Raw genomic sequence first — 55,606 nt, 5'->3', positions numbered from 1 at the left:
TCGAACTCCGCGATCACGACCTCGGGGTCGTCGGTCTTGTGGACGTGGATGTTCTCGGCGCGCAGGCGGATCGCGTCGGCGGCCTCCAGGGCGGCGAAGCGCTTACGGAGTTCCGCCCGGCCGTGGATACGGCGTGGGGGAACCGGCGAGAAGACGATCTCCACCTCGGCGTCCTCCGCGTAGAGCTCGGTGAGTTCGCTCCACTTGCCCGCCGAGACAAGGCCGATCAACCGCCCGAAGATCTCTTGCGGCGCAGTGGGTGCAGGCATGGCTGACCTCCGTGATCCTGCCGCCTACAATCGGATAGGCGACTCCGTTTCCGAACGATACGGATACGCGACTCCGTTTGTCCAGGCATGGTGAGGTCCACTTGACGACTGATCAGACTCCCCCCGACACGGGCGCGAAGCCCTTGCGCGCCGACGCACGGCGAAACCGCGCGCGGCTGCTGGAGGTCGCCGAGGCGGTCTTCACCGCGCGGGGCACCGGCGCTTCCACGGAGGAGATCGCCCGCGACGCGAACGTCGGAATCGCCACCGTGTTCCGGCATTTCCCCACCAAGGAAGCCCTGCTGGAAGCGGTGCTCGTCCGGCGATTGGAACGGCTGGCCGAGGAGGGACGACGCCTGGCGGCCGAGATCGGTCCGACGGACGCCCTCTTCGCGTTCTTCGACCTGGTACTGGATCAGTCTCCGGTCAAGAACGCCTTCGCTGCGGCGCTCGCGGACGCGGGAGTCGATGTCCGGGCCGCTACCTCCGAGGCTGGACGCGCCCTCGGCGAGGTGCTCACCAAGCTCCTCGACAGCGCCCAGCGGGCCGGCGTGGTGCGACGGGATCTGGAGGTACCGGAGCTCACGGCGATCCTGGTGGGCACCTGCCGCATGCTGGAGCACCTGGACGGCCACCCGGAGTCCGCACATCGCGCCCGTGCGGTCGTCCGCGACGGACTGAAAGCGCGCACCGGGAGCATGGAAGGGCCTTTGCCGCACGGCCCTTCCCGCTCCTGACTGTCGGCGTACTCGCCTATGTACAGAGAGCCGCGTACGGATGAATGTGCAGAGCGACTGGAGCGAGCCGACCAGGTCGCCGCCGCGGTGCCTGGCGGGAGCGGCGGGTGCATGGGAAGGACGAGGCTGACGGAAGAGGTACTGGCCTGGCTCATCACGTCGCAGGGGCGGACGACGGCCATCACCATCGACGCCCAGGGCCATGTCGAGGACGCCGATGGCGCCGACGCCGTAATCCCGCCGGGCGAGCGCCCGGTGTCCACGTCGCTCTCTCGCTCGATGGTGGACGGCACCGCCGCCGCCTCGTAGCGACGGTCCGTGATGTGCGCGTAATCGGCCTTCGCCTCCGGCCGAGTGCCTGGTTGATCAGCGCCCGGCGACAAGGGAAAAGCGCCCCGGCCGTGCCCAGTGCGAGCGCGAGGCCGGTTTGCTCGATCGTTTTGCTCGATCGTCTTGCACAGCGCGCAAGGGATGATGGGGATGGCATGACGGAACGTGAGGTCAGGAGACACCATGGCGAAGCGGGTTCACCGACCCCGTGAGGATGCCGAGTTCGATTTCATCCTCGGAATGAGCAGAGTTCCGGTCCTCGCATACTTCGCCGGAACATGGCCCAAGGCAATCGAGCCCTGCCGGGTGATGGACCTCGTCGTGGATGGCGTCGCCGACGACTACACGGGTCGCCTTACGGCCGTCCGCGCCGACATCACTCGCTGTCCGGCCGCGACCCAGCGGTACGAGATCACCGGAGCCCCGTCCTACATCCTGCTGAAGGAGGGAAACGTGGTGGCGCACGGCACGGGACCTATGACCGTCACCGAGATGCGGACGTTCCTGGACCGTCACCTCTGAGCCGTCGCCGCAGCCATGGCCGTGGCGCCCGTCCCATCCCGCCCATGGGAGCTGCGCCGCCTGCGAGGCCATTGCCTATCCGCTTCCGACGACTGCGTTTTCACCGGTCAGGGGTAGGGGGTGGCGTCGTTGTCGCTGCAGGGATGAGCATCGCCACCGCCCTGTACACCGCGGCCGAAGGCGCCAGGCGGCGACAAGCCGCTCGGCGCGCACGTCCAGCCGCACGGCCCGCCGGATGTCACCTCTCAGCCACTGCGCGGACGCCCTCGACCTCGTCGCGCTCGCGCAGTGCGGTGCGCGCCGCCGCCTCCCCCGGCCGCCGCCTCGACGCCCACCACGCACAGCCCGGCCCCACGCCATCTTGGGCAACCCCAGAACAGAACAGAGCAGCACCGGCAGCCACCGCTCCGCTCACGCCGCTCGGAGAAGTACGCCGCTCTCATCAGCGGAGCCCTCATCCCCGACCGGACCGAGATCCGCATCCGCGTCCGCATCCCCCGTGCCCGGCCCCGCACTGGCCGGCCCTGCACCCGGACCAGCCGGCCACCCGTGCCACCGGCCCCCCCTGCCCGCCCAGCGGCACGCGGAAAGCCGAACGGCTCACCGCGCGTCGGTACGGGGCACGTGCATGCCCTCGTCCGCGCCATTGACGCGGTCATGCCTCCCCTGCATCATCGTGGGAGCGCTCCCACAGGTGTCCCGCACCGATGGCACCCATCGACCACTCACACCGGGCGTCCTGCCGACCGACGCGGCGCTCGCCCGAGGAGGACACGTCATGCCGCTCGCACACCTCCCCGCCACCGGCCGGTTAGAGCAGCCGCCCCGCAGGACCGGACGAAGCGCGGGCAGACGCCCCGCCGCAGCGCTCGTCTGCGCCCTGGCCACGGTCGCCGCCCTCGCCACCGCTCCCCCGGCCCCCGCCGCGACCGGCCGGGCCACCGCGGACCCGGCCGCAGTAGCTACGGCCGCCGACGAGGCGTCGACCGTCGCGGTCTCCGTCAACGCGGGGGTGGGGCTCGGCACGATCGACAAGGCGGCGTTCGGGGTCAACCACGCCCTCTGGGACGCGCACATGAACGACCCCGAGGTGACCGGTCTGCTGGGCGAGGCGGGTGTCGGCATGATGCGCTACCCGGGCGGCTCCTACGGCGACATCTACCACTGGAAGGACCACACCGCCCCCGGCGGCTACGTGGCTCCCGGCACCACCTTCGACGAGTTCATGGGGAGCGTCCGCGCCTCCGGCTCCCAGTCGATGATCATCGCCAACTACGGCACCGGCACCCCGCAGGAGGCGGCCGACTGGGTCCGGTACGCCAACGTCACCCGCGGCTACGGGGCGAAGTACTGGGAGATCGGCAACGAGATCTACGGCAACGGCCACTACGGCAACGGCTGGGAGGCCGACGACCACCCGGACAAGAGCCCGCGCGAGTACGCCCGCAACGTCCTCGCCTACGCGGGGGCGATGAAGGCGGTCGACCCGACGATCAAGGTCGGCGCCGTGCTGACCACGCCGGGCGACTGGCCGGACGGCATCACCGGCCCGGGCGACTCGGCCGACTGGAACCACACCGTGCTGTCCGCGGTCGCCGGGACGATCGACTTCGCCATCGTGCATTCCTACCCGGGCGGCGCCACCGCCGACGAGGCCCTGGAGCGGACCGCCCGGCTGCCCGGACAGCTCCGCGAGGTCCGCAGGCAGATCGACCGGTACGCCGGCGAACGCTCGTCGAGGATCGGCATCGCGCTCACCGAGGTCAACTCCAACGTCCAGATGAACAGCCGCCCCAACGGCCTGTTCGCCGCGGACACCTACATGACGGCGCTGGAGAACGGTGTCTTCAACGTCGACTGGTGGAACGTCCACAACGGGCCCACCAAGGTGGAGACGGTGGACGGCGACACCGACTTCAACGACTTCGGCCTGCTCTCCAGCGGCGGCTGCGTCGGCGACGTCTGCCAGCCCGCCGTGAACACGCCGTTCCACCCGTACTACGGCCTCAAATCGCTGACCGAGCTGGGCCGTCCCGGCGACACGATGGTCGCTTCCTCCACCGACAGCGACCAGGTGTCCGCGCATGCCGTGCACCGGGCCGACGGCACGCTGAGCGTGATGCTGATCAACAAGGACCCGCTGAACTCCCTTACCGCAAACATCAGTTACGCCGGATACACGCCCACCACCCAGGCACCGGTCGTGCACCGGTACGGCCGCGGCGACACCGATATCACCCGGGTGGCCGCCAGCGCCGGGGGAGCGCAGGTGCTGCCGCCGTACTCGATCACCACGATCACCGTCGCCCCGCACGCCGCCGCGGCCTCGGTCGGCGCGCCCGGCACACCGAGGACCACGGAAGTGGACAGCTCGACCGCCACGGTGAGCTGGACGGCCCCCACGAACGGCAAGGCAGTGCGTTACGAGGTGTACGAACAGCTGGGCACCAACGCGCAGTTGCTCGCCACCGCCACCTCCGCCTCGGCAACGCTGCACAACCTGCCGCCGGGCTCCGAACACACGGTCAACGTCCTCGCCCGGGACGCCGACGGCCGCCTCTCGCGCCCGTCCGAGCCGCTGACCTTCGCCACCACGGCTCCGCTCGACAGCAGCTGTCTGGTCAACTACCGGGTCGACAGCGGCTGGGGCAACGGCTTCGTCGCCACCGTCACCGTCTCCAACGTCGGTGACACCCCGGTCAACGGCTGGACCCTGGACTTCACCTGGCCGTCCACAGGCCAGTCCGTACAGAGCTCCTGGAACGCGAACGTCACCGGCTCGGGCACGCGCGTCCATGTGACCGACAACGGCGCCAACGCCGAGCTGGCCCCGCGCGGCGGCTCCACCGCCACCTTCGGCTTCGTCGGAGCCAACGACGGCGCCAACCCCGCCCCGACGACGTTCACCCTCAACGGAACGGTCTGCCGCACCTCCTGACCCGCCGCCTGCGGCCCGGACCCGCCGGAGGGCGGGCCGGACCACAGGCGCGGGAGGACCGTCGCCCGCACCCCGGAGGAGGCCGGCGGCGAACCGGAACCTGACTGGCCGGCTGGCTGGCTGGCTGGCTACAGCACTGCCACCGGACAGGCAGACCGCCGATCCCGCATGGGTCGCCGCCCGCCGCGCAAGCCCTTCACCCTGGACTCATACCTCTCTGCGCCGCCGACGGCGAGGTGGAGGTCGGCCCTCACAGGCGGGGAAGGGCAGGTCGCGTCGTGACGTTCGCCGGCCCGTCTGCCGAAGCGTCGTGCGTCTCAGGCGGAGGTGTTCGACATGAGAGGGCTCGGACGAGAAGTGCGGCGAGGGTGGTCGTACAGGGCCCAGTCGGTGGAGCGGCCGGTGAGTTCACGGGTCACCGGTCACCGGTCCGAGTTTGCGCAGCTCCCGCAGGTGCAGCAGGTGCAGCAGTACGCCAAAGAGGATGGCGGTGTCGTAGGCGAGCAGCCGTACGCCCAGGACAGAGACGGCGTAGACCACGGCAAGCACGCGCAAGGTGGGCGGGCCTTGTCGGCTGGCGCACGGTAGCGTTCCCGCCTCGTTGCCAGCTCAGGCGTCACCCATGACGAGACCCTCGATGGTGTGCTTCTGGGTGATGGGCGTCAGCTGGTCGACGACCGGGCAGTGCAGATGCCGCCGGACGCGCTCGGGCAGCGCCTCCCAGAAGGCACGCGTCACGGCAGTGTCATGCCGTTCGCCGTTGGCGGCCTCAGGACCGTCCACCCCCAGAACCAGCACGGGACGGGACTTCGCGGAGTCGTTCCTCGTCCCGCGGTGGATGGTGAGGGCGCTGCGCGCCGAAATGTCGCCGCGCTGCGGGTACTTACGTACGGCGCGTTCCTCGTAGCGCGGGTAGTGGGACCGAGGCGGGAACATGCCGTGTCCGAACTCCGGGCTGTCGTCCCACTGGGTACCCGGCGCGATCTCGAAGGGGCCCATGTCCTCCTCCGTATCGACGGCGGTGACGTTGAAGGCCAGAGAGGTGAGCCGCCGCTCCGCACGGGTTTCCTCGGGGAGGGGGAAGTCCCGGTGCCAGGGCTGGTTGACTGCGCCTTCGAGCGGTACGTCGAAGCCGAGTTCGACAATGCGGTAGTCGGCGCCGAGCACGGCCTCGCAGACCGAGCGCACCCAGGGATGGTCCACGAGTTCGACGAAGCCGCGCAGCTGCTCGGGGTGGATCTCCACGTAGTAGCGGTGCGGACCGCGTCCGACGGTGCCGCCGGGCCGTGTCAGGGCCTCCCGGAAGGCGGCCTCGATGTCCTCGCGCAGGCGGTCGGCCCACTCCGTGGTGAACGCGCCTTTGCGGGCCGTGATGCCGAGCGAGTACAGGGCCTCGACCTCGGTGCTCACGTTCACGTCGAGGTCGGCCGGGCAGATTCCGGGGTGCGCGTGCGGGCTCATGCGTGCCTCCTTGCAGCAGACTGTCCGAGACATGTTGCAACGATGATTTCAACGTTGCAACACTTGCGGCCGAGAATCTTGATCGCTGCCGGGGGCGGCATGTCAGGATGGCGTGGTGAGCAGCAGCCTGAAAGACGTAGCCGCCCGCGCCGGGGTTTCGGCACGCACCGTGTCGAACGTGGTCAGCGGTTCCGCGCGGGTCGCGGCGGAAACCCGCCGCCGGGTCCAGGAAGCGATCGACGAACTGGGATACCGGCCCAACCTCGCCGCGCGCAGCCTGCGGGCCGGTCGCACCGGCATCATCGGGCTGGCCATCCCGGAGCTGCACTCCCCCTATTTCGCGGAGCTGGCGGGCCTGATCGTGGAGGAGGCACGGAAACGCTCCTGGACCGTGATCATCGACCAGACCCTGGGGGACGCCGAGGCGGAGCGCCGGTTGCTGACCGGCCACGGTGGACGCGTGATGGACGGGTTGATCATCAGCCCGTGGGCGCTGACCGCTCAGGAGTTGGCGTCGACCGCGAGATCTCTGCCGATCGTGTTGCTCGGCGAGCGCAGCCCCCAGGGCTTCGCCGACCGCGTGGCCGTCGACAACGTGAGCGCCGCGGATGAGGCCACCACTCATCTGCTGATGCTGGGGCGCCGCCGTGTCGCGGCCATCGGCCTGCAGCCACATCTGCACAACGGAACGTCCGACCTGCGCGCCGAGGGCTACCGCAGGGCGCTGCGGCGGGCCGGCATCAAACCCCGGCCGCAGTGGGAACGCTCCGTGGACACGCTGCACCGCAAGGACGGCGCCCTGGCCCTGGCGGACCTGCTCGACAGCGGCGACGAAATCCCGGACGCGGTGTTCGCCTTCAGCGACGAACTGGCCCTGGGCGTACTGCACATGGCGTACGAGAGGGGCGTACGTGTTCCGGAGGAACTCGTGGTCGTCGGGTTCGACGACATCGAGGACGGCCGTTACGGCCGCCCGACGCTGACCACGGTCTCCCCCGACAAACGGCAGATCGCTCAGCTCGCCCTGCAATGCCTGGCGGATCGGATCTACAGCCCGGACAACGAGGTCCCTCCCTCGGACCTCACGGCCCCGCACCGCTTGGTGATACGCGGCAGCACCACGCCCGTCGCCTCCGCAGGTGACGGGCGTACGCCATGAGCTCGAGTCCCAGCAGCGGAGCCCCGACCTCGTGCATCGAGCCGCCGACGGCGAGCGCCCCCAGATCGACTGCGGCAAAACCCGCGCCGTCGAGCATGCCCACGACCAGTTTCTTCACCTCCGGGTCGTCGCCGGACCCGAACAGGACCGTGCGCGGTCGGTCAGCACCGAAGTCCCTGTAGTGCTTCTTCGGCCTGGCCCCAGCGGACCGAGAAGCCTCACGGCCTCACGCAGGACCCTCAGCAGACCCGGTGACGGTCGACCAGGAGGTCGATGACCGCGGTGGTGTAGGCGTGGGCGGTGCCGACCGATACGCCGAAGGCCGCGGCGAGCTGGGCCAACGTGCCGTGCTTGCGCAGGTACACCAGAGCGACGAGCCCGCTCAGTGAGCCGTCTATCCGTTCTTCCCGACCCGCACGAGGGCCGTGATGGCGCCGGGCGCAACGGCGATCGCTGCTACGAGCGTCACGACGTTCTGAGGTGACGGGCCGGTGTAACTGGCCGATACCTGTATGTCTGAACTCAGAAGATAGGCAACCAGAACGATAAGAAGAGAGGCGCCCAGAACCCCCATACCCCATCCCTTGGCTGCGGATGGAGTGCTCCGCGGCACCCTAGCGATCAGCCACCAGAGAACCGCAAAAGCCACAGCACCTAAGAACATCAGGCTCATTGCAGACCCCCACACTGGTTCCGGAACAGGTCAGATGACAGTTTCATGCCATGCGAGCTCCGTCACCCCATTCAGCCGTTTCGCCGGACCCGTTCGGTGATGGCGAGAGTCTGTCGTGCTGGTGCTACTACCGGGCTTGCAGGTCGCAAACGAGACCGTACTCGCCGACTCCGCAGGCGTGGACGCGCTCGGCAAGCACCCTCGCCCCGCGTACGCCGCCTCCACGCCCGAGACGGCGCCGGCGGGCATCGCCACCCGCACCGAGCGAATCCAGCTCACCTCCGGCATCACCGTGCTCAGCTCGGACGACCCGGTGCTCGGGCACACCAACAGGTCGAGACCCTGGGAATCAGCGGGAGCAGGATGAGCGTCACGGAGCCGCAGGGCTCCAGCACGGGCGTTTCGCACGGGCGTCACGATTTGACCGGATGCTGCCTCCGTTTTACTGTCGCATACATACGGAGGCAGCATCCGTTTTTTGATGCGGCCGCAGGACCACCACAGGAGGACGCGTGAACGCCGGTGAACAGCGGGGGCGCAAGCCCCGTGCGGACGTGCAGCGCAATCGCGTGGCCCTCCTGGAGACAGCCCAGCGGCACTTCCTGCGGCACGGGGTCGGCACCTCCCTGGAGGCGGTGGCCAAGGAGGCGGGCGTCGGACCCGCCACCTTGTACCGGCACTTCCCCACCCGGGAGGCCCTGCTGGCCGCCGTGCTGCAGACGCGCTCCGAGGAGCTCGTCGCCCGCCAGGCCGACATCGAGGAACTCGGCGACGCCGCCGAGGCGTTGGAGCTGTGGCTGCGCGCGATGGTGGAATACTTCAGCGCCTACAGCGGCCTGCCGGAGCCACTGATGACCGCGGCCCGGGCGCAGGAACCGGACAGCCCGCTCACGATCCCCTGCGACATCCTCATCACCACCACCGACCAGTACGTGCACGCGGCGCAGCGCGCGGGACACGTGCGCGCGTCCGTAAGGGGATACGACCTCTTCCTGGCGGCGTGTTCCCTCGCCTGGATCAAGGGCAACGACGCCGAGGAGGATTCGCTCGACCGCCTCCGCTCGCTCATCGCGAGCGGATATCTCGAGCGAGACACCCTGGCATAGCGGCCCGACACCCGCTCCACCCCACCCTTCCGGGCTGCGCGCCGCGCAGCCTCGCCTCGCGCTGCCCCCTGGGCCGACGCGACCTTTCAAAGGACAAGTCATGAAAATCACCGTGATAGGCGCCGGCGCCATCGGCGGAAACCTCGCCTCCAAGCTCAGCACCACCGGTCACGACGTCCAGGTCGCCGGCGCCCGCGGTCACGAGGCGGTCCGGGCCGAGATCCTGGAATCCGGGGCCCGCGCGGTTGCCCTGGAGGAGTCGGTCCAGGACCGGGACGTGATCATCCTGTCGATCCCGTTCGGGGTGGCGGGACAGCTGGCGGACCTCTTCGCGTCGGTGCCCGAGGAGACCGTGGTCATCGACACCGCGAACTACTACCCGGGCATGCTCGGCGAGCCGATCAAGGCGGTGGACGACGGCCAGGTGGAGAGCGAGTACACCGCGCAGCTGCTCGGCCGGCCCGTCGTCAAGGCGTGGAACGCCGCGCTGGCCGAGACGCAGCGCACCCGCGGAGTCCCGGCGGGGACTCCCGGCCGTATCGCCATCCCGGTCGCCGGCGACTCCGACGAGGCACGGAAGGTGGCCATGAGCCTGGTGGACGACACCGGCTTCGACCCCTACGACGCCGGCGTCCTGGCCGACTCCTGGCGCCAGCAGCCCAACGGTCCTGCTTACTGCACCGAGTTGACCCTTGCGGAGCTGCCGGCGGCCCTGGCCGCGGCCGACCGCGTCAAGGACGCGGCCGTCCGTGACAGCGTCCCGGAACGCTTCGCCGCCCTTCCGGCCGACGCCACCCTCGACGACATCGTCGAGATGAACCGCGCCGCCCACCGCTGACCCGCCCGGCGCCCCCTCGTGCACCAGCCGCACGAGGACGGCGCTGTCAGCACCTCACGTACCGCCACCCGCGAACGCCGCGCGTACGTGAGACGCATCGACGTGGGACGAGCCCGACCGGGACGCAGTCCATCAGGCTCCGCGCTGCGGCCCGTAGCCCCGGCGTGCCGCCACCGTGAGCGTCCACGACGCGTGCCGCTCCTACGCGGTGCGCCGCCCACCAGCGGCACCGCTCACGTGGCCGGCTCCGCGCTTCAGAATGCCCCGAGCCGCGCCGCATACGCCGTGGCCGTGGCTGCGCGCCCTGGACCGCACCCCTTCCGCGCCCGCCCCACCCCCTTTGACCTCGTCCGAAGGAACCACCATGACAAGCCGGCAGATGATCCTGGGCATGCAGTTCACCGGCGGCTACGGCGCCGAACCCGGAGCCTGGCGCCTGCCCGGCGCGAATCTGCGCAGCTACACGGACATGGACCAGTTCGTGCGGTACGCGCAAGCCGCCGAGCGCGGCAAGATCCAGCTGCTGTTCATCGCCGACACCCCGGTCCTGGACGTCGACCTCACCCACCACTCCCCGACGATGCCGATCGATCCGCTGCTGCTCCTGACCGTCCTCGCGCGCGAGACCGAGCGCATCGGCCTGGTCACCACCGCCTCCACCACGTTCAGCGAGCCCTACAACCTGGCCCGCCAGTTCAAGGCCCTGGACGTCATCAGCCACGGCCGGGCCGGCTGGAACGCGGTCACCACCTCCCACCCCACCGCCGCCGCCAACTTCGGGAGCCGGATCCCCCCGCGCGCGGAGAAGTACGAGGGGGGCCCACGAGGTCATCCAGATCGTGCAGGGACTGTGGGGCAGTTGGGGGCAGGACGCCTGGATTCTCGACGTCGGGAACAAGCGGTTCGCCGACATGGACAAGATCCAGCCCGTCAACTTGCAAGGCAAGCACGTCGCCTCCCGCGGCCCGCTTCCCATCCCGCCTTCCGAACAGGGCCAGCCGGTCATCTTCCAGGCGGGCGGCGGAAGTTACGGGCTGGAGATCGCCGGCCGCTACGCCAGCGGTGTCTACGCCAACCCGTACACCATCGCCGACGCCCGGGCGCAGCGCGAGGCCCTGCGGGACGCCGCCGAGCGCGCCGGACGCGATCCGGACGAGGTGAAGATGCTCGCCGGATTCATGCCGACCATCGCCGCGTCCGCCGGGGCCGCCCTTCAGCGGCGGCGCTTCCTGGACGAGGTCGTCGATCTGGAGCAGCGCGTCCGCTATCTGGGGGCCATGATCGGTCTCCCGCTCGGCCCCGCGCAGCTCGACGAGCCGCTGACGGAACAGCAGTTGGCCGATGCCGAGCCCAGCCCGCACGACCCGCGCTCCGCCCGCGCGCTCGAAGTCGCGCGCGAGGGCTGGACGCTGCGCGACGTGCTCGCCCACGGCGTCATCGACTACCACCCGGTGATCGCCGGCACGGCCGCCGACGTGGCCGACCACATGCAGGAATGGTTCGAGGCGGGGGCCTGCGACGGCTTCACGATCGCCCTCGACGCCTTCCACGACGGCTACGACGCCTTCGTCGACCAGGTCGTCCCGCTCCTCCAGGAGCGCGGCCTGTTCCACGAGGACTACGAAGGCGCCACCCTCCGCGCGCACCTCGGCGCCCACGAGCAGTACGGCCTCGACCCGCGCCTCACGAAGCAGCCCCGGTCATGACCCCCACCACCGCCGAGTCGGCCGGCTCCGCGCAGGCGTTCCGCGACGCCATGGCCGCCGTCGCCTCCCCGGTCGCCGCGGCCTCCGCCATGGACGGTGCCCGCCCGCACGGCAGCACGGTCGGCGTCTTCGCCGCGCGCCGGGTGGAGGAACTCGGCCACCACCGCGGCTGACCACAGGTGCCTGGCCATCGCCGGGACTCCGGCGGCTTGGACGAGGGCGAGCCGGTCGCGGTAGCGGCCGGCCTGTTGCCGCGCTGCCCGGTCAGTCGTCCTGCGCTTCGCCCTGGGCGATCTCCACGTGGTGGTGCAGGGTCACGAGCCCGGCAGCGGCTCCCCCACCGGTTACGGCCGAGCAGGCGAGGAGCAGGCCTGCTGCCGCGACTGCCAGCCTGCGAGGTGTGGCCGCCGGCTGGAGCAGCGCTTTCACACGCTGCGGCACGGGCCCGCCCGCGGCTCCCGCGGCGAAGACGGGCCGAGTGGAGCTGTCGGCGTTCTTGGCCAGGGCTGCGCGGCCGATGGCACGCGCTGTCAGGTTGCGGTCACCGACCGCGGTCGCGGCGGCTTCGTCGGCGACGCGTTCGACGGCCAGGCCGATGGCGTTGCGCAGTCCGCCCATGGCGGGGTGGCAGCGGGTGGCGAGGTCGCCCGCGGCGAGGAAGTAGTGGTGGCGGCCGGCCAGATGGGCCCGTTCGTGCGCGAGGAGGGCTTCTCTCTCGGGTCCGTCCAGGGTACGCAGCATGCCGGAGGTCACCACGATGCGCCCCGGGCTCCCGGGAAGGGCGTAGGCGTCGGGTTCGGGGCTGTCCAGGACGCTGAGGTCTCCCGCGGAGGGCGCGTCGCGCAACCGCGTGTGCGCGGTGCGGTACTGGCGGAGCTGACGCAGCGCCGCCCGGAACACGGCGCAAGCGCAGACGGACAGCGTCCCGAGGACGAGCGCGGTCACCGGAAAGACGACCACGGCGGGTGCGACGTCCAGGGGGCGGATCAGGTGACCGAGGTGGGCCAGGGCGGACACGGTGAGCGCGCCGGCGAGAAGCAGGCCGCCGAGTGCCGCGAGCCAGCCGGCCGCCAGCACACACGCGGTCGTGGTCAGCGTCCACATCGCAGCCACCGGGCTCTGGCGGGGTCCTGCCCACCGGACGAGTACCGGAGCCGCGAGTGGCATCAGCAGCGGCACGATCAGGGCGGTGATCACTGGCCGCCACCGCTCCCCAAGAGGTCGCGCAGTATGCGTTCGTCCTCGGGATCCAGATCGGAGACGAACCGGGCGAGCACGGTCTGGCGGTCGTGGTCCTTGTCGAGCTCGTGGTGCATACGCTGAGCGGTCAGGCCCTGGGCGTCCTGGACTGGGAAGTAGGCGAATCCGCGACCGGAGCGTTCCCGGCCGACGACGCCCTTCCCGAAGAGACGGGTCAGGGCCGTCGTCACGGTCGTGCGGGCCAGCTCGGCCGCCAGGCTCTGCTGTACCTGGCCGACGGTCTGAGGACCGTCCGCGGCCCACAGCGCCGCGAGCACGCTCGCCTCCAGCTCCCCCGCCGCTCTGCGCTCGGCAACACCCTCCGCCATGGCACTCCCCCATCTCCGGATCGTCTACAGTTCAGTAGACCGTCTACGTCATTGTAGACGCCCGGTGGTTCTGTCCCGGCTGCCCCCTGCCCGCGTTCAGTGAGAGGCCACCCGACCATGGCCCTACATGCCATCACCTCGTCTCCACGCGCGGTGAACCTCCTCGACGTCCAGTCGCCGCTGCCGGCGTCCGGCGTCCCGGGTATCGCGCCGGGGACGGAGGAGCCGAGACCGACGTGGACCCCTGCCTCCTGCCATCGTCGCTGTGATCGCCACTGCGTCCCTGCTCCCGCTCGCAGCCGAACCGCTCCGTTCCCGGCGAGCCGCCAAGCACCGGAATGAGACCCCTTGATGCCTCTCGCCTACGACGGTTCGGCCATCGACGGCCCCGCCTACCTCAAGATCGTCGACCTCGCCCACCGGGCCCCCGGATGGGTCGACAGCCTGGTCACGGGCTGGTCGGCGTACGGGCTGGGACTGTTCGCCCTGCTGATGCTCATCGCGTGGTGGCAGGCCCGCCGCGCCGGGACCCCGGCCGTGATCACCGCGCTCGCCGTCCCCCTGATCACCGTCCTCGCCTTCGGCGTCGACTCCCTTCTGAAACTGGCAGTCCACGAGGACCGGCCCTGCGACCAACTGCACGTGGCCACCCTCGAAGCGTGCCCCGCACCCGGCGACTGGTCCTTCCCCAGCAACCACGCGGCCCTCGCCTCCGCGGCGGCCTTCGCACTCCTTCTCGTATCGCGCCGACTGGGCCTCATCGCCCTGGCCGCAGCGGGCCTGATGGCGGCCTCCCGGGTGTGGGTGGGTGTGCACTACCCGCACGACGTCCTTGTCGGATTCGTTGTCGGCGCCCTGGTGGCCCTCCTCACCACCTGGGCAGTGCGGCGCAAGCAGGACGCGATCGCCGCCCGACTGAAGGACGGCCCACTGCGTCCACTACTGGCCGCGACGTGACCCGCCGCCCGCCCGCACTCTCGTACGGCGGGATCGCCCTGGCCTCACCAGCCGCCTCAGCTCTGCTCACCGCCACGCTCGGTGCGACGCACCGGCCACTGTCTGGCGACGCGTTGCCGGCCCTTCGGAAACGGTGAGTCATCGTCGTCGGCATCGCCGGTTCGGCCAACCGCCGGATCAGCCGCGTGGCGAAGCCGCGCGAGCCGCGTGGCGGGCGGCCAGGTATCCGAAGGTGAGCCCCGGACCGATCTGGCACCCCGCGCCCGGATACTCCGCGCCCATGACGGAGTTCGCGTCGTTGCCGCATGCGTACAGCCCGGGGACCGGCTGCCCGTGCGCACCGAGGACCTGTGCTTCGGGGCCGATCCTGAGCCCGAGCGAAGTCGCCAGAGGTGTCGGAACCACGGCGACCGCGTAGAAGGGTGCGCGTTCGATCGGGCCGAGGTTGACGTTCGGTCCATGGGCGGGGTCGCCGTACTGACGCCCGAAGGAGTGCCGGCCCTTGCCGAATTCCGGGTCGGTGCCGGTTCGGGCGTGCCGGTTGCTGTCGGCGACGGTGCGGGCGAGGCCGTCGGGGTCCACCCCGATGACGGTCGCGAGCTCGTGGAGAGTCCGTCCGGAGCGCAGGTAGCCGGAGGCCAGGTGCCGCTTCAGGAAGGGTCGGGGCGTGTGCGGGCGGATCATGCCGAGGCCGTACGCCGCCAGGGCGCGTGCGTCGGTCACGAGCCAGGCGGGAATCGTCGGCACGGAGGCATGGGACTCGTACATGGCACGGGTGAAGCGGTGGTACGAAACCGATTCGTCCACGAACCGGCGTCCGGCGGTGTTGACCGCGATGATGCCTGGCTTGGCCCGGTCCCATATGTGGGGGAAGACCGCGGTGGAGCCGTCACGGCGGCGCCCGACGGAGCTCGGGAACCACAGTGCGTTGTCGTCGCAGGGTTCTCCGAGCGTGCCGCCGACCGCGCGGGCGAGGGCGATCGTGTCGCCGGTGGCGCCCTCCCCGGCCCGCGTGAACTGCGGGACGGGGTGCGGCAGGTAACGGGCCCGCAGCTCGGGGCCGGCGGGGAATCCCCCGCCGGCGAGGACGACTCCGGCACGGGCGGAGACACGGAGGGTGCGGCCGTTGTACGAGACGACGGCGCCGGTCACACGGCCGGCACCGTCCGCGACGAGCTCGACGGTCTGCGCGGCGAACCAGACGTCACCGCCCCGGCGCAGGAGCTGGTGGCAGAGGTTCGCGGTGAGGGCGTTACCCATGGCGAGCCGAGTGCCGCGCGGGTAGCGGAGCATGTCCCACGCCCACCGCGCACCCAGGCGCAGTGCAGTGGCCGTTCCCCTGATCGACCCGCGGAAGATCTTCAGAAGGTCGTTGACTTCGGACCGTCGGACCATGAGCGTGCCGCGGAACAGCGCGAACTCCGGAACTGGTCGGCGCACCCGTCCGAAGCGGACTCGGCCGAGGCGGCGGCCGTCGAACGTGTGGGGCTCGAGGGCCCGTCCGGTGCCGTGACCCGGGATCTCGGGGTGGTAGTCGACGACCGTCGCGGAGTGCCGGAACGAGACACCGATCGTCTCCAGACAGTCGATCATCCCGGGTCCGTGTGCGAGGTAGCTCTCGCGCAGCTCTCGGGGCGCCCGGTCGCCGACAAGGGCGTCCAGGTAGGCGTGCGCTGCGGTGGTGTCCGCCTCGGGATCACTCTGGTGCCGGTGCCCGGGGATCCAGGCCGTTCCGGCGGAGAGGGCAGTGGTGCCGCCGAGCCATTCGGTCTTCTCCAGGACGAGCACGTCGAGTCCCTCGTGGGCTCCGACAACTGCCGCTCCCAGTCCGCCGGCGCCGGAGCCCAGGACGAGGAGGTCCACCTGCCGGTCCCAGGAGTCGATCATCGTGCGGTTCCCTTCGAAGTACTGGGGGTCGGCTCGGGCTCCCCTGCGGGGGACGGCTTCGGGCCCAGTGACCGGCCAGGTGGGCAGGTCGCTGGGAAAGCTGCGGTACGCCTCGGGCCCGTTTTCCTTGCGTATCTTCCGGGCCCAGGTCCCGCTGGGACCGGATCGTCGTGCGGTCGAAGTCGGACGGGCATGTGCTCGGCACACGACGGGGCGGGCGGCAGCCATGCTTCCGCCCGCCCCGTCGTACGCGTGCGCGTCCCTGTCGGGCCCGGTTGCTTCCGGAGCAAGCCGGGGGCCGGCCCGGCCGTTTGGCTTCCTCGACCACCCGCTCGCCCCGGCGGCTGGTCAAGGCCTGCCCGGACCGGAGGTGCGTTCCGCGGAGTCCACGCCCCGGCCTTCGCCCGCCTACAGCCCGAGGTAGATCTGCCGGACGCGCTCATCGTGCGCGAGTTCCTCGGACGGGCCGGACATGGCCACTGAGCCGTTCTCCATCACCAGGCAGTGACTGGTGACGCCGAACGTCAGCTTGGCGTTCTGCTCAACGAGCAGAAGACCCAGCCCTTCGCTCCGCAGGCGGACGAGGATGTCCAGGACGTTCTCGATCAGCTTCGGTGAGAGGCCCATGGAGGGTTCGTCCAGCAGCAGGAGCCTCGGCCGTGACATGAGAGCCCGGCCGATGGCCAGCATCTGCTGCTGGCCTCCGGACAGGTCGCCGGCGGCCCGGCCGCGGAAGTCCCGCAGGACGGGGAAGAGGTCGTACACGTGGTCGAGGGTGTCGCGTGTTTCTCCCTTCCATGACCGGCTGTACGCGCCGAGCAGCAGGTTCTTCTCCACCGGGAGCCCGGGGAACACGTGCCGGCCCTCCGGGACGTAGCCCACCCCGTGCCGGACCATGTCCCGAGCCCGTACCTTGCTGAGATCGGTGTCGCCGAGGGTGATCCGGCCGCTGCTGCGCGGGACGAGCCCCATGAGCGCCTTGAGCGTGGATGTCTTGCCGGCGCCGTTGGAGCCGATGATGCCCATGGACTCGCCCGGGGCCACGCTCAGTGCCACGGATCTGACGGCGCAGACTCCCCCGTAGTGAACGGTCAGGTCGGTGACGGCGAGGCTGTCGGTGCCCGTCCCGGCGGCGGAGGACTCGGCGGCGGTGGTGGTCATCACGGAACCTCCGGTGCGGCGTGTACGGGTAGGTCGGCCGGCGCCGAGTCGCCGAGGTACGCCTCGATGACTTCGGGGGTCGCCGCCACTTCGGCGGGTGCGCCTTCCGCGATGACGCTGCCTGCGGCGAGGACGGTGATCCGTTCGCACAGGGACATGACGAGTCCCATGTTGTGCTCGATGAGGACGACGGTGACGCCCTGGTCGCGGATGGACCGGACGATCGAGGACAGCTGTCCGACCTCCTCACCGTTCAGCCCGGCCGCCGGCTCGTCCAGAAGCAGGAGGCTGGGCCGTCCCGCCATGGCTCGCGCTATCTCGATCCTTCGCTGGATGCCGTACGGGAGCGACTGCGGATGGGCGTCGGCGAAGGCCGTGAGCCCGTACTCCTTGAGGATGCGATCCGCCTCCGCCTGGAGCCGGTGTTCGTTGGAGAGGACACCGACGGGCCACACGGCGTACTGCCAGACCGTGCTCGTGCGGGACCGGTCGAGGACGACAAGGATGTTCTCGCGGACCGTCATCTGGGAGAAGAGGCGCAGATTCTGGAACGTGCGCGCCATTCCCGCCAGGGACAATTGGTACGGGCGGGCCCGGCTGATGTCGCGGCCGACACCGGAGACCTGCCCGGCGGAGGGCCGGTACAGCCCGCTGATCACGTTGAACAGGGTTGTCTTTCCGGATCCGTTGGGGCCCACGATGCCGCGGATCTCGCCACGCTTCACCGTCAGCGTGACGTCGTTGAGCGCGGTCAGCGCCCCGAACCGCTTGGTGAGGTGGCTGATCTCCAGGGCCGGCCCGCTGTCGGCTCCACCACCGGGCACCTGCTCGGCGGGTACGGGCTCGGGCAGGTAGGGGCCCAGTTCGGCGGATCGCACCTCGTCGCTCTGCCTGCGGCGGGCGATGGCTTCCCGGATTCTTTCTGGGATTCCGGCGAGTCCGGTGGGAGCGAAGACGACCATGAGGACGACGATGGTCCCGTAGCCGAGCTGTGCGTAGACGGCGAAGTCGACGAGGGCCTCACGGATCAGTACGAGGCCGACCGCGCCGACGACGCAGCCGATGAGGCTGCGCCGGCCTCCGATGATGACCATGGCCAGCAGCAGGAACATGTTGCTGAGGCTGAAGGTCTCAGGGGCGACGTACCGGATGAGACCGGCGTACAGGATGCCCGCGGCCCCTCCGTACACGCTGGCGAGTGTGAACGCGGTCATCCGCAGCAGCGGGATCTCCGCGCCCATGGCACCGGCCGCCAGGGCGTCGTCCCGCATGGCGCGGAGCCTGCGGCCGAGCCGGGTGCGCACCACGAAGGTGCCGAAGGCGAGGGCCAGCCCGAAGACCACGATCTCCAGGTAGTAGTAGAGGTACTCGTCGGCGAGATCGATCCCGAAGAACGGCGGCACCGGAATGCCGGAGATGCCGTCCGCTCCCCCGGTGATCTCCGCGTTGGTGATCCAGTTGACGAATCCCAGTGCGAGACCGAGCGTGACGATGCCGAGGTAGTGGGACTGCATCCGCAGCGCCGGCAGGCCGACGAGGAGTCCCACCAGGACGGTGGCTGCCAGCCCGACGATCGCCGCGGTCCAGAAGCCGAACCCGGAATGGGTGGTCAGGATGGCCGTCGTGTACGCGCCGACTCCGAAGAAGGCGACCTGGGCGAGGTTGATCTGGCCCGCGACTCCCATGACGAGCCCCATGCCGATGGCGAGGAGCGCGAAGATGATCGCGATGTCGACCACGTGGATCGAGTAGCTGTTCAGGCCGTACGGGAGCAGGTAGGCGGCGACGCACCCCAGCAGGATGAGCGCCGGCTTCGATCTGAGGATGCTCATGCCCGGCTCACCGTCCTTTCACCGAAGATGCCTGTGGGCCGGATCATGATGGCCACGGTGAAGACCAGGAAGGTGACCAGGACGGAGTAGCCCTGGAAGTGGTCGCCGGCGTAGGAGTCCAGGACGCCTATGGCCAGGCCGCCGACCACCGCTCCGGGGATACTGCCGAATCCGCCGAGCATGGCGGCGGCGAAGCCCTTCACGCCGAGGGCGCCCCCGAGGGTGGCGTCGACGTAGAGCATGGGTCCTGCGAGGCTGCCGGCCAGCGCCGCGAGGCCGGCACCGATCGCGAAGGCGAGGGCGTTGCTCCGGCCGACGTGGATGCCGACAGCGGTGGCGGCCTCGTGGTCCATGGCCACGGCCTGCATCGCGGCTCCTGGCTTGGTGCGCTGAAGGAACAGGGTGAGCAGGACCACGGCTACGGCGGTGACCGCGATGACCATCAGGTCGTAGGTGCGGATGCGGATCCCCATGACATCGATGGGCCCGGAAGTGATCGGCGAGGGCATGGCCCGTCCGGTGGTTCCCCAGATGAGGGTGGCGGCTGCCTGGAGGACGGTTCCGAATCCGATGGTGCCGATCAGCATCAGGTCGAAGTCCTTGTGCTCCAGCGGGCGCAGGACCCGCTCGATGACCAGACCGATGATGCCGGTGACGACGATGGCGATGACCGTGGCCGCTATGAACGGCATGTGGGTGGTGAGGTAGAACGTGGAGGCGGCGTACGCGCCGATCATGGCGACATCGGCGTGGGCGAAGTTGACCAGGCCCATGGTGCGGTAGACGACGGAGAATCCGACAGCGATCAGTGCGTAGATCGCTCCGAGGCTGAGACCTCCGACGAGGGTTTGCAGGGTGACTTGCATGGTGGCTCCCTGATGCCGGTGCGGAGCCCGGCTCTCGGCTCGACGGGCTGGTTACTGAGCTGCGGAGAGCTTTCCGTCCTTGATGACGCCGATGGTGGTCTCGAAAATGCCGACGCCGGTCTCGTCGTAGGCGAAGTTGCCGAGCAGGCCGGTGTACTTGGTGGCCCGGATGGCGTCGGCGAGCTTCTTGCCGGTGGCGCCGCCGCTGGTCTTCAGCGCGGTGAGCACGATGTTGGTGCCGTCGTACGCCTTGGCTCCGTGGAGCTCGGCGTCCTTGCCGTACTTGGCCTTGTAGGCCGTGGCGAAGGCGCGGCTGGCTTCGCTGATCTCATTGCTCAGGTAGGGCGAGCTGACGATCGTGCCCTCGGCGTTCGCGGCGCCGGCGGTGTCGATGAAGACCGGGGTGCCCTGCGGGGCCGCGCCGGCGAACGGGGCGGTGATGCCGAGGTCGCGGGACTGCTTCACGATGAGGCCGGCTTCGACTTCTTCCGAACCGATGAAGATGGCGTCGGGCTTGGCCTGGCGGATTCGTGAGAGGGAGGCGCTGAAGTCCTTCTGGTCGGTGGTGACGACCTGGTCGGTGACCGGGGTTACGCCCGCCTCCTTGAGCGCGGCAGTGAAGGCGTCGTGCTCGCCCTTGCCGTAGGAGCCGTTGTTGGAGATCATCGCGATCTTCTTGAACTTCTTGGTCTTGACCAGGTAGTCGGCCAGTGTGGAGTCGTAGGTGGTGCTTGTGGGGCCGTTGAGGAAGAGGAAGGGGCTCTTCACGTCGACGAGCGCGGTGGCCTGGCCGGAGGTGATGTTGGGTATCTCCGCCTGCTTGAGGATGGGTGCCATCGCCACGGTGACGGCGCTCTCGGCGGTGCCGATCATCGCGACGTAGTTTCCGCTGTCCAGCTTGCGTGCGATGTTGGTACCGGTGGTCGGGTCGCCCTGGTCGTCGAAGACCGTCAGGTCGATCTTGCGGCCGTCGATGCCGCCCTTCTTGTTCCACTCCTCGACAGCGAGCTTGGCTCCCTTGGCCTCCCAGTCGCCGAGCGAGGCGAGCTGGCCGCTCTGCGCGTCCACCACGGCGAGCTTGATGGGACCGCTGCTGTCCGCGTCGTCGGAGGAGGAGTCACCGGGGGCGCTGCATGCGGTCGCGGCGAGGAGAACACCCAGCGCGAGGGCTGGAGCGGCGACGATGTGACGGTTTCTTGCACGCATGGGAATCATCCTTCGTCCTGAAACTTGCCCTGGTAGATGTCGTTGATGTTCCAGTGACCGGGCGTGGGGACCGGCTCGTTGACCATGGGGATGTCGATGACGGCGGGCCGTCGTCGCTCCACTGCCGCGGCCAGTACCTTGGCCAGTTCCTCGGCGGTGGACACCTCGTAGCCGTCGGCTCCGCAGGACCTGCCGTATGCGGCGAAGTCGGGGCTGTAGGGCGCGCCGTCCGGCCCGGTGAAGTCGCACCCGTACCCGCGGCCGTAGTTGGAGCGCTGAAGGTCGGAGATGGTGCCGTGGGCGCGGTTGTTCATCACGGCGAAGATCACGGGCAGGCCCTGTTCCACGGCCATCGGGACCGCCGGCAGCTGAGCGCTCATCCCGCCGTCGCCGATGAGCGCGACCACGGTGCGCTGCGGCTGTGCCATCTGCACGCCCACCGCCGCGGCCGGTCCGAAGCCCATCGTGGAGGCTCCGCCGGGGGTGATGAAACGTCCCTCGGGCGGCAGGTCGTAGGACTGGGCGACGCCGTTCTTGTTCCAGCCGACGTCGGTGACCAGGATCGCGTCGGCCGGAAGGCTCGCCCGCAGGTCGGCGAGGATGCGCTGGGGCCGCAGCGGGAAGTCGTCGGCGGCCCCGTTCTCGTCTGCGGTGCTGAAGAGTTCGGCACGGCTGGTGGCGATGGTCTCCCGCAGTCCCGGCCTGCGTGTGGGCTCCGGCCGAAGCGCGCGGACGGCCGCTTCGATGGCGCGTACGGAGTGGCCGACGTCGGCCACCGCACCGATCTCCACCGGGTAGTTGCGGCCGATCTCGGCCGGGTCGATGTCGATCTGGATGAGCTTGCTCGGTGGGAAGTTCCAGGTGTAGGCGGCTTCCCAGGAACTCGCGTCGGTCTCGGCGAAGCGGGTGGCGAGGGCCAGCACCACATCGGCGTCCTTGGTGTGGGCGTGCGTGGAGTCCAGGCCCCAGAAGCCGGGCATGCCGAGCAGCAGGGGGTGCCGGTCGGGGATGGCGCCCTTGCCCATGAGGGAGTGGGCGAGGGGTATGTCGAGGTGGTCGGCCAGCGCGAGCAGCGCCTGCTTGGCGTCGGGGGTGCGCAGTCCGCCGCCGAAGTAGATGAGGGGGCGTTCGGCCTCGATCAGAGCCCGGGCGATGCGCTCGGCGGTCTCCTCGGTGAGTCCGGGGAGCGCGCTGTCGGGCAGGGCGTGCGATCCGGGGACGTACGGCTCGACCTGGCGCGAGAAGAGGTCCATGGGGACGTTGACGAGCACGGCGCCGGGTCGGCCGGAGGTCGCGGTCCAGAAGGCGCGTTCCAGGGTCCGGGGCAGGTCGGCGGTGCGCTGGACGGGCCAGGCGCGCTTGCAGAAGGGCCGGTAGATCGCGGTCTGGTCGGCGTCCGCGTGGAGGTTGACCTCCTGGTGCGGATGACGGCCGTAGTAGTAGGAGGGGATGTCTCCGGAGATGACGATGAGCGGGACGGAGTCCATGGCGGCGGTGGCGACGCCGGTAACCGCGTTCATCATGCCCGGGCCGACGTGGGTGAGCAGGACGCCGGGCTTTCCGGAGGCGCGGGCGTAGCCGTCGGCGGCGTGGGCGGCGGCCTGTTCGTGGCGGGCGATCACGAAGTGGACGGTGCTGGGGCCGAGGGCGTCGAGGAGGGCGATGTTGGTGTGCCCGCACGTCCCGAATACGTATTCGACGCCGTACGACTCCAGTTGGGCGACGAGGGCTTCAGCAGCGGTAACGGTGGTCACTGGTTCTCTTTCGTGAGGTCGTGGCGATCGCCCCAGATGGACAGGTTGCGGAGCATGAGGGTTTTGACGACGGTGTAGTCGTCGATCAGCCAGCGCGGCGACTCGCGTCCGAACCCGGAGTCCTTGACCCCGCCGAACGGGACGTGGTCCAGGCGGTAGTTCGACGTGCCGTTGACGATGAGTCCGCCCACCTCCAGACGGCGCCAGGCGGTGAAGATGCGGTTGATGTCATGGGTGTAGAGGCCGGCCTGCAGCCCGTAGCGGCTGGCGTTGCACTCGCCGATGACCGTGTCGAAATCGTCGTAGGGCATGACGGCGACGAGTGCGCCGAATACCTCGTGGACGACGACCGAGGCCTTGGCCGGCGGGCCGGCGATGATCGTCGGGGTCGCGGTGGCTCCGTCACGTGTACCGCCTCGCAGTACCGTGGCACCGAGGCCCTTGGCCTCGGCCGACCAGCGGACCACTCGTTCCGCCGCGTCGTCGTCGACCATGGATCCGATGTCTGTCCGTGGGTCCATGGGATCGCCGATGACCAGGGTGTCGACCGCCGCGGCAAAGGCGTCGAGGAAGTCGGCGTAGCGGCTGCGGTGCACGTAGACGCGCTGGACGGAGATGCAGCTCTGCCCGGAGTTGCTGTACCCGGTGCGCGCCGCGGTCTTGGCCGCTGCCTCGATGTCGGCGTCCTCGCAGACGATCGTGGCGGCGTTGCCCCCGAGTTCGAGCGCCAGCCGCTTGGCGCCGGCGGCACGTGCGACGGCCGCTCCGGTGGCGGCGCTGCCGGTGAAGCTGATGACGTCGACCTCGGTGGCCGCGCACAGTGCGGCGCCGACGTCTCCCCCGCCGTGCAGCAACTGGACCGCCTGATAGGGCATACCGCTCTCCAGGAGCAGGGCCACTACGGCTGCCGAGATGCCGGGCGCTTGCGGCGGAGCCTTGACGAGGGTGGTGTTGCCCGCCGCGAACGAGGCACCCAGCTTGTGCGCCAGCAGGTTCGCGGGAGCGTTGAACGGGGTGATGGCAAGGGCCACTCCGGCGGGGGCTCGGTAGGTGAAGGCGCTGTTGCCGACGCCCGTGTGCCAGCCGGCGACCGGCAGGGTCTCCCCGTCGATGCGCCGGGCCTCGGCCGCGCAGACCTCGAAGGTCGAGGCGACCCGCTCGATCTCGACGCGGCTGTCCTTGACCGGTTTCCCCAGCTCCAGAGCGAGCAGTTGGGCCAGTTGGTCGCGGTGGGCCAGCGCGGCCACCGAGGCGCGCTGCAAGATCTCGGCCCGCGCCGCCGGGGCGAGCGTCGCGACCTGGGGGGCGTACTTCCGGGCGTCCGCCACGGCCCGGTCGATCCCGGCGGGCAGCGCGGTGGGAGCCCGGCTGACGGTGCGTCGTAGGTAGGGGCCGTTTCGTTCCGAGGCCGCTCCGTCACTGGACCATGCACCCGCCAGGAAGGCCGGTGCGTCGACGACATCCGCATCGGCGACGGATTTGAGGATGACTTCCAGCATCACTTCTCCAGACAAGCCATCTAGCGGTTTTCGTAGACCGCCTTGTGGACTGGCGTGTAACGTACGGGCGCCGGTTGGGCTTGGCAATAGCCCGCACGAAAGAAGTTGAATTTTCAGGTTTCGCACCGAATCGGTGCCACCGGCTGGACATGCCGTCGTCCTGGTGTATCTCTGACAGGCACTCCGGAACAGACCCTACGAAGGAGGAATCATGGATTCCGATCAAGGACCGGGCGGCGTACGCAGCGTTCGCAGAGCCCTGGACATCCTGTCGCTGCTGACCGAGGACCAGCCCGTCGTCTCACTCAAGACGATGGTGGAGGCAACCGGCCTGGCGAAGACCACTGTGGTCAGGCTGGTGCAGACACTGGAGGGCTACGGGTTGCTGTGGTCCACGGACGCGGGTTACGCGGCGGGGCCGGGTCTGTGGCGCTGGGCCCATCTCGCTCACCAGAGCTGGGAGCTGCCGCAGGAGACACTCAAGCTGCTGCGGGAGCTCGCGGACCGGCGCGGTGAGACAGCCAACGTGATGATCCGGCGCGATATCCACCGCGTCTGCGTCGCGCAGCAGGAGAGCCCCCAGCCGCTTCGCCACGTGGTGCGGGTGGGCGACGAACTGCCCCTGTGGGCAGGCGCTTCGTCCAAGGTGCTGTTGAGCGGCGCGAGCGACGCGCTGCTGCAGCGGATCGCGCTGGCCTCGCCCCATGGCAGACCCCACGCCGAGCGCCTGCGGGAGTGGGCGGATCAGGTCACCGAGCAGGGATACGCGGTGAGCCACGGCGAGCGCGACGTGGGCCTCACGGCCGTGGCCGCGCCGCTCACCACCTCGTCGGGCATGGTCGTCGCGGCGCTGTCCCTCAGCGGCCCCAGCGCCCGCATCACGCAGGACGCGATCGACGAGTTCGCCCAGGACCTGATGCAGGTGGCCGCACAGATCATGTCGCAAGGGTTCGACCACCCCCTGGGACCGCGGAGCTGACCAGCGTGCCGGAAAAGCGGTGCCGTCCCCCGGCACCGCGTGAGGAGACACCATCTATGGATGTGCGACCGCTCGACGACATAAGAGTCCTGGACCTGACGAACGTCCTGGCAGGGCCGTACTGCAGTTACCACCTCATGCTCCTCGGGGCGGAGGTCATCAAGATCGAACGCCCCGGGCAGGGCGATCTGGCCCGGAACCTCGGCCCCGACCCGGACCTGAACCGCGCCGGCATCGGCGCTTCCTTCCTGGCACAGAACGCCGGCAAGAAGTCCGTGGAGCTGGACCTCAAGGATCCGGCCGACCGTGACGTCTTCGAGGAGATGCTCGCCGGCGCCGACGTCCTCCTGGAGAACTTCCGCGCCGGTGTGCTCTCCCGGATGGGCTACGACCAGGAGCGCCTCGACCGGATCAACCCCCGGCTGATCTGCTGTTCCATCTCCGGCTTCGGCCAGAGCGGGCCGATGAGCGACGCACCGGCGTACGACCAGATCATCCAGGGACTCTCCGGGATGATGAGCGTGACCGGGACCGCCGGCACAGCCCCGCTGCGGGTCGGATTCCCCGTGTGCGACACCACCGGCGGCCTGTCCGCGGCCCTCGCGGTCAGCGCCGCGCTTCTGCACCGGGAACGCACGGGGCAGGGCAGCAGGCTGGACGTCTCCATGCTGGAAACATCCCTGTCGGCCATGGGATGGGCCGTCTCGAACTACATGGTCAGCGGTGTTCCCCCGGAGCCGATGGGCGACCAGAACGCGACCGCGGCCCCGTCCGGCACCTTCCGGACGGCAGACGGGCCGCTGAACATCGCCGCCAACCAGCAGCGCCAGTTCGAAATCCTGTGCCGGCTGGTGGGCGCCCCGGAGCTCCTGACCGACCCCCGCTTCACCGAACGCGAGAGCCGCAAGGCCCACCGGGAGGAACTCAACTCCGCCCTCAACCACGCGCTCTCACAACGCCCGGCAGCGGAATGGGAGCAGTTGCTGACCGCCGCCGGAGTTCCCGCGGCCCGCGTCCTCACCGTCCCCCAGGCCCTGGCCCAACCCCAGTTGCGGCACCGGGGATTCATCGCCGAACTCCGCCGGCCCGACGCCTCGGGCACCGTGCTGCCCGTACTGGGAAGCGGGGTGCTCTTCGACGGGGAAGCCTTCCTGCCCCGGACCCCGCCGCCGTTGCTGGGTGAGCACAATCATGAACGGGACGAGCTCGCCTCACGCTGGGCCGCCACCGTCACCACCGCGAAGGAGGCGACAGGCTCATGAGCACGTCCGCGTCCACATCCGCCCACGACGAGGCAGCACAGTGGTGGGCCACCGCCGTGAGCCACATCGAGCCCGGTTCCATCGAACTACGGGACCGGCCCGTGCAGGGCCTGATCGGCTCGGTCGGCCTCGTGGACACCCTGTGGCTCCTGTTGCGCGGAGCCCTGCCCTCACCACGCGAGTCCGCCCTGCTGGAAGCCGCCCTGGTGGCCGGGGTCGACCACGGGCCCCAGGCGCCCTCGATCGCTGCCGCGCGCATGGCGGCGACCTGTGGCGTGGGGCTCAACAACGCGATCGCCACCGGGGTCAACATGCTCGGTGACGTCCATGGCGGAGCAGGCCAGCAGTGCGTGGAAATGCTCGAAGAAATACGCACCCTTCACACGCAGGGCCTGGACTGGGATACGTCCGCCACCGAGGTCATGGCGCTGCACCAGGCACGTACCCGCTACCTGCCGGGCTTCGGCCACCGCTTCCACCCCGTCGATCCCCGCCGCGATCCGCTTCTGAGACTGACGGAGGAGGCCGTGGCCGCCGGGGTCGTGGCAGGCGACCACCTGCAGGCCGCCCTGGCTGTCGAACGCGCCCTGCGGCAGCGCCGCGCCGGCGCCCGTCCGGTACCGATGAACATCGACGGCGCCACCGCCGTCATCTACGCCGAGCTCGGTTTCCCCGCCCCGCTGGCCAGGGGCCTGTTCGTCATCAGCCGGTCGGTGGGCATCCTGGCCCACGCGTGGGAGGAGACCGGGCAGGGCCGCCGGAACAAGGGCCCCATCCCCCGGTCCATCCTGCCCGCCTGCCTGGGGACGGGCGTTGCCAGGGTGCCCGTGCGTGATTCGGCCGCCTGGGCCGTGGAGTTGAGAACGAAGTTCGGGGTGGGTGAGCCGTCGGCGGGGCGCACGACGAACGAGGCCGTCTCGGGGGTCTCCTCGGTGCGTTCGGCGATCTCCATGCTCTGCCAGACAGCGCCGTCCTCGACGTCGGCTCGGGCGTAGAGGCGCGCCTCCAGGGCGATGAGGGCGTTCGCCATGAGCCAGTAGACCTCGTCCCAGGCGGCTGCCACCGCCGGAGTCACGGCGTCACCGAGAACGTCGGCGACGGCCGCGAGGAGGTGGCGGGCTACCACGGTGTACTGGTCGGAGGTGATGCCCAGCGAAGCGTGTTTGTTCGCTATGCGGCCGAGTACGGCGTCGGGGCGCTCATCGGGGTGTTCCACGAGTGCGGTCGCGAAGGCTGCGACCGCGCCGGCCAGTGCCTCACGCTGGGCGCCGCTGGCCTGGTTCGCGCGGTTGAACAGGTCGCGCAGAAGTTCGGGACGTTCCTCGAACATGCGGCGGTAGAAAAGTTCGGTGATGGTCCCGAGCGACGCTCCGACAGCGGGGAGCGTACTGCGGACGATCTGGGCCGACTGACTGGAGAGCATGTCTACTCCGAATTGGCATTCACGATGCGAGTCGTTCCATGTGCCGCGGACCCGAGTGGCGAGTCCGCCTTCTCCGTATTGACTGGGCAGCGGCCGAGTACGTGACACCCGATCAGAACCCGGCCGCTGAGCGACGAAGTGGAATGCCGGTGTCCGGAGAGGGGTTACGGGATCAGTCGGCCGGGAGGACCCCATGGGCCCGAAGGAACCCGAGGAGGGAGGCGGTGAACTCGGCGGGGCGTTCGAGGTGGGCGAGATGGCCGGCGTCGTCCACGATCACCGACTCGGCCACAGGCAGGCCCTTGTGCAGCAGTGCGGCCCATCGCGGTCCGCAGATGACGTCATGACGGCCGGCCAGTACGAGGCTCGGTGTGGTGACGGCGGCCAGCCGGTCCCGGAGGTCGAAGGGGGAGTCAGCGCCTCCGGCGGGAGCCGCGTACATCCGGAGCGTGTCACGAGCAGGCGCGAACTCTGTCTCCCTTCCCCAGTAGTCGAACAGATAGGCCGGCATCGTCGTGCGCAGGACGGCGGTGGCTCCGTTGTCGTCCAGAACGTCGAGACGGCAGGTGAGGGCGGCGACGTAGCGGGCGACCTCCGGATGCTCGTCGACGTGGTCCTTCGCGAACTGATCCATGGCGGCCACCGCCGCTGACCAGAACTCCTCGTCGGCAACCGGTGAGGAGTCGTACAGAACAAGGGCCGACAGCAGACCTGGATGTTCGAGGGCGTACCGCTGAGCGACGAAGCCCCCGTGCGAGTGGCCCAGTAGGGCGACCTGCGGCACTGCCAGGTGTTGGATCAGTGCGTGCAGGAAATGCGAGTACGCCGCCACGGTGTAATCGCCCGGATCAGGCAGCCGACCGGAGTCGCCCGTGCCGACCGGCTCGACGTAGACCATGGTCAGGGAGTCCTCCAGACCGGTCATGCGCAGGTACTCCCAGCCGATGCCCGGCCCGCCCGGGTGAGCCACGCATACGGGGCCGGAACCGGCGACGTGGTACCGCAACTCCAGGCGGCCGGGCCCGTGAGGGACGGTGATCGTGTGCGTTCCGGGAGAGAGGGGCGAGAAGGGATCTTCGGGTGTCCGCGGGAGTGTCCGAGGCTGATATATGCGCTTCACGCCTTCCGATGATCAGTGAAGGCCAGGGATCGAGCAAGCAAGAACACAACGTGTGATGACACTGTTATGACTGGTCGACAGCACTGTCGCGCTGGGCCGGCATGCAGGATCTCCTCGAACAGCGTCTTCGGCCGACCGCTCTCAAGCCGCGCGAGTACGACCCGATGACGGGCTGGTACAGGCCTTTGGGCTGGGCTTTCTCCAGGAACGACTGGGCCTGGAGGGGGCACGGATTATGGGCGGTCACCCGTGCGGGACACGGGGAACGCTCCTACCCGTGGCGTACCACTCTCCCTCACGACACCGTTGACAGTGCCGGGGGCAGTGCAAAAGTGTGTGAGGTTGCGGTACGCTCATCACAGTGTTCGCGACGTTGGGTTGGACACCCTTGAGGCGTCGCGAACGCCATGGCACCCACCACTGAGAGTCCGGCGGGTGCGGTGTGCCCCGGACGCCGAACCGATCCCCCGCACCCGGCGTCCGGGGCCTCTCCCAGCCGCCGGAGCACTCTGCGCCGCGTCACCTGGCGCGGTAGAGGCATCGACCGCCCCCAGGACACGGGCAGCCCCGACGAAACGTCGAGCGGGCTGCGCGCAGCGTTGATGCTTCCGCGTCCTCTTCTGCGGGGGGCCGGCCCTGCGACACGGTGCTGAACGGTGGCGGCAGGGTCCACGGACACCAGCACGGCCTCAGGCCTCCCTGACCCGTAGTCCCTCCTGATGAGACGTGGTGGCCACTCGGCGAAAGGCCCGAGCCGCGCTGTCAGAAGAGCCAACGGGGCCGGGCCCGCCGGCTGGCAGAGGGGGCCGGTTCCAGTTGCGCAGCTTGTCGGGGTTCAGGACGGCCCAGACATGGGTGACTCCATGGGCACTGATGTCGAAGCTGATGACAGCGGCGACCCGGTCGTGGTGGCCGACGACGATCGCAGTACGGCCATTGGCGGAATGGAGGCGCAGCGTGGTGTGCGGGCGGGGGGCCAGGAGCGTCAGGAGGGCGCGAGCGACGTGCCGGTCACCATGTACCGGCCTGTTCAGGGCGCGGATCTTACCTCCGCCGTCGAAGAACGCGGCGGCGTGCGGACACAGCAGGGAGACCAGGTACGTCGCATCGGTCGTGGCACAGGCGCTCCGGACGGCGCGGACGATCCTGTCGTGGTGCCGCGGGGAGTCGGAGCGCGCCTCGGTGGCGAGCAGGCTGCGGCGCTCACGGCCGTCGCACGCGAACGGCGCCTGCCCCACGAGGCCGACGACCGTTTCAGGGGGCATGGCGAAGGCGTCGTCGAGCGCGAATGCCGCACGTTCGGACGGGGAGAGGGAGTCCAGAGCAGCCAGCAGGACGCCGCTGATTTCCTCCCGTAGCGCCCGGTCGAGTGCGAGGGGGTTATGAGGGTCCGCCCCGCAGGTGTGCGGCAGCCGGCGTTCGGGCACGGACAGGCCGGCCAGACAGATGGAGCCCGTGTTCCTGGTCAGCCAGGCACGGGGATCGGCGATCGCTGACCGCTGGTTGTCGGTCAGGCCGTACCAGCGCCGGTAGGTGCCGGTGACGGCGGCTTCGGCGCCGAGCCCCGTGCCCAGCATCCAGCGAGCGACGTCGAGGAGGTGCTGCCGCTCTTCCAGCAGCTCCGCGATCGGTGCCGTGTCACCGGCCTGACCCATGAGGTGTCCTTTCACTCTTCCAGCACCACGTGGACACCACCGCACACGATCGCAGTGCCCTCGGCAGTGCAGACCGCACGGAAGCAGATCGTGTGACAACGACTCATGGCCGATGTCCGGTCCGCGGAAGAGACGGGCCGGATCCGAACCGCGACAGTGTGACAGCATGAATGGTCGTTCTCCGGCAGACCTCGTTCAACCGATGGAGGAATCCACCATGCCCGCGATCCTCGTCCACGGCGTTCCTGACACCCACCACGTGTGGGACGGTGTGCGCCGTCGCCTGAACCGGCCCGACATCGAGGCCTGGGACCTCCCCGGCTTCGGAGCCGGGCGCCCGACCGGATTCGGTTCCACCAAGGAGGAGTACGTGGACTGGCTCATCCAGCGCCTGGAGCGGGTGGGCGAGCCGGTGGACTTGGTCGGGCACGACTGGGGCTGCATCCTCACCCTCCGCGTCGCCTCCCTCCGCCCTGACCTCGTGCGTACCTGGGCGGGTGGTAACGGACCCGTCAACGCCGCGTACGTGTGGCACCCGCTGGCCAGGATCTGGCAGGAGCCGGGCGAGGGCGAGCGCTACATGTCCGAGCTGCGGACGGACTCCTTCGCCGAGGAGTTGGCGGCCGCCTTCGACGTGCCGCTCCACCTGGCGAAGGAGATGGCGGGCCGGGTGGACGAGCCGATGAAGGACGCGGTCCTCAAGCTGTACAGATCGGCGCTCACCATGGGTGCGGAGTGGGAGCCGGCACTGTCCGCGGTGTCGGCGCCGTGCGCCGTGTTCTGGGGGGCGCGGGACCCTGCCTGCCAGATCGAGTTCGGGCGCAGGCTCGGTGACTCCCTGCGCGTCTCCGAGGTGATCGAGCTGGACTGCAACCACTGGCCGGTGCTCCAGCGTCCGGCGGAGGTTGCCGAGCTCCTGGAGCAGCACTGGAGCGTGCACGCCGCTCACTGACGAACGCGTCGGCAGCGCGGCCGGACCGCGGTCGGGCCGGCCGCCGGTCGCGCTGCACGGGCGTCCGCCCCGTGTCACACGGTGCGGCGCCGGGCGGTCTTAACGGGTGAAGCCGAGAGGAACAGAGGACACCGTGCGTGAGATCTTGATCGTGGGCGGCGGTTACGCGGGTTTCTACACCGCGTGGGGCCTGGAGAAGAAGCTACGGCGAGGTGAAGCACGGGTGACCGTGGTCGACCCGCGCCCCTACATGACGTACCAGCCGTTCCTGCCCGAGGTGCTCGCCGGGTCGGTGGAGGCCCGTCATGCCGCGGTCTCCCTCCGGCGCCACCTGCACCGGACCCGCCTGATCGCGGGCTCGGTGACGGAGATCCGCGAAGGCGCACACGCGGTGACGGTCCGGCCGCACTCGGGGCCGGACTTCGACCTCCACTACGACGTGCTGGTGGTGACCGCCGGAGCTGTCACACGCACCTTTCCGATCCCAGGGCTGAGCGACCAGGCGTACGGCCTGAAGCATGTCGAGGAGGCCGTGGCGATCCGGGACCGGCTGCTCACCTCGTTCGACCGTGCGGCGCCCCTGCCCCCCGGCCCCGAACGGCGCAGGCTGCTCACCGCTACCGTCGTCGGCGGCGGGTTCTCCGGGGTGGAGGGCTTCGGCGAGCTGCTGGGCCTGGCGACCGCGCTCCTCAAGCACTATCCGGAGATCGAGGCGGAGGAGCTCGCCTTCCACCTGGTCGAGGCCCGGGGCCGGATACTGCCCGAGGTCACCGATGGGCCGGGGGAGTGGGTGGTGCGCTCGCTGCGCAAGAGGGGCGCGCGGGTCCATCTGAACACCCAGCTCCTCTCCGCGAACGGCGGGCACGTCGTGCTGTCGGACGGAGAGGAATACGATTCGGGTCTGCTCGTGTGGGCGGCCGGGAACGCCGCCAACCCGGTCGTGCACAACCACACCGACCTCCCCGTCGACGAGCGGGGCCTGCTGAAGGTGCGCGCGGACCTCCGTGTCGGGACGGACAACGAGGTCGTGGCGGACGTGTGGGCGGCCGGTGACGACGCGTCCGTCCCGGATCTGGCCGCCGGCCGGCCGGATGCCCGCACGGTGCCCAACGCCCAGCACGCGGTCCGCCAGGGCAAGCGGCTGGCCAAGAACATCCTTGCCTCACTGCGCGACCGGCCGACGAAGGACTACGTGCACCACAGTCTGGGCGTGGTGGCGACGCTCGGTCTCGGCCGTGGCATCTTCCAGTACCGGCGCCTGGTCATCAAGGGTTTCCCGGCCTGGTTGATGCACCGGGGCTACCACGTCCTGGCCGTGCCGAGCTGGGAGCGCAAGGGGCGAGTGTTCGCCGTCTGGGCGACCGCCGCTCTCTTCGGCCGCGATGTCGTTTCCCTCGCCTCGGTCCAGCGCCCCAGGGAGGCCTTCGTCGCCGGCGGTGACCCTGGACGAGAGGGCGGGAGGACGACGGACGCCGTCGTCGGTTAGCGCCTTGGACTCCGTCGGGCGGCCGTGTCCCACGAGGGCCACGGCCGCCCGCGGCTTCACCGCTCCACGACGCTGCCGGAGGGGGGACGGCTCGGCTCAGTGGTTGGACGCCCGGTACAGACCGCGGCCGACACGGCGGACGCGGGACTGGCCCACGAGACGGTCGAGCGTGCTCCGGACGGCGTTGATGCTGCCACTGTCGGTGTCACGTCCCAGTGCTGACGCGACGTCCCGGGCACGGACATCCGCCTTCCCTGCTTGCGCGAAGTAGTCCAGGATCTGCTCGGTGAGCTTGCCGTACGCCTTCGAGCTGTCGGTTTCGCCGTCGATGCCCCCCGCCGTTCGGCTTCCGGCACTTTCCCCGGCCTCGTTCAGGGGCGGCAGAGGTGCCGGCGCCGCCGTGGCCTCTGCCGCCTCCTCCGGCGGACGGGGCGCCTCGGGCGCGGAAGCGGACTCGGGCATGAGGGCCTGAAGGGCGCCCAGGGCGCGCTGTACGGAGTCCAGGTGAGCGGTGACCGCGGCCAGTTCCCTCTCCAGCGCCTGCTTCTGGATCTCCAGACGCGCCAGGTCCTCCTGGAGGCCCTCGGCGGTGATCTCGATGTTACGGGCCATGGGGGTCACGGAGACCATGCGTTCCTCTCGTCCTGACCCCTTGTTCCGGCGGGGCCGCCCGATGCGGGCTCCGTCACCCGGCCCTGCACCGGGTTGCAGAATACCCGGACATCGCGGAAGGGGGACCCATACGGCCGGGGAGCGCAGCGAGCCGACGGCGCTGCGAAACACACCGTCCGCGGCACCGTGCACGCCTCACCGCTCCGTCAGGTTCGGCGCCTCAACGAAGGCCGCACCCCGCGCTCTTCGTCCGCCCCGGATTATCCGCACCCCGGGTAGGCCCGGTCGGCGGACGCAGTAGTCGTCCGAGAGTCTTGGAGACCGTGTCGATGCGTGCGTCCACCGTGTCGATCGCCTCGCGGAGCACGATCAGCCGTCCTTGGAGCAGGGCTGCCTCCGCCGCCAGTGACGCGATGGTGGCAGCCGGATCTGTCTGCCGGTCAGTGCTGGGGGACATCCCTCGTCCTTCCTCGGCTCGTGCCGTCGGCCCGTGGACAGGTCACGGCGGGTTCAGCGAAAGACCGAACGCATGGGCTGACGTGTATCCCTGCCATGCTTCTCCCTGTTCGCTGGGGGACTCGCGCGGGCGTCGCCACGAGCCGTCGACACCGCATTGACCGGACAAGGAGGAGCGCTGTGACAGCCCTGGCGGACGGCCCGCCGGCCTACCGCGTTGAGCAGCCCGGGGCGGGAGCGTCCTGGGAGAAGGGAGCATCGTGGGGCAGCACGTAGAGGACCTCGAGGACCACGTCGTTCGTGCCCCGGTTCTCACCGACGTGCACATGGTCCGCGCCTGACGGCTCTTCGAGGAAGCTGCCCTTCTCGTACACACCGTCGGAGTCGCACGTGGCGTCGAAGTGGCTCAGCGTCCCCTGTCTGACGTAGGCGTACAAGGTCCCGTCGTGGTAATGCCATCCCGTCGCCTGTCCGGGCGGGACGGTGACCTCACGGAGGACGTAGTCCGTGTCGCCGATGGTGTGCTGGGCCAGCACCCTGCCGCTGACGCCGGACCCTCCGGGAGTGGCGTGGGCGGCGCCCGGGACCAGTGAGAGCCCCAGGAGGGAGGTGGTGACGGCTACGGCACGCAAGGTGTGGGACATGATGATTCCTTCTGGAGAGGGTGTGTGAGAGGCCGTCACGGGTAGATGCACCTCATGACCGGGCCCGCCCGAAAGGGCGCACTGTATTACTTTGAATGCAATGTTCGGGGAATCGGCGTATCAAAGTGTGTTTCTTGATGCTGACGACCTGCGTCCGTCTCCTTCCGGGCACCGCCGGAGCGGTGCGGAAGCGGGGCTCCGCGTGGTGCCCCGGACCTGCTGCGGCTGTTGCAGTGGCGCGGGTAACGTGCGCGGTGCGGCGACCGCGTTCAGGCGGAGAGGGTCTTTCAGGAGGAGACGGTATGGAACCGGCGGTTGACACCATGCCGATCGCGGAGCTGCTCGATGAGCGGCGGCATCTGCTGGAAGTCGCACACTGGATGCTGGGCAGTGGCGTCGCCGCCGAGCTCGTCACCGACGAGGCCTACCGGGAGTGGTACGGGCTGTCCGATCGCCAGCGGGGCCGCATAGGGACACCGCGGACCTGGCTGACCCAGGTGGTGGGAAGCATCTGTCTGGCGCGGCTGGACGCCTTTGCTCAGGCCGGTGAACCAGCGGCACTCGCGCGGACCTGTGAGGGCTTCGGGTCGGGACCGCAGGAGGACACCGGCGCGCAGGGGGCGGGGACTTCGGGCAGGCCGGCACCTGCGGAGCGAGCCGCGCCGGTACGCGACGTCTTCGCCGTCGCCGCCCGGGAATCCGTGGGAACCCCGGGCCGGTCCGGCACCCGCCTGCCCGGCCCGGTCTCCGTGGAGCCGTTGGACCGGGCCCGGCACAGCCAGTCGGCCGGTGCGGCCCGGCCCATTTCGGGGCGCCGGAAGGACGAACTGGTCGACGCGGTACGCGACGCGTGTGCCGCCGAGGACGTCGACCGCCTGACCTCCCTGCTGGACCCCGACGCAGCCGTGTTCTACGACGGCGGAGGCAAGGTCCGCACGCTGACGCGACCTGTCATCGGCGGCGCCCGGGTCGCTCGAAGCCTGCTGACACTGTTCGGCCGGCACCCGCGCACCACCCTGCACACCAGTCCTGTCAACGGGCGCGCCGGTCTCGTCGTCCGCTACGGCGATCAGGTCGCCGCAGTCGTCGGCCTCGACATGGCCGGCGCCCGGGTCGTACAGGTCTGGGTTGTCCTCAACCCTGACAAGCTGCGCTCCTGGAACCGCCCCTGTGTCCGGCCACGTGCTGCGGCAGGGGGCCCGCTCAGGCACGGCTGACCACCGCGGATCGGCCGGCGGAGTGCAGGAAGGCGGCGATCTTCGCCGGGTTGAAGACCCACATCACCTGGTGGATGCCACGGGACGTGGCCGCGATCGTCATGAAGGTGGCGGGCCGGCCTTCCCTGCGGAGCAGGATGCCACCGCGTCCGTTGGCCTCCACCGGCTCCGCCTCGATCGTCGGCCAGAATCGGGGGTACGCCGTGGACAGGTTCGCCACACGCGCACGGCCGAGGACGGGGACCCGAGCCGCTCCGCGGATGCCGTTCCCGTCCGACAGGCTGACCGCGTCGGGGGTGAGCAGAGCTTCCAGGCCGGCGACATCGCCCTTCTGGGCCGCGGCGACGAAGGCCTGGAGCAGCGTCCGGTGTTCGGTGGCATCGACGCTGTCCCGCTGGTCGTCGGTGAGGTGCCTGCGTGCGCGGCTCACGATTTTCCGCACGTTGACGGGACTGAGCCGCAGGATCTGCGCGATCTCGGGATAGCCGTAGTCGAAAGCTTCCCTCAGGACGTACGCGGCGCGCTCGGTCGGGGAGAGCCTCTCCAGTACCAGGAGCAGGGCGAACTCCAGCGCTTCCGCCCGCTCGGCGCCGACCTCCGGGTCGTGGCTGGTGTCGACGGGCTCGGGCAGCCACGGACCGATGTAGGTCTCGCGGCGGACGCGGGCCGACTGAGCCACGTTGATGGCCAGCCGGGTGGTGGTGCTCGACAGGAAGGCGATGGGGCTGATCACGACGCTACGGTCCGTCCGCTGCCAGCGCAGCCACACTTCCTGGACGACGTCCTCGGCCTCCACCGAACTGCCCAGCACGCGATAGGCGATGCCGAACAGGCGGGGCCGGAGTTCCACGAAGACGGAAACGGCTTCGTTCAGGTCGCCTTCCACGGGGGGCGCCTCTGGATGCATGATCCCTCGGCCTCCGTTTCTCTGTTGCCGGTGTGTGGGCGGAGGCGGTCGGCTGACTCTCTGTCGAAGACCTCGGGAGCGGCCGGCCCCATCGAGGCATCCGGCAGGGCGCTGTGCACGCCTCCGTCCCGAGTGACCGGCGAGGCGGACGCTTCGTAACACTTTCGCGGGGATTTGTTTCCGGCGGTCCGGACCAGCTGCTCGTCCCGTGCCGCGGTGCGTCCTTGCCGTGACGGATCCGGTCATGGCCGGATGTCACACCCGCACCGGGCGTCCGGTCTTTCCAGTGAAAAGCGGCAATGCGAAACCTGACGCTTTTCTCGTTTCACGAGCCACCCCCGGAACCGATATCCGTTTCACCTACAGGAGTCATTCCATGAATTGGCGTGTGCGGGGCCTCTGCCTGCGTGAAGACCCTGAACTCTTCTTTCCGGTCGGAAGCATCAACAGTGGGCCGGTGACGATACAGACGGAGGACGCGAAAGCGGTCTGCCGCCGTTGCCCCGTCATGCAGCGGTGCCTGGCGTGGGCCGTCGAGATGGGACCGGTCGAGGGCATATGGGGAGGTACCACGGAACGGGAGCGCCGCGCCCTGCGACGGCGTCCGGTACGTGTGCGGTGTACGGCGGAGAATGCCGCCTGAGCGGGCCAGGACGCCGCCAGGGGCCGGTCGGCACAGACGTGGGTGGGCGGGGTGGTCCGGATTCCGGCCACGCCGCCCACCCACACCGCTGTCCCTTCGGGCCGCTGCCGCGGTCAGGCCTCCGAGTCCCGCTCTGCCTTCACAGCCGAGATGTCGAGGCTCAGGTGGACCTTGTCGCTGATGAGGACACCCCCGGTCTCCAGCGGTGCGTTCCAGACCAGCCCCCAGTCCGAACGCCGCAGCGTGGCGGAGCCCTCGAAGCCGACTCGATGGGCGCCGTCGGCGCCGACGCCGGCCCCTCCGTAGACCAGGTCGATGGCCAGGGGCAGTTCGATGTCCTTGATACGCAGGCTGCCCATGAGGCGGAACTCGTCGTCGCCGAGCGGCGAGATGCCCGTGGAACGGAAGGTCATCAGGGGAAAGGTCGCGGAGTCGAAGAAGTCGGGTCCCGCGAGGTGCGCGTCCCTGTCCGCGATGCCCGTGTCCAGGCTGTCGGTCTGGACACTCACGTGCGCCCGGGAACGTGACGGGGCGGAGCCCTCGAGTTCCAGAAGGCCTTCGAAACGGTCGAACCGGCCGCGGACGTTCGTGATCATCGCGTGTCGGACGGAGAAGCCGATCGTGCTGTGGACCGGATCGATGGTGTACACACCGGTCACGCCCGGGTACGAGCCCGGGTTCTTCGAAGCGGCCTTGTCACGTTGTATCAGCATGGTGGTTCGCTCTCTCTGTGGTTGCTGTCCGAGGGCGGCACGGTCTGCCGGCGCTTCGACTCGTGCCGGAGATGACGAGGGGCCCGCCGCGCCGCGATGCGGACGACAGGCCCCCTCCGACCGGAGCGGATCCCTCTGCCGGGGTCCGCCCCTTCCGATGGCTCAGTGCTGCTGCGCGAGCCAGTCGGCGAAACGGGTCGCGGCGATCTGCGCGTCCGGACCGGGAAGCAGCGTTGCCTCCTGCAATTCCGCACCGAAGTACGGAGCGTGCACGTCGGTCACCACCTGGCGAGGGTCCTTCTTTGCGGCCAGGCCCTTGCGGATCAACTCGTCGAGCTGGAACTCCTCCGGGCCGGCGACCTCGACGACTCCGCCCACCGGTGTCCCCACCGCCGTGCGGCCGACGGCGGCGGCCACGTCGTCCGAGTAGATGGGCCGGATCCTGACCGGCGCCAGCCGGACGGTGTCACCGTCGGTCGCCGACTCGGCGATGCCCTTCATGAACTCGAAGAACTGCGTGGCGTGCACGACGGAGTACGGGATGCCCGATTCCTTGATCAGACCCTCCTGTGCCTGCTTGGCACGGAAGTAGCCGCTCTCCTGGAGCCGCTCCGTGCCCACCACGGACAGCGCCACGTGGTGCGTCACACCGGCGTTCGCCTCGGCCTTGAGGAGGTTGGTGGTGGAGGTGCGGAAGAACTCCATGACGGCCTCGTCCTCGAACGAGGGGGAGTTGGAGACGTCGACCACGACGGAGGCGCCGGTCAGGACCTCGGCCAGGCCCTCGCCCGTGAGCGTGTTGACGCCGGTGTTGGGAGCGGCGGGCACCGCCTCGTGACCGTGCTCGTTGAGCTTAGATACCAGCTTCGAGCCGATCAGACCGGTTCCGCCGATGACTACGACCTTCATGGTGAATTCCTTTCGGGATGTGCGATATGGCCTGCACTTGGAGAGACCGGGTACTCACTTCTTCTGTGACAAGAAGGCTGCCTGCACCGGCATTTCTCATCACCAGGCATTACTCGACGAGCTTTCCCTCGGTGGAGACTTCCGCCATGAGGGACAAGATCTCGTCGGGCACGGCGGAAATGGGCTCGTGTGTGATACCGGTCGCCGGGGACCAGACGAGGTTGACGCGGAAGGCAGGATCCATGTCGGGGAAGTCGCTGCGGTTGTGACAACCACGGGTCTCCCTGCGTTCCAGCGCCGCTTCGAGGGTGGCGCGCGCCGCCAGCGCCGCCGACTTGAGGTCGAAGGCGTGGGCGAGGTCCTGGAAGCCGGCGATGTCGGGATGGACCCCGACGTTCTGCATGCGCTTCTCGATGGTGTCCAGTTCCGCCAAGCCGGTACGCAGCCCCTCGTCGTCCCGGACGACACCCGCGTGCTGGGTCATGGTGTCGCGGATGGCTCGCTGGAGCGCGCGGACGTTCTCGGGCCCGTCGGCGGCGAGGAGTGCGTCGACCTCGGAACGCGCGTGTGCCACAGCGGTCGTGGACCGGGGCTGCGCGGTGAGCGACTCCGAGTACGCGGCAGCGGCCCGGCCGGTGATGCGGCCGTAGACGAGGAGCTCGATCAGGCTGTTGCCGCCCAGGCGGTTGGCACCGTGCAGACCGCTGGATGCCTCACCGATGGCGTACAGGCCCCGGACGTCGGTGCTGTGGTCCTCGGGACGTACCCAGACGCCGCCCATCGAGTAGTGCGCCGTGGGGGCCACCTCGATGGGATCCCGGGTGATGTCGAGCATCTGCAGGTCCAGGAGCGTCTGGTACACCCGGGGCAGCCGGCTCATGATCGTCTGACGGGGCAGGTGGGAGACGTCGAGCCAGACCCCTCCGTTGGCCGTGCCACGGCCTTCTCTGATCTCTGTGTAGGACGCCAGGGCCACGCGGTCGCGCGTGGAGAGTTCCATGCGCTCGGGGTCGTAGCGGTTCATGTACCGCTCGCCGAGGGCGTTGCGCAGGACGCCGCCCTCACCGCGGGCGGCCTCGCTGACCAGGGTCCCGGCGGCGTTCTCCGGTTCGATGATGCCGGACGGGTGGAACTGCACCAGTTCGGGGTCGCGCAGGCGGGCTCCGGCCTCGACCGCCAGTCGGAAGGAGTCGCCGGTGTTCTCGTCCCGGCGCGATGAGGTGCGCCGCCAGATGCGTGTGTGCCCCCCGGCCGCGAGGATGACGGCGTCCGCGTGCACGAGGTGCCGGGTGCCGTTGGCCAGGTCGAAGCCGTAGGCCCCGAAGACGGCACCGTCGTGGACCAGGAGACGTGTGATGTACACGCTGTCCAGCATCGGTATGTTCAGCTGGTTCGCGCGCCGGATGAGAGTGCGCTGGATCTCCAGGCCGGTGTAGTCACCGGCGAAGGCCGTACGGCGGAACGTGTGGGCACCGAAGAAGCGCTGCGAGATGCGGCCGTCCTCTTCGCGGGCGAAGGCCATGCCGTACCGCTCCAGGTCGTCGATGCCCAGGGCCGCGCCACGGGTGACGATTTCGGCGGTGCGGGGGTCGCCGAGCAGGTAGCTCTCCTTCAGCGTGTCCGCGGCGTGCTGCTGCCAGGAGTCCTCGGGGTCCATGGTGGCCAGGGCCGCGTTGATGCCGCCGGCAGCCAGGGAGGTGTGGGTGTCCTCCTTGGGGCGCTTGCCGACGGCGATGACGTCGACACCGGCCTCGGCCAGCTCGATCGCCGCCCGCAGGCCGGCCCCGCCGGTACCGATCACCAGCACCGTGGTGGATAGACGTTGTTCGGTGAGAGGCACGATTGCTCCCGTCGCTCTGGATGGTCACTGACTAGGACCAGGTCAGGCGGCCGTTTGTGACGGGGGCGGCGCACGCGTGTCACACCATGTCGCCGTCCCCGGTCAACCTGGCGAACCCGACGCCCGTACGAGCCGTGCCGAGATCTGCCCGACGTCCTAGGAGAGTGACGACATGACGTACGTCATCGCACAGCCCTGTGTCGACATCAAGGACCGGGCCTGCGTCACCGAGTGCCCCGTGGACTGCATCTACGAGGGTTCACGCACGCTCTACATCCACCCGGCGGAGTGCGTCGACTGCCATGCGTGTGAACCTGTCTGCCCGGTGGAGGCCATCTTCCACGAGGACGATCTGCCGCGGCACTGGGCCCACTATCTCGCCGTCAATGGGGAGTACTTCGAAACGCGGGGATCCGAGCCGCGGGGACAGCGTGACGCCCCCGGTGATCACCCCGTCGTCGAGGCACTCCCCCGGCAGAGTTCACGGAAGAAGGGCATATCCGTCTTCAGCGTCCGTAAGGAAGAAGCGGCCGACGCAGATCTGTGGTTCCCCTCCTGACCGCCCTGAGGGCCGTGCAGGTTCAGCGGGCGAGTGTGATCGTGGTGGGTGTGCCTCGCCACGCCATGCGCGCGTAGGGACACAACGCGTCGGCCTTCGCGAGAAGAACGTCGGCCGTCTCCGGTGCGACGCCGGGCCACCGCACCACCAGATCGACACGCAGCAGATAGCCACCGTCCTCCGGGTCACGTCCGAACGCGACGGTCGCCACCACGGAGATCGCCGCAGGGTCGAGTGCCTCCTGTCGTGCCAGCAGGCTCAGGGCGCCGTGGAAACACGCGGCGAAACCGGCGGCGAAGAGCTGTTCGGGGTTGGTTCCCCGGCCGTCGCCGCCCAGCGCGGCCGGCATCCGCAACTGGAGGTCCAGGGCGCCGTCGGCCGAGCGCGCGTGGCCGGAGGCCCGGCCGTGCGAGGCCGTACCACCGTGCACGGTCACCGTGGTCGTGTAGATGGGCGAGAACTCCACCCCGTCGTAGTCCATTTCCGTAGACAGGGTGGGCAACTGGATCCGCTCATGCACGGCATGACTCCGTTGTGGTCGTGGTACGCGGCCCGATAGGGCCCGGGACTACCAGATGACCGGAAGGCGAGCGCTCTTGTGACGTCTGCCCCTCGGAGCCGCGACACCTCGGCGGTCGGTCAGCCGCGCAGAGAGGCCACGTACGGCGCCAGTTTGGCCGGGCTCATCACCCACATGAGCCGGTCGATACCATCCGCCGAGATGTCGGCGGTCAGCAGGGCGACGGCTTCGTCGTCGGACGAGACCAACACGGCCGGCCTGCCGTTCGCCTCGACCCACCTGATCTCCGATCGCGGCCAGAAGCGCGGAGCGAACGCCACGAGGTACTGAGAGACGTGCAGCCGCCCGATGACCGGGATCCTGGACGCGCCGCGCATGCCGTTGCCGTCCGAGTAGCTGACGACGTCGGCGGTGAGCACGTCCTCCAGCACGGACAGATCGCCGGTCCGTGCCGCGGACAGGAACACCTCCAGCAGCCGTCGGTGGGCTTTGGGGCTGACGGCCTCCTTGCGCTCGGCGGCCAAGTGCCTCCGGCCGCGGCTGACCAACTGGCGCGCGTTCGCCTCAGTGGTCTCCAGGATCTCCGCGATGCGTCCGTAGGAGTAGTCGAACGCCTTCCGGAGCACGTAGGCGGTGCGCTCCACGGGGTTCAACTTCTCCATCAGGAGCAGGACCGCCATCTCCAGGGCCTCGGCCCGCTCCGCGCCCAGTTGTGGATCCTGCGCGGTGTCGACGGGCTCGGGAAGCCACGGTCCGATGTAGGACTCCCGGCGTACCCGAGCGGACTGGGCCAGGTTGATCGCCAGCCTCGTGGCTACCGTGGTCAGGAAGGCAGCCGGTTCGTGCACCTGCGAACGATCGGTGTTCTGCCACCGCAGCCAGGCATCCTGCACGATGTCCTCGGCCTCGGCCGTGCTGCCCAGGATGCGGTACGCGATGCCGAAGAGCTGCGGTCGGGCCGCGAGGAAATCCTTCGTCGCTTGATCAAGGGTGCCGGGTCGGGCGCCAGCGTGCATGGAACGTCCCTTCTGGCTTCGTGCACCCCATGCTACAAGCGGCCGCTGACAGACGCTCCGACGGCCGGTGGTGGCGTGCCTTCAGCGCCCTCATTTGGCACACCGTGGCAACGGAACGCCGGTCAGGGGTGCCCACTCCGTGGACTCCGCTCCGTCACGGAACGATCGCGTACCTGGTCAGGAGGGCGAACCGTCATGTACCTCAGGAGGCGCTCACCGTGTCGGACAGGACGCCGGCTCTCGATGGCCTGCACTACATGCTGACACTGTTGTTCACGCTCGTGGCCCTGCACGTGTGGAGGCAGGGTGTCCGGTCACCGGGAGCGGAGGTCCGCGACCGGGTGGACCACCTCCTGCACTTCACCATGGCGGCGGGCATGGCCGCGATGCCCTGGAGCTTCTACCGGCCTCTGTCCGGCCGGACGACGACGGTGCTTTTCGCCGCCGCCGCCCTGTGGTTCCCGCTCACCGCATTCCGCCACCGGCGCGGGGGCAACCTCGCGCTGATCTCCGGCAGGCTGCCGTCCGCCGCCGGCATGGCCGCGATGGCCTGGATGTCGTGGCCACCGCCCGGCATGGTGGTTCCCGCCCACGAGACCCTCGCCGGAGGTGCCACGGCCGCACCGCACCCGCTGACCCACGGTCATACCGCGAGCGTCTCGATGACGGCGAGCATGGTCACCGCCGCGCTGACGGTGTATCTCCTCGGCTGCTCCCTCTGGTCGTTGACGCGCCCCATGCCGGCGCTGCGGACCTCGACCGACGCCGTGCACCGCGCCGCCGCGACGGACCCCTGCGGGCACGTGCGCGACGGCGCCATGGCGATGGGCACGGCCGTGATGCTGCTCCTGCCCCACTGACCCGTCTCAGCCGACGCCCACGACGGCCTTGCCGCGCATCAGGAAGTCCGAGAGATAGCCGTCGTGGGGCACTCCTGGAGCCATCCAGTAGGTCGGATGGTCACCCGCGTACACATTCGCGATGGTGGGTTCCGCCACCAGCAGGTCGAGCAGTGCACGATCGCGGGAGAGGACCGAGAGCACCAGCGTCTCCCGCAGCGGAGCAACTCCGTCCGAGCGCTTCCACGGAGCCACCCACACGCAGGGGAAGGGCAGTTCGGTCCGCAGCTGCGGGGCGCCGGCGTCGACGACCTGATGAACGGCCGGTCGCAGGACGGCGCTGCCATCCCCGAGGTCCTCGACGATGCCGTCCCCACCGAGCCAGGCGCGGGTCCCCATCGCGACCGACCGCAGGTAGGAGTCGAGCGCCCGAGCCCTGTCGAACGGGCACACCGGGAGAACCGCGCGGGAGTCCTGGGGCGGCAGGCCCGGCAGCCGGGACAGACGCGCGGCGAGGGCCTCGGCGAGCGGTGCCGGGTCGCCCTCGACGAATACGGCGGTGGCGTTGACGCACGCGGTGCCCGCTTCGTCGGCGACGGACCCCACGATCGTGTCCAGGTGCTCGCGCCAGTCCGTGTCCGCGGTGACGAGGATCTTCGTCCTGCCGGGCCCCTGAGGCAGCACACGCGCATCGTGCGCGTAGCGGGCGACGACTTCGTCGCCGCCGTACACGACGGCGCGGTCGGCGCCGCGGATCAGAGTTCCCGCGGTGTGGTGGTCCGTCGGCAGCAACACCAGCCGGTCCGTCCCGACGCCCGCCCGGTGGAGTGCCCCGACCAGGCGGTGCGGGGTGAACGGCTCCCGTCGCGACGGCCGTACGGCGACGCGGTAGCCCAGGGCCAGTGCCTCCAGCCACACCCGGTGGACGCCGGGGTGATTGCCGGAGGCGTTGACGGCGAACACCTCGCCCCTACGCGCCCACACGGCGTGCCCGGCCGCGGATGAGGGATCCCGTCCGTCCCGGACCGTCCCGCGCGGCCTGCCCTGCTCGGCGGACGAACGTGCGCGGCTGACGAATCGCGCGGTGCCCCGGGTCGCGTCGCGCACCACGGCCAGCGGAGTACCTGAGGTCCTGCTGACCAGGTGCTCGTACTCCCGCACGCCGAGCCCGCCGACGGTGCCGTTGGCGAACTCCTCGGCGGCCACTTCCAGCAGCGCGTCAAGGCCGGCCGGAGGGAACGCGTCGGCTCTGCGCAGTGCGGCCAGCGCCCGGTCGACGTAGACCGGCGGTACCAGGCTGAGCCGCGCCACCTCGGCACCGGACACGTCCGTCACCCTGCCCGGTACGCGGGTGCGGTAGGGGCCGCGATGGCCCAGCGCGTCCAGGTACAGCGGTTCGGGGGCGTCTGCCGCGGCCATCAGTACACACCCTCGATCACGGTCTCGCCCTTCACCGTGGTCACGGGTGCCACGTCCGCCACGGCGTCGCCGGCGTGGCCGCTCACCGGAAGTGCGCGTACGGCCGTGTCCCGTTCGGCGTTGTTCGGGATGAGCATGGACTTGCTGACGTGGCTGACCACCACCTGACCCCGCCGGCCCACCTCGACGCGTTCCTTGGTGGCGGGGTCGACGACGGAGAGGAACACGTACGGCGACACCGGGTCGAAGACGCAGGGCTGCGAGGAGCCGAGGCCGGCTCGCTCGAGCAGTGCGGTGAGCATCATGGTGTTGCCGTACATGCCGATGAGCGGCACGTCGGGGAAGACCTCCGTGGCCAGCAGATGACGGGTGTCGGGGTCCATGTGCGTGCCGCCCCAGACGATGGCCCGGACGGAGGCGTTGATCCGCTCCAGGAGGTCGTCCTCGCGGGCGAAGCGCTCCAGCAGCGGAGTGGTGGCGGCCAGCACCCCGATGTCCTGGGTCAGCAGAACGCGCCGGCACTGTTCGACGAGATGGTCGGTATAGGACTCGACCTCCTCGCTCCGGCCCGCGGCGATCAGCTTCCTGACCCACCGCGGGTCCATGTCGATGCTCAGCCCCGGGCCGCCGAGGGACGCCGCCGCCCTCTGGAGCACGTCCCCCACGAGGTGCGGGCCGGTCGGCGCCACGGTCAGCCACTGTGCACCGGTGGGCAGCCCGTGCTCCCGCAGACGTGTGTCGACCTGCGCGGTGCTGTGCCGCGTCCAGTCGTCGAGCTGCACGACCCGCTTGGGCGCCCCGGTCGTACCGCCGCTGTCGAAGACGTTGAGCAGCCGGGCGTCGCCGCCGTACCCCCGGGGGATCAGGTCGGCCACCGGGACATGGCGCAGTTCGCCGGTCAGGTCGGGGAAGAGCGACAGGTCGTCGACGCCCCTGATGTCCCGCCGCGGGTCGAAGTCGAGCCGTTCGGCCCGGTCGAGCCAGTAGCGGGAGCCGGTCGCCGGGTCGAAGTGCCAGCGCACGGCCGCGCGTACGAACTGGTCGGGGTCGACGCCGTCGGAGGGCCCGGCGTCCAGGACGGAGAGGTAGTCGTACGTCATGATCGGTCCTTTCCCGGCACGGGCTCGTGCGGAAGAACGGTGATGGGGACGAGAGCCGCGCGACAGCCGAGGGACCTGGTCATCGGCTGAACAGTTCGAAGGCGACAGCGGGACCGCCGTCGAACCGGGCACGGTGGGCGCCGGTGCCGGCGGACAGGAAGCGGCGCGCGTACGTCTCGGGGTCCTCCTCGGTCAGGGCTTCGATGTAGGTCCGGTGCCGCAGCAGGGACTGCACCCCCCGTTCGAAGCCGGCCCGGGCGGACACGGCGTGGGACGGCGTGGGCGAGTTGGCGACGGCCACCCATCGCACGCCGTTCCAGGGCGGAAGTCCCCGCTCGGTGAGTTCCGGGAAGATCCAGCGGTTGCCGGCGTCCGCGGCCGCGTCCAGCACCGCGCGTCCCACCGCCCTGTGGTCCGGGGTGTTCCAGGCACCGGGGGCCCACGTGTCCCGGTGGTTCAGCGTGATCACCAGCTCGGGACGGTGACGCCGCACGGCCGCGGCGATGTCGCGCCGCAGCGGGACGCCGTACTCGACCACACCGTCCCGGTGGTCGAGGAACTCCACCACGCTGACGCCGACGGCCGCGGCGGCGGCACGCTGCTCCGCCTCCCGCAGCACCCGGGCCCGCTCGGGAGCCAGCGTGTCGATGCCCGCCTCACCCCGGGTGGCGAGCACGTAGGTGACCTCCCTGCCGGCGGCCACCCAGGAGGCCACGGCCGCCGAGCATCCGTACTCGAGATCGTCGGGATGGGCCACCACGGCCAGGGCCCGTCGCCAGTCGTCCGGCATCGGCCGCAGTGGTGCGGGCGTACGGCCGGTCATGACTGGGCTCGGTCTGCTCGCACGTGCGCGGGAATCAGGCTTTCCAGCGGAACCGAGGGATCGGCGAGGACGGCATCTTCCGTCTCCACGCCCGACTCGATCAGAGCGCGGACCGTTCCGATGACATCCCACACGTTGACGCTCATCCCGGCCAGCGCCCGTCTGCCGGACATCCAGAACGCCACGAACCGGAGCTCTTCCCGTGAGCCGCGGAAGACGACGCGGTCGTAGCCGCCCGGTTCCGTGTACCCGGTGTACTCCATGCCGAGGTCGTACTGGTCGGTGTAGAAGTACGGCAGCCGGTCGTACACCGCTTCCCGGCCGAGCATGCTCAGCGCGGCGGTACGCGGCTGATGCAGGGCGTTGGCCCAGTGCTCCACGCGCAGATGGCGGCCGAGGCGGGGGTGGAAGGCGTTGGCGACGTCACCGGCGGCGTGGACGCCTGCCGCGGAAGTCCGCAGGTGCGCGTCCGTCACGATGCCGTTACGCACGTCGAGGCCGGCCTCCTCGGCCAGACGGACGTCGGGAGTGATGCCGACGCCCACCACCACGGCATCTGCGGGCAGGTGACTGCCGTCGGCGAGACGGACTCCGTCGACGCGGCCCCCGGTACCGGTGATGCGTTCGACGCGGGCGTGGGAGCGGACATCCACACCGTGGTCCATGTGAAGGCCGGCGAAGACCTCGGCCGCCTCCCGGCCCAGTACCTTCGACAGGGGCAGCTCCCCGCGCTCCAGCAAGGTCACTTCCGCCCCGGCCGTACGAGCCGCCGCCGCCGTCTCCAGTCCGATCCATCCACCGCCGACCACCACGATCCGCGCACCTGCGGTAAATGCCGCCTTGAGCCGGTCGCTGTCCTCCATGCGCCGGAGGTACAGCACGCCGTCCAGCCCCGCGCCCGGCACGGACAGGCGGCGGGGCGAGGAACCGGTGGCCAGGAGCAGCCCCGCGTAAGGCACGCGACGGCCGTCGTCCAGCGTCACCTCGGCGGCATGTGGGTTCAATGACGTCACACGCGTGCCCAGGAGCAGGTCGACGTCGTTGTCCCGATACCAGCTCTCGGGATGCACGTAGAGGGAGTCCCGGCCCTCCTTGCCCAGGAGGTACCCCTTGGACAGCGGTGGCCGGATGTAGGGCCGTTCCCGCTCGTTCCCGATGACGAGGAGCGGCCCGTGGTGGCCGTGCTCGCGCAGTTCCTCCGCGGCCTTGGCGGCGGCCAGGCCGCCTCCGACGATCACGAACGCATGAGTACGCGGCATGAGATACCCGTTCCAGTTTGTGAGGCGTACACGACGAACCGAGCGGTCCGACACTTTTCAGACCGGGCGAGGACACGTGGTGTGACACGACCGGGCGGGCACCCCGGGCCGGGCACCCCGGGTGCTCACCGTGACCGCCTCACCAGCGGGCCGGCCGCGAAACGGCCAGGACGCGCGGATGGCCGTGCTCGGGCAGTGGGAGGAATCCGTGCCGCGCCAGCTCCTCCACGATCCGGGAGCGCGACGCGGGCCACATCCAGAACGATTCCGAGTGCGTGCGGAGCACTCGGCGCTCGTCGCGCACCCAGTAGTCGACGCGCGCGCGGATGCGGTAGCCCGCCGCCGACATGGACATTCGTCCGCCGTACGCGTGCGCGCCCACCCGCTTCTCCGGCAGCCGGTGCACGATGTCGCGAGCGGGCGGCGTCTCGGGCGGCAGCTCCAGGAAGAGCGACCCGCCCGGGGCCAGGGCAGCGTGGACGGCGGGCCAGAGGACGTGACGCGCGGCCGGTGGCAGACAGGCGATCGTGTTGTGGCACACGGCCACGTCCGCGACCGCGTACAACTCCGCCCGGTCCAGGGCGTGCGGGTGCACGGTCACGCGATCCCGCTGACGCTCCGGCAGGACGGCGAGTCGGGTGAGCAGAGAGGTGCGCATGGCCCGTGCGGGTTCGATCGCGTGGATGTCGGCCTCGGACTCCGCCAGGCTCATCAGCGTGACCCGTCCGGTCCCGGCACCGATGTCCAGTATGCCGAGACGGGCCTGCGCGACCTGCCGGGCGTAGAGGTCGCGGACGCGCTCTCCGTCTCGCTCGGCCTGCAGGATGTCGTAGAACTCGGCGGTGACGGCGTAGGAGTCCGGCTGAGTGACGGGCGCCGGTGTGGTGACAAGGTGCATGCCCACCAAGACAGCATGCGGGCCGAGCATGTGACACGTAGTGAACGCAGGGGGTCCTACTGCGGGGCGGGGGTGACACCCGCCACGGGCCCGTGCTGTCACAGAGGAGTGGCACGCGTAGTCATCTCTCTGCCGGTCTCCGAGCCGGACCTGCCACCGACCGCCACCCGCGAGGGCGCGACCCGGATCGGTGGCCCCGAGGCCGCGCACCGGCGGATTCCGGCCGCGTCAGGCCCCCGAACCCCGACGGAAAGCGGAAGACATGGTTATGACCGCACGCTCACCCCAGGTATGGCTGCCCGCGCAATTCGTCCGTCTCGCCGATCTGCCGCCAGCACTCGAGTACGCCTGCTGGGACGGCCGTTCGGCCTTCCCTTCGGACCCGGCTCGGGTGGAGTTCTACGCCCCGCCCCTGACCAAGGACATCGACATCATCAGGAAGCCCCTGTCCGGCATGACACGTCTCCGGGTGGTTCAGGCACTCAGTTCGGGCACGGACGGACTACGAGGAGAGCTCGACCGGCTTCCCCGTCCGGTCACCCTGTGCGACGCGCGCGGTGCCGCCGCTCCCGGCACGGCCGAACTGGCCCTGACGCTGATTCTCACCTCGCTGCGGGGCATTCCGGATTCGGTCCGCGCCCAGGACCGCGGGGCGGGGGACACCCACGTCTTCTCCTCCCTGTACGAGCGGTCCGTGCTGATCGTGGGCTACGGCGCCGTGGGTTCCGCGCTGGAGGAGCTGCTCCTGCCCTTCGGCTGCGTGGTGACCCGCGTCGCCAGTCGGGACCGGGACGCGCTCCTGGGGCCGGTCCATTCCACCGCGCGTCTGCCCCGGCTCGTGGCGGACGCGGACGTCGTCGTGCTGTCCACGCCCCTGACCCCGAAGACCCGTCAGCTCTTCGACGCGGGCATGCTGGCCCGCATGAAGGACGACGCCCTGCTCGTCAACGTGTCCCGTGGGGCGGTTGTCGACACCGACGCCCTGCTGAAGGAGACCCACGAAGGCCGGCTGCGGGCCGCCCTGGACGTGACGGACCCCGAGCCGCTTCCCCCGGGACATCCGCTCCGGTCCGTACCCGGTGTGCTGCTCACCCCGCACATCGGCGCGTTCACCGCTGGCCTCTGGCCTCGCCTCGAAAGGCTCATCCGCTGCCAGCTGATCCGCTTCGCCGCGGATGAGGAACTCGAGAACGTGGTCCGCCGCTGACCCCTGGGCACCGGGCCGGATACCGTGCCCGGCCGGTCGCTTCGTGCCCCGGGAACAGCCCCTGTCACACCCGAACGGTACAGCCGGTCATGGTGACGACAGCAGTTCATGAATCATGCCCGAACAGCACAGCCGTGGACGAGCCGGACGCGCCGTGCCACAGGTATGCCCCGGTCCCCGCGCCCGGGCGGCCCGTCGGATCGCCGGCACGCGCAGCCATGGATGGAACGGCGGCCGTACGCCCCGTGCCACAGCGGCGCCACACATCCACGGCAGAGCCCCGGACAGGGGTCCCGGCCGCGGCGAGCTGCGGGTGACGCAGGGAAACAGGTGAAGAGATGGGCTACGACAGCCGACCGGTCGAGCCGGAGCAGGGGCACACGGGAGAGGGAGTCGCCCGCTGGGTGGACAGCCGAGTGGGCCGCCGCGGTGTCGCCCGCTCGGCTCGGCGCCCGGTCTTCCCCGACCACTGGTCGTTCATGCTCGGCGAGATCGCGCTCTACAGTCTGGTGGTCCTGATGATCACCGGCGTCTATCTGAGTTTCTACTTCCACCCCTCCTCCGAGCTCGTGGTCTATGAGGGCAGCTACCTCCCCCTGAGAGGCCGACTCGTGTCGGAGGCCTTCGACTCGACGCTGCACCTCTCCTTCGACGTCCGCGGCGGTCTGCTCGTCCGCCAGGCACACCACTGGGCGGCCCTGATCTTCGTCGCCGCCGTCTTCGTCCACCTGCTGCGGGTCTTCTTCACCGGTGCCTTCCGCAAGCCCCGAGAGCTGAACTGGCTCTTGGGGTTCGGACTGTTCATCCTGGCGATGTTCGGTGGCCTCACCGGCTACGACCTGCCGGACGACCTGTTGTCCGGCACCGGCCTCCAGGTCGTGAACGGCACGATCCTGTCGGTCCCGGTCGTAGGGACCTACCTGTCGTTCTTCCTGTTCGGCGGTGAGTTCCCCGGTGAGGATCTGATCGCCCGCTTCAACACCCTGCACGTCCTGGTCATTCCGGGCCTCATGATTGCCCTGACGGTCGCTCACGTGGCCTTGGTCATGCGCCACCGGCACACGCAGCACGCCGGCCCCGGCCGCATCCGCCGCAACGTCGTCGGACTTCCGCTCAGGGTGTACGCGGTGAAGGCCGCCGCCTCCTGCTTCATCGTGGCCGGCGTGATCTCCGTGATGGCCGCCGTCGCCCAGATCAATCCCGTGTGGAACTACGGCCCCTTCCGTCCCGACCAGGTCTCCGCCGGCTCCCAGCCCGACTGGTACATGGGCGTCGCCGACGGACTGCTTCGTGTCATGCCCGGCTGGGAGATCGGCCTCTGGGGCCACACGCTCGCCCTGGACAACCTCCTGCCCCTGCTGTTCGGTGTGCTGCTCTTCTTGGCCCTGGGGGCCTATCCGTTCATCGAGGCCTGGGTCACGGACGACGACCGCGAGCAGCACCTGCTGGACCGCCCCCGCAACCGCCCGGTGCGCACCGCTCTGGGCGTGGCCTGGCTCAGCGTCTATGCGGTCGCGCTCATCGGTGCCGCGAACGACATCATCGCCATCCGTCTGCACGTTTCGGTCAACTCCGTGACCTGGGCCGTGCGCATCGGCCTTTTCGCCGTCCCGGTGCTGGCCTTCCTGATCACCAAGCGCGTGGCCCTCGCTCTCCAGCGCCAAGACCGCGACAAGGTGCTGCACGGGCGCGAGAGCGGAGTCATCAGGCGCCTGCCGCACGGCGAGTACGCCGAGGTCCACGAGCCCCTCGACCAGGCCCGGCTGCACACCTTGACCGCGCACGAGCAGTACCGACCCCTGGAGGCCGCGCCCACCGGCACCGGGGACGGCGCCGGACCCAGCCCGGTCCAGCGCCTGCGCAGCGGGCTGAGCAGGTTCCTTTACGGCCCCGGCACGCAGGTTCCCAAGCCCACGGCCACGGAGTACGCGGAGATCACCGGCCGGCACCGGCCCTGATCCCAAGATGCCCCGCGGAGAGTGGCATCCGACATGTCACACCTTGGTCTTTCCGCCTGTCTCAAGGATGAGAAGGCAGCACAACGTACGGCCGAGGCGACCGGCCCCTTCACCCGGCGGCCCGCCCCGCCCCTCCGCGGTCCGTGCAGCCGGCCTTCCACGCGGCGCATCCCCACAGGGGGAGTCCCGCGCACCGATCCCAACCGAAAGGCATTCGCCATGAACCGAAGCTTCTTCACCGCCCGGGCCCGTACGCCGATGAACGTCCTGGCCGCCGCCACCGTCGTCGCCGGGCTGCTCGTCACCACGGTCCCCCCGGCCTCGGCCGACAAGGGCGGCAACGTCAGACCCCCGAAGCCCACCGTCGTTCTGGTCCATGGTGCGTTCGCCGACTCAACGAGTTGGAACGGCGTCATCGACAGGCTCCACGACGACGGCTATCCGGTCGTGGCCGTCGCCAACCCGCTGCGTTCCCTGAGCGGTGACGCCGCCTACCTCGAAGCTGTCCTCGCCGGCATCGACGGGCCCGTGGTCCTGGCCGGTCACTCCTACGGCGGTTCGGTGATCAGCAACGCGGCCACCGGGAACAAGAACGTCAAGGCGCTGGTCTTCCTCGCCGCCTTCCTCCCGGAGAAGGGCGAGAGCGCTGCCGACCTGGCCGGCCGGTTTCCCGGCAGCACCCTCGGTGAAGCGCTGCGTCCGGTACCGGTCACGAACGCCGACGGCTCGCAGGGTACCGACCTCTACATCCAGAACGACAAGTTCCGCCGGCAGTTCGCCGCCGACGTGCCCCGCAACACGACGGACCTGATGGCCGTCACCCAACGACCGGTCACCGAGGCCGCCCTCGGTGAGAGCGCGGCCGAACCCGGCTGGAAGACCATTCCCTCCTGGGTCCTGGTGGCCGCCCAGGACCGCAACATCCCCGCCGCCGCCCAGGAGTTCATGGCCGAGCGGGCAGGAGCCAGGACCACGGAGGTGCGGGCGTCCCACGCGGTCAGCGTCTCGCAGCCCGGAAAGGTCACCGGCGTCATCGAGGACGCCGCTCGCTCGGTGCGCTGATCCGCACCACGCGATCCGGGGCCGGCGGTTCACCCGTCGGCCCCTTCGCCTGCCCGGAACACAGCGGCCCCGGCGCTTGCGGTCCGCCCGGCCGTGCTCGCTGACCCCGTTCCCCCGACCGCCGAACCGCCCGTGCACGCCCGCACCGGCCCCGGCCGCGCAAGGAGCGACTCATGCGCCGCGAACCGCGGATCATTCCGATAGGCCCCGGTCATCTCGCCCGCACCGTGGCGATGCACCGGCGCTGCTCGCCACAGACCCTGTGGAGCCGTTACCACCGGGCGATGGCTGACCCGCGCACCTATCTGCCCGCTCTGCTCTCCCGACCCGGTTCCGTACACCTCGCGGCGCGGGGCGCCACCGGTCGCATCGTGGCCATGGGCCATCTGATGCCGGATCACACATCCGCGGAGGCGGCGCTTCTCGTCGAGGACTCATGGCAGGGCCGCGGACTCGGCACCCGCCTGCTCCACCACCTGGGGCAGCACGCGCGCGCCGGAGGCTGGACGACCCTTCACGGCTTCTTCCTGACCGGCGACGAACGGGTCGAAGGGATGCTGCGTCACGCGCCCTTTCCCGTCCGGCGGACGGAGGAGGGCGGTGCCGTAACCGCCTGGGTCCGGGTGAACGACCTGGCGCCCGGCCAGTCCTCTCGCCGACGGTGAAGCCCGGACAGGGCGCCCCCGGGCGGAGTGAAGGGGGTACGGACCACGACACGCCCCCGGCATGGTGAAGGGGGGCGCCGGCGATGGCACCCCCCTCACCGACCCGCTCCCTCCGGCCGGCCTGCCACCCTCGGTGGCCCATACTCACGCCAGGGCGTCGGGGTACAACTCGTCCTCGAACGCCGCGGTTTCCAGGAGTGCCTTGACCGACGTCAGGTATCGGGCCGCGTCCGCCCCGTCCACCAGCCGGTGGTCGTACGACAAGGACAGGTGCACCAGATCCCGGATCCCGACTACCTCCTCGTCACCACTGCGCACGACACCGGGCCTCCTGACCGTGGTGCCCACGCCGAGGATCGCCGCCTGGTTCGGGGGCACGATGACCGTGTCGAACAGTGCGCCGCGCGAACCGGTGTCGGAGAGAGTGAAGGTCGCGCCCGACACGTCGTCGGGGGTGAGGTGGCCACTGCGGGCCCGGTCCGCCAGGTCGTGGACGGCCCGGGCGAGTCCGGCGACGGTGAGGTCACCGGCCGCCTTGACGACCGGGGTCATCAACCCGCTCTCCGTGTCGACGGCGATGCCGACGTTCTCGGTGTCGAAGTAGGTGATCGTCCCCTCGTGGTCGTTGATCCTGGCGTTGACGACGGGATGAGCCTTCAGAGCCTGGGCGGCTGCCTTGAGGAAGAAGGGCAGGGGGGACAGCTTGAGGCCCTCGCGGGCCAGGAAACCGTCCTTCGCCCGGTTCCGCAGGCGCATCAGACGCGTGACATCGGCCTCGACCGTGCTGGTGAGCTGTGCCTGCTCCAGCAGCGCCTTCCTGAGGTTCTCGCCGATGGCCCGGCGGATACGGGGCATCGGGACCGTGCGACCGCGGAGCGAAGATGCTTCCGCGGGGGCCGTGTGCACCGGCGCTGGACCGGGCTGGGTCCGGCGCCGTCCCCGGTGCCGGTGGGCGCGGCCTCCAGGGGTCGGTACTGCTCGTGTGCGGTCAAGG

Annotated in this window: 51 protein-coding genes and 5 pseudogenes (1 of these 56 running past the window's edge); 25 read left to right on the top strand and 31 right to left on the bottom strand. The window is 69.9% G+C overall.

What is annotated here, in order from left to right:
- On the bottom strand, positions 1-269 hold the 5' portion of the coding sequence (locus tag EAO72_RS16665) for a nuclear transport factor 2 family protein (RefSeq protein ID WP_148018123.1). The gene continues 175 nt to the left of window position 1, outside the view; the window shows 269 of its 444 coding nt (coding positions 1-269); its start codon is at positions 267-269; its stop codon lies off the left edge, out of view.
- Between the two features lie 101 nt (positions 270-370).
- Between EAO72_RS16665 and EAO72_RS16660 the strand changes: the two genes are divergently transcribed.
- The 4 genes from EAO72_RS16660 to EAO72_RS16645 all read left to right on the top strand — a co-directional run bounded on the left by EAO72_RS16660 (position 371) and on the right by EAO72_RS16645 (position 4,796).
- Positions 371-1,006 carry a TetR/AcrR family transcriptional regulator gene (locus tag EAO72_RS16660; protein ID WP_148018122.1) on the top strand — a complete coding sequence of 212 codons (636 nt, stop codon included), beginning with the start codon at positions 371-373 and terminating at the stop codon, positions 1,004-1,006.
- Positions 1,007-1,117: 111 nt separating this feature from the next.
- Positions 1,118-1,315, top strand: a complete 198-nt coding sequence (locus EAO72_RS16655; protein ID WP_148018121.1) for a hypothetical protein — start codon at positions 1,118-1,120, stop codon at positions 1,313-1,315.
- A gap of 204 nt (positions 1,316-1,519) precedes the next feature.
- Positions 1,520-1,858, top strand: a complete 339-nt coding sequence (locus tag EAO72_RS16650) for a thioredoxin family protein (RefSeq protein WP_148018120.1) — start codon at positions 1,520-1,522, stop codon at positions 1,856-1,858.
- A 778-nt stretch (positions 1,859-2,636) separates the two neighbouring features.
- Complete coding sequence (locus EAO72_RS16645; protein ID WP_148018119.1) at positions 2,637-4,796, top strand: cellulose binding domain-containing protein; 2,160 nt, start codon at positions 2,637-2,639, stop codon at positions 4,794-4,796.
- Between the two features lie 408 nt (positions 4,797-5,204).
- Here the strand turns inward: EAO72_RS16645 and EAO72_RS42000 are convergent, their stop codons facing one another.
- Both EAO72_RS42000 and EAO72_RS16640 read right to left on the bottom strand, forming a co-directional pair.
- A complete protein-coding gene (locus tag EAO72_RS42000; protein ID WP_187285087.1) occupies positions 5,205-5,351 on the bottom strand; it encodes a hypothetical protein in 147 nt (48 codons plus the stop codon).
- Between the two features lie 54 nt (positions 5,352-5,405).
- Positions 5,406-6,257 carry a phytanoyl-CoA dioxygenase family protein gene (locus EAO72_RS16640; protein WP_148018118.1) on the bottom strand — a complete coding sequence of 284 codons (852 nt, stop codon included), beginning with the start codon at positions 6,255-6,257 and terminating at the stop codon, positions 5,406-5,408.
- A gap of 115 nt (positions 6,258-6,372) precedes the next feature.
- On the opposite strand from EAO72_RS16640, the gene EAO72_RS16635 reads away from it, so the two are divergent.
- Positions 6,373-7,416, top strand: coding sequence for a LacI family DNA-binding transcriptional regulator (locus EAO72_RS16635; protein ID WP_148018117.1), 1,044 nt, complete (start codon positions 6,373-6,375; stop codon positions 7,414-7,416).
- 225 nt (positions 7,417-7,641) lie between these two features.
- Here EAO72_RS16635 and EAO72_RS44060 read toward each other — a convergent pair.
- Positions 7,642-7,922, bottom strand: a pseudogene (locus tag EAO72_RS44060) (helix-turn-helix domain-containing protein); the annotation flags it as partial.
- Between the two features lie 303 nt (positions 7,923-8,225).
- Between EAO72_RS44060 and EAO72_RS16625 the strand changes: the two are divergent.
- The 6 genes and pseudogenes from EAO72_RS16625 (at position 8,226) to EAO72_RS41995 (ending at position 11,912) form a co-directional block, all read left to right on the top strand.
- On the top strand, positions 8,226-8,456 hold the full coding sequence (locus tag EAO72_RS16625) for an LLM class flavin-dependent oxidoreductase (RefSeq protein ID WP_261991517.1): 231 nt from the start codon (positions 8,226-8,228) through the stop codon (positions 8,454-8,456).
- 145 nt (positions 8,457-8,601) lie between these two features.
- Complete coding sequence (locus tag EAO72_RS16620; RefSeq protein WP_148018116.1) at positions 8,602-9,195, top strand: TetR/AcrR family transcriptional regulator; 594 nt, start codon at positions 8,602-8,604, stop codon at positions 9,193-9,195.
- Between the two features lie 100 nt (positions 9,196-9,295).
- Positions 9,296-10,033: an NADPH-dependent F420 reductase gene (locus tag EAO72_RS16615; protein ID WP_148018115.1), complete on the top strand. Its 738-nt coding sequence runs from the start codon at positions 9,296-9,298 to the stop codon at positions 10,031-10,033.
- Positions 10,034-10,292: 259 nt separating this feature from the next.
- Positions 10,293-10,769 (top strand): annotated as a pseudogene (locus EAO72_RS44055) (LLM class flavin-dependent oxidoreductase); the annotation flags it as partial.
- Positions 10,770-10,872: 103 nt separating this feature from the next.
- On the top strand, positions 10,873-11,739 hold the full coding sequence (locus tag EAO72_RS42515; RefSeq protein WP_222724098.1) for an LLM class flavin-dependent oxidoreductase: 867 nt from the start codon (positions 10,873-10,875) through the stop codon (positions 11,737-11,739).
- Positions 11,736-11,912 (top strand): hypothetical protein, encoded by a 177-nt coding sequence (locus EAO72_RS41995; protein WP_187285086.1) that lies wholly within the window; start codon positions 11,736-11,738, stop codon positions 11,910-11,912. The genes EAO72_RS42515 and EAO72_RS41995 overlap by 4 nt, the downstream gene beginning before the upstream one ends.
- Positions 11,913-12,003: 91 nt before the next feature.
- Here EAO72_RS41995 and EAO72_RS16605 read toward each other — a convergent pair whose 3' ends face one another.
- Both EAO72_RS16605 and EAO72_RS16600 read right to left on the bottom strand, forming a co-directional pair.
- A complete protein-coding gene (locus EAO72_RS16605; RefSeq protein WP_148018114.1) occupies positions 12,004-12,936 on the bottom strand; it encodes a M56 family metallopeptidase in 933 nt (310 codons plus the stop codon).
- Positions 12,933-13,307, bottom strand: a complete 375-nt coding sequence (locus EAO72_RS16600; RefSeq protein WP_148018113.1) for a BlaI/MecI/CopY family transcriptional regulator — start codon at positions 13,305-13,307, stop codon at positions 12,933-12,935. The genes EAO72_RS16605 and EAO72_RS16600 overlap by 4 nt, the downstream gene beginning before the upstream one ends.
- 351 nt (positions 13,308-13,658) lie before the next feature.
- Between EAO72_RS16600 and EAO72_RS16595 the strand changes: the two genes are divergently transcribed.
- Positions 13,659-14,264 carry a phosphatase PAP2 family protein gene (locus EAO72_RS16595; protein WP_148018112.1) on the top strand — a complete coding sequence of 202 codons (606 nt, stop codon included), beginning with the start codon at positions 13,659-13,661 and terminating at the stop codon, positions 14,262-14,264.
- 177 nt (positions 14,265-14,441) lie between these two features.
- On the opposite strand, the gene EAO72_RS16590 is transcribed toward EAO72_RS16595, so the two are convergent.
- The 7 genes from EAO72_RS16590 to EAO72_RS16560 form a co-directional block, all read right to left on the bottom strand.
- Complete coding sequence (locus tag EAO72_RS16590; RefSeq protein WP_148018111.1) at positions 14,442-16,151, bottom strand: FAD-binding protein; 1,710 nt, start codon at positions 16,149-16,151, stop codon at positions 14,442-14,444.
- A gap of 408 nt (positions 16,152-16,559) precedes the next feature.
- Positions 16,560-17,312, bottom strand: a complete 753-nt coding sequence (locus EAO72_RS16585) for an ABC transporter ATP-binding protein (protein WP_148018110.1) — start codon at positions 17,310-17,312, stop codon at positions 16,560-16,562.
- Positions 17,312-19,144 (bottom strand): branched-chain amino acid ABC transporter ATP-binding protein/permease, encoded by a 1,833-nt coding sequence (locus EAO72_RS16580; RefSeq protein WP_148018109.1) that lies wholly within the window; start codon positions 19,142-19,144, stop codon positions 17,312-17,314. Before EAO72_RS16580 ends, EAO72_RS16585 begins: the two co-directional genes overlap by 1 nt.
- Positions 19,141-20,010 carry a branched-chain amino acid ABC transporter permease gene (locus EAO72_RS16575; protein ID WP_148018108.1) on the bottom strand — a complete coding sequence of 290 codons (870 nt, stop codon included), beginning with the start codon at positions 20,008-20,010 and terminating at the stop codon, positions 19,141-19,143. The genes EAO72_RS16580 and EAO72_RS16575 overlap by 4 nt, the downstream gene beginning before the upstream one ends.
- A 51-nt stretch (positions 20,011-20,061) precedes the next feature.
- Entirely contained in the window at positions 20,062-21,216 is a 1,155-nt protein-coding gene (locus tag EAO72_RS16570; RefSeq protein WP_187285085.1) for an ABC transporter substrate-binding protein, read from the bottom strand.
- A gap of 5 nt (positions 21,217-21,221) precedes the next feature.
- Complete coding sequence (locus EAO72_RS16565; RefSeq protein WP_148018106.1) at positions 21,222-22,970, bottom strand: thiamine pyrophosphate-binding protein; 1,749 nt, start codon at positions 22,968-22,970, stop codon at positions 21,222-21,224.
- Entirely contained in the window at positions 22,967-24,469 is a 1,503-nt protein-coding gene (locus EAO72_RS16560; RefSeq protein ID WP_148018105.1) for an aldehyde dehydrogenase family protein, read from the bottom strand. Before EAO72_RS16560 ends, EAO72_RS16565 begins: the two co-directional genes overlap by 4 nt.
- Before the next feature lie 211 nt (positions 24,470-24,680).
- Here EAO72_RS16560 and EAO72_RS16555 point away from each other — a divergent pair, with 211 nt between their 5' ends.
- From EAO72_RS16555 to EAO72_RS16545, 3 genes and pseudogenes are all read left to right on the top strand, one after another.
- Positions 24,681-25,448: an IclR family transcriptional regulator gene (locus tag EAO72_RS16555; protein WP_148018104.1), complete on the top strand. Its 768-nt coding sequence runs from the start codon at positions 24,681-24,683 to the stop codon at positions 25,446-25,448.
- 56 nt (positions 25,449-25,504) lie between these two features.
- Complete coding sequence (locus tag EAO72_RS16550; protein WP_148018103.1) at positions 25,505-26,710, top strand: CaiB/BaiF CoA transferase family protein; 1,206 nt, start codon at positions 25,505-25,507, stop codon at positions 26,708-26,710.
- Positions 26,707-27,504 (top strand): annotated as a pseudogene (locus EAO72_RS16545) (citryl-CoA lyase); the annotation flags it as partial. The gene EAO72_RS16550 and the pseudogene EAO72_RS16545, both read left to right, overlap by 4 nt.
- A 71-nt stretch (positions 27,505-27,575) precedes the next feature.
- Here EAO72_RS16545 and EAO72_RS16540 read toward each other — a convergent pair.
- From EAO72_RS16540 to EAO72_RS16530, 3 genes and pseudogenes are all read right to left on the bottom strand, one after another.
- Positions 27,576-28,133 (bottom strand): annotated as a pseudogene (locus EAO72_RS16540) (globin domain-containing protein); the annotation flags it as partial.
- 172 nt (positions 28,134-28,305) lie between these two features.
- Positions 28,306-29,253 (bottom strand): alpha/beta fold hydrolase, encoded by a 948-nt coding sequence (locus EAO72_RS16535; protein WP_148018102.1) that lies wholly within the window; start codon positions 29,251-29,253, stop codon positions 28,306-28,308.
- Positions 29,254-29,942: 689 nt separating this feature from the next.
- The gene (locus EAO72_RS16530) at positions 29,943-30,908 is read right to left on the bottom strand and encodes a sigma-70 family RNA polymerase sigma factor family protein (RefSeq protein ID WP_261991516.1); all 966 of its coding nucleotides are present in this window, start codon (positions 30,906-30,908) and stop codon (positions 29,943-29,945) included.
- A 217-nt stretch (positions 30,909-31,125) separates the two neighbouring features.
- Between EAO72_RS16530 and EAO72_RS16525 the strand changes: the two genes are divergently transcribed.
- Together EAO72_RS16525 and EAO72_RS16520 are read left to right on the top strand one after the other, a co-directional pair.
- A complete protein-coding gene (locus EAO72_RS16525) occupies positions 31,126-31,860 on the top strand; it encodes an alpha/beta fold hydrolase (RefSeq protein WP_187285084.1) in 735 nt (244 codons plus the stop codon).
- A 133-nt stretch (positions 31,861-31,993) separates the two neighbouring features.
- Positions 31,994-33,346 carry an NAD(P)/FAD-dependent oxidoreductase gene (locus tag EAO72_RS16520; protein ID WP_148018100.1) on the top strand — a complete coding sequence of 451 codons (1,353 nt, stop codon included), beginning with the start codon at positions 31,994-31,996 and terminating at the stop codon, positions 33,344-33,346.
- Positions 33,347-33,442: 96 nt separating this feature from the next.
- On the opposite strand, the gene EAO72_RS16515 is transcribed toward EAO72_RS16520, so the two are convergent.
- The 3 genes from EAO72_RS16515 to EAO72_RS16505 all read right to left on the bottom strand — a co-directional run bounded on the left by EAO72_RS16515 (position 33,443) and on the right by EAO72_RS16505 (position 35,058).
- Positions 33,443-33,976 carry a hypothetical protein gene (locus tag EAO72_RS16515; RefSeq protein WP_148018099.1) on the bottom strand — a complete coding sequence of 178 codons (534 nt, stop codon included), beginning with the start codon at positions 33,974-33,976 and terminating at the stop codon, positions 33,443-33,445.
- A gap of 202 nt (positions 33,977-34,178) precedes the next feature.
- Positions 34,179-34,415, bottom strand: a complete 237-nt coding sequence (locus EAO72_RS16510; RefSeq protein ID WP_148018098.1) for a hypothetical protein — start codon at positions 34,413-34,415, stop codon at positions 34,179-34,181.
- A gap of 208 nt (positions 34,416-34,623) precedes the next feature.
- A complete protein-coding gene (locus EAO72_RS16505; RefSeq protein WP_148018097.1) occupies positions 34,624-35,058 on the bottom strand; it encodes a cupin domain-containing protein in 435 nt (144 codons plus the stop codon).
- A 302-nt stretch (positions 35,059-35,360) separates the two neighbouring features.
- Here EAO72_RS16505 and EAO72_RS16500 point away from each other — a divergent pair, with 302 nt between their 5' ends.
- Positions 35,361-36,275, top strand: a complete 915-nt coding sequence (locus EAO72_RS16500; RefSeq protein ID WP_148018096.1) for a sigma-70 family RNA polymerase sigma factor family protein — start codon at positions 35,361-35,363, stop codon at positions 36,273-36,275.
- Here EAO72_RS16500 and EAO72_RS16495 read toward each other — a convergent pair.
- Positions 36,262-37,161, bottom strand: a complete 900-nt coding sequence (locus tag EAO72_RS16495) for an RNA polymerase sigma-70 factor (protein ID WP_148018095.1) — start codon at positions 37,159-37,161, stop codon at positions 36,262-36,264. The two genes, EAO72_RS16500 and EAO72_RS16495, sit on opposite strands and share 14 nt — an antisense overlap.
- A gap of 397 nt (positions 37,162-37,558) precedes the next feature.
- On the opposite strand from EAO72_RS16495, the gene EAO72_RS16490 reads away from it, so the two are divergent.
- Positions 37,559-37,825: a WhiB family transcriptional regulator gene (locus EAO72_RS16490; protein ID WP_148018135.1), complete on the top strand. Its 267-nt coding sequence runs from the start codon at positions 37,559-37,561 to the stop codon at positions 37,823-37,825.
- A 113-nt stretch (positions 37,826-37,938) separates the two neighbouring features.
- Here the strand turns inward: EAO72_RS16490 and EAO72_RS16485 are convergent, their stop codons facing one another.
- The 3 genes from EAO72_RS16485 to EAO72_RS16475 form a co-directional block, all read right to left on the bottom strand.
- Positions 37,939-38,535: a YceI family protein gene (locus EAO72_RS16485; RefSeq protein ID WP_148018134.1), complete on the bottom strand. Its 597-nt coding sequence runs from the start codon at positions 38,533-38,535 to the stop codon at positions 37,939-37,941.
- Between the two features lie 165 nt (positions 38,536-38,700).
- Complete coding sequence (locus tag EAO72_RS16480) at positions 38,701-39,447, bottom strand: SDR family oxidoreductase (protein WP_148018094.1); 747 nt, start codon at positions 39,445-39,447, stop codon at positions 38,701-38,703.
- A gap of 109 nt (positions 39,448-39,556) precedes the next feature.
- Positions 39,557-41,287, bottom strand: coding sequence for an L-aspartate oxidase (locus EAO72_RS16475; protein WP_148018093.1), 1,731 nt, complete (start codon positions 41,285-41,287; stop codon positions 39,557-39,559).
- 172 nt (positions 41,288-41,459) lie between these two features.
- Between EAO72_RS16475 and fdxA the strand changes: the two are divergent.
- Positions 41,460-41,768 (top strand): annotated as a pseudogene (gene fdxA, locus EAO72_RS16470) (ferredoxin); the annotation flags it as partial.
- 100 nt (positions 41,769-41,868) lie between these two features.
- Here fdxA and EAO72_RS16465 read toward each other — a convergent pair.
- A complete protein-coding gene (locus EAO72_RS16465) occupies positions 41,869-42,366 on the bottom strand; it encodes an Ohr family peroxiredoxin (protein WP_148018091.1) in 498 nt (165 codons plus the stop codon).
- A 119-nt stretch (positions 42,367-42,485) separates the two neighbouring features.
- On the bottom strand, positions 42,486-43,382 hold the full coding sequence (locus EAO72_RS16460; RefSeq protein WP_148018090.1) for an RNA polymerase sigma-70 factor: 897 nt from the start codon (positions 43,380-43,382) through the stop codon (positions 42,486-42,488).
- A gap of 218 nt (positions 43,383-43,600) precedes the next feature.
- On the opposite strand from EAO72_RS16460, the gene EAO72_RS16455 reads away from it, so the two are divergent.
- Positions 43,601-44,242: a DUF5134 domain-containing protein gene (locus EAO72_RS16455; RefSeq protein ID WP_148018089.1), complete on the top strand. Its 642-nt coding sequence runs from the start codon at positions 43,601-43,603 to the stop codon at positions 44,240-44,242.
- A gap of 6 nt (positions 44,243-44,248) precedes the next feature.
- Here the strand turns inward: EAO72_RS16455 and EAO72_RS16450 are convergent, their stop codons facing one another.
- The 5 genes from EAO72_RS16450 to EAO72_RS16430 form a co-directional block, all read right to left on the bottom strand.
- Positions 44,249-45,640, bottom strand: a complete 1,392-nt coding sequence (locus EAO72_RS16450) for an aldehyde dehydrogenase family protein (protein ID WP_148018088.1) — start codon at positions 45,638-45,640, stop codon at positions 44,249-44,251.
- Complete coding sequence (locus EAO72_RS16445) at positions 45,640-46,740, bottom strand: long-chain fatty acid--CoA ligase (protein ID WP_148018087.1); 1,101 nt, start codon at positions 46,738-46,740, stop codon at positions 45,640-45,642. The genes EAO72_RS16450 and EAO72_RS16445 overlap by 1 nt, the downstream gene beginning before the upstream one ends.
- 79 nt (positions 46,741-46,819) lie before the next feature.
- Positions 46,820-47,563: a PIG-L deacetylase family protein gene (locus tag EAO72_RS16440; protein ID WP_148018086.1), complete on the bottom strand. Its 744-nt coding sequence runs from the start codon at positions 47,561-47,563 to the stop codon at positions 46,820-46,822.
- Entirely contained in the window at positions 47,560-48,822 is a 1,263-nt protein-coding gene (locus tag EAO72_RS16435) for an NAD(P)/FAD-dependent oxidoreductase (RefSeq protein WP_148018085.1), read from the bottom strand. The genes EAO72_RS16440 and EAO72_RS16435 overlap by 4 nt, the downstream gene beginning before the upstream one ends.
- A gap of 139 nt (positions 48,823-48,961) precedes the next feature.
- Positions 48,962-49,720, bottom strand: coding sequence for a class I SAM-dependent methyltransferase (locus EAO72_RS16430; protein WP_148018133.1), 759 nt, complete (start codon positions 49,718-49,720; stop codon positions 48,962-48,964).
- 268 nt (positions 49,721-49,988) lie between these two features.
- Here EAO72_RS16430 and EAO72_RS16425 point away from each other — a divergent pair, with 268 nt between their 5' ends.
- From EAO72_RS16425 to EAO72_RS16410, 4 genes are all read left to right on the top strand, one after another.
- Positions 49,989-50,927 carry a 2-hydroxyacid dehydrogenase gene (locus tag EAO72_RS16425; protein WP_148018084.1) on the top strand — a complete coding sequence of 313 codons (939 nt, stop codon included), beginning with the start codon at positions 49,989-49,991 and terminating at the stop codon, positions 50,925-50,927.
- A 338-nt stretch (positions 50,928-51,265) separates the two neighbouring features.
- Positions 51,266-52,885, top strand: coding sequence for a cytochrome bc1 complex cytochrome b subunit (gene qcrB, locus EAO72_RS16420; RefSeq protein ID WP_148018083.1), 1,620 nt, complete (start codon positions 51,266-51,268; stop codon positions 52,883-52,885).
- Between the two features lie 219 nt (positions 52,886-53,104).
- Complete coding sequence (locus tag EAO72_RS16415; protein WP_148018082.1) at positions 53,105-53,947, top strand: alpha/beta fold hydrolase; 843 nt, start codon at positions 53,105-53,107, stop codon at positions 53,945-53,947.
- A 173-nt stretch (positions 53,948-54,120) separates the two neighbouring features.
- The gene (locus tag EAO72_RS16410; protein ID WP_148018081.1) at positions 54,121-54,612 is read left to right on the top strand and encodes a GNAT family N-acetyltransferase; all 492 of its coding nucleotides are present in this window, start codon (positions 54,121-54,123) and stop codon (positions 54,610-54,612) included.
- 144 nt (positions 54,613-54,756) lie between these two features.
- Here EAO72_RS16410 and EAO72_RS43095 read toward each other — a convergent pair.
- Positions 54,757-55,606: 2-oxo acid dehydrogenase subunit E2 (locus tag EAO72_RS43095; protein WP_261991515.1), on the bottom strand; the 850-nt coding region annotated here is incomplete at its 5' end.

The organism is Streptomyces sp. OR43, assembly GCF_008042275.1.
Taxonomy (GTDB): Bacteria; Actinomycetota; Actinomycetes; order Streptomycetales; family Streptomycetaceae; genus Streptomyces.
Note: the sequence above shows the minus strand (reverse complement) of the source record. Positions and strands in the feature narration are given on the sequence as shown.

What these genes read in the sequence shown, in the direction of transcription:
- EAO72_RS16655 (WP_148018121.1), top strand. Translation starts at nt 1,118, where the DNA reads ATGGGAAGGACGAGGCTGACGGAAGAGGTACTGGCCTGGCTCATCACG.
- EAO72_RS16650 (WP_148018120.1), top strand. Translation starts at nt 1,520, where the DNA reads ATGGCGAAGCGGGTTCACCGACCCCGTGAGGATGCCGAGTTCGATTTC.
- EAO72_RS16645 (WP_148018119.1), top strand. Translation starts at nt 2,637, where the DNA reads ATGCCGCTCGCACACCTCCCCGCCACCGGCCGGTTAGAGCAGCCGCCC.
- EAO72_RS16640 (WP_148018118.1), bottom strand. Translation starts at nt 6,257, where the DNA reads ATGAGCCCGCACGCGCACCCCGGAATCTGCCCGGCCGACCTCGACGTG.
- EAO72_RS16615 (WP_148018115.1), top strand. Translation starts at nt 9,296, where the DNA reads ATGAAAATCACCGTGATAGGCGCCGGCGCCATCGGCGGAAACCTCGCC.
- EAO72_RS41995 (WP_187285086.1), top strand. Translation starts at nt 11,736, where the DNA reads ATGACCCCCACCACCGCCGAGTCGGCCGGCTCCGCGCAGGCGTTCCGC.
- EAO72_RS16600 (WP_148018113.1), bottom strand. Translation starts at nt 13,307, where the DNA reads ATGGCGGAGGGTGTTGCCGAGCGCAGAGCGGCGGGGGAGCTGGAGGCG.
- EAO72_RS16595 (WP_148018112.1), top strand. Translation starts at nt 13,659, where the DNA reads ATGCCTCTCGCCTACGACGGTTCGGCCATCGACGGCCCCGCCTACCTC.
- EAO72_RS16590 (WP_148018111.1), bottom strand. Translation starts at nt 16,151, where the DNA reads ATGATCGACTCCTGGGACCGGCAGGTGGACCTCCTCGTCCTGGGCTCC.
- EAO72_RS16585 (WP_148018110.1), bottom strand. Translation starts at nt 17,312, where the DNA reads ATGACCACCACCGCCGCCGAGTCCTCCGCCGCCGGGACGGGCACCGAC.
- EAO72_RS16580 (WP_148018109.1), bottom strand. Translation starts at nt 19,144, where the DNA reads ATGAGCATCCTCAGATCGAAGCCGGCGCTCATCCTGCTGGGGTGCGTC.
- EAO72_RS16575 (WP_148018108.1), bottom strand. Translation starts at nt 20,010, where the DNA reads ATGCAAGTCACCCTGCAAACCCTCGTCGGAGGTCTCAGCCTCGGAGCG.
- EAO72_RS16570 (WP_187285085.1), bottom strand. Translation starts at nt 21,216, where the DNA reads ATGCGTGCAAGAAACCGTCACATCGTCGCCGCTCCAGCCCTCGCGCTG.
- EAO72_RS16560 (WP_148018105.1), bottom strand. Translation starts at nt 24,469, where the DNA reads ATGCTGGAAGTCATCCTCAAATCCGTCGCCGATGCGGATGTCGTCGAC.
- EAO72_RS16555 (WP_148018104.1), top strand. Translation starts at nt 24,681, where the DNA reads ATGGATTCCGATCAAGGACCGGGCGGCGTACGCAGCGTTCGCAGAGCC.
- EAO72_RS16550 (WP_148018103.1), top strand. Translation starts at nt 25,505, where the DNA reads ATGGATGTGCGACCGCTCGACGACATAAGAGTCCTGGACCTGACGAAC.
- EAO72_RS16530 (WP_261991516.1), bottom strand. Translation starts at nt 30,908, where the DNA reads ATGGGTCAGGCCGGTGACACGGCACCGATCGCGGAGCTGCTGGAAGAG.
- EAO72_RS16525 (WP_187285084.1), top strand. Translation starts at nt 31,126, where the DNA reads ATGCCCGCGATCCTCGTCCACGGCGTTCCTGACACCCACCACGTGTGG.
- EAO72_RS16515 (WP_148018099.1), bottom strand. Translation starts at nt 33,976, where the DNA reads ATGGTCTCCGTGACCCCCATGGCCCGTAACATCGAGATCACCGCCGAG.
- EAO72_RS16510 (WP_148018098.1), bottom strand. Translation starts at nt 34,415, where the DNA reads ATGTCCCCCAGCACTGACCGGCAGACAGATCCGGCTGCCACCATCGCG.
- EAO72_RS16505 (WP_148018097.1), bottom strand. Translation starts at nt 35,058, where the DNA reads ATGTCCCACACCTTGCGTGCCGTAGCCGTCACCACCTCCCTCCTGGGG.
- EAO72_RS16500 (WP_148018096.1), top strand. Translation starts at nt 35,361, where the DNA reads ATGGAACCGGCGGTTGACACCATGCCGATCGCGGAGCTGCTCGATGAG.
- EAO72_RS16490 (WP_148018135.1), top strand. Translation starts at nt 37,559, where the DNA reads ATGAATTGGCGTGTGCGGGGCCTCTGCCTGCGTGAAGACCCTGAACTC.
- EAO72_RS16480 (WP_148018094.1), bottom strand. Translation starts at nt 39,447, where the DNA reads ATGAAGGTCGTAGTCATCGGCGGAACCGGTCTGATCGGCTCGAAGCTG.
- EAO72_RS16460 (WP_148018090.1), bottom strand. Translation starts at nt 43,382, where the DNA reads ATGCACGCTGGCGCCCGACCCGGCACCCTTGATCAAGCGACGAAGGAT.
- EAO72_RS16450 (WP_148018088.1), bottom strand. Translation starts at nt 45,640, where the DNA reads ATGGCCGCGGCAGACGCCCCCGAACCGCTGTACCTGGACGCGCTGGGC.
- EAO72_RS16445 (WP_148018087.1), bottom strand. Translation starts at nt 46,740, where the DNA reads ATGACGTACGACTACCTCTCCGTCCTGGACGCCGGGCCCTCCGACGGC.
- EAO72_RS16440 (WP_148018086.1), bottom strand. Translation starts at nt 47,563, where the DNA reads ATGACCGGCCGTACGCCCGCACCACTGCGGCCGATGCCGGACGACTGG.
- EAO72_RS16435 (WP_148018085.1), bottom strand. Translation starts at nt 48,822, where the DNA reads ATGCCGCGTACTCATGCGTTCGTGATCGTCGGAGGCGGCCTGGCCGCC.
- EAO72_RS16430 (WP_148018133.1), bottom strand. Translation starts at nt 49,720, where the DNA reads ATGCACCTTGTCACCACACCGGCGCCCGTCACTCAGCCGGACTCCTAC.
- EAO72_RS16425 (WP_148018084.1), top strand. Translation starts at nt 49,989, where the DNA reads ATGACCGCACGCTCACCCCAGGTATGGCTGCCCGCGCAATTCGTCCGT.
- qcrB (WP_148018083.1), top strand. Translation starts at nt 51,266, where the DNA reads ATGGGCTACGACAGCCGACCGGTCGAGCCGGAGCAGGGGCACACGGGA.
- EAO72_RS16415 (WP_148018082.1), top strand. Translation starts at nt 53,105, where the DNA reads ATGAACCGAAGCTTCTTCACCGCCCGGGCCCGTACGCCGATGAACGTC.
- EAO72_RS16410 (WP_148018081.1), top strand. Translation starts at nt 54,121, where the DNA reads ATGCGCCGCGAACCGCGGATCATTCCGATAGGCCCCGGTCATCTCGCC.